The 57,671-nt window shown below is 37.5% G+C and carries 60 protein-coding genes (2 of these 60 cut by a window edge); 30 read left to right on the forward strand and 30 right to left on the reverse strand.

Annotated elements, in window-relative coordinates; genetic code table 11:
* Positions 1-452 carry the end of a 2OG-Fe(II) oxygenase gene (locus SAGCYANO_RS41335; protein ID WP_202225321.1) on the forward strand. It extends 460 nt beyond the left edge of the window, so the window shows 452 of its 912 coding nt (coding positions 461-912); its start codon lies beyond the left edge, outside the window; its stop codon occupies positions 450-452.
* A 942-nt stretch (positions 453-1,394) separates the two neighbouring features.
* Positions 1,395-1,595: a hypothetical protein gene (locus tag SAGCYANO_RS41340; RefSeq protein WP_202225322.1), complete on the forward strand. Its 201-nt coding sequence runs from the start codon at positions 1,395-1,397 to the stop codon at positions 1,593-1,595.
* 611 nt (positions 1,596-2,206) lie between these two features.
* Here SAGCYANO_RS41340 and SAGCYANO_RS41345 read toward each other — a convergent pair.
* A complete protein-coding gene (locus SAGCYANO_RS41345; RefSeq protein ID WP_202225323.1) occupies positions 2,207-3,382 on the reverse strand; it encodes a tetratricopeptide repeat protein in 1,176 nt (391 codons plus the stop codon).
* A 930-nt stretch (positions 3,383-4,312) separates the two neighbouring features.
* A complete protein-coding gene (hemL, locus tag SAGCYANO_RS41350) occupies positions 4,313-5,611 on the reverse strand; it encodes a glutamate-1-semialdehyde 2,1-aminomutase (RefSeq protein WP_202225446.1) in 1,299 nt (432 codons plus the stop codon).
* An 871-nt stretch (positions 5,612-6,482) separates the two neighbouring features.
* Between hemL and hisIE the strand changes: the two genes are divergently transcribed.
* From hisIE to SAGCYANO_RS41370, 4 genes are all read left to right on the forward strand, one after another.
* On the forward strand, positions 6,483-7,139 hold the full coding sequence (gene hisIE, locus SAGCYANO_RS41355) for a bifunctional phosphoribosyl-AMP cyclohydrolase/phosphoribosyl-ATP diphosphatase HisIE (protein WP_202225324.1): 657 nt from the start codon (positions 6,483-6,485) through the stop codon (positions 7,137-7,139).
* Positions 7,140-7,291: 152 nt separating this feature from the next.
* Positions 7,292-7,735, forward strand: coding sequence for a lipocalin-like domain-containing protein (locus SAGCYANO_RS41360; RefSeq protein WP_202225325.1), 444 nt, complete (start codon positions 7,292-7,294; stop codon positions 7,733-7,735).
* 415 nt (positions 7,736-8,150) lie between these two features.
* The gene (locus tag SAGCYANO_RS41365) at positions 8,151-9,620 is read left to right on the forward strand and encodes an alpha-amylase family glycosyl hydrolase (RefSeq protein WP_237397195.1); all 1,470 of its coding nucleotides are present in this window, start codon (positions 8,151-8,153) and stop codon (positions 9,618-9,620) included.
* 610 nt (positions 9,621-10,230) lie between these two features.
* A complete protein-coding gene (locus SAGCYANO_RS41370; protein WP_202225326.1) occupies positions 10,231-11,277 on the forward strand; it encodes a M23 family metallopeptidase in 1,047 nt (348 codons plus the stop codon).
* A gap of 202 nt (positions 11,278-11,479) precedes the next feature.
* Here SAGCYANO_RS41370 and SAGCYANO_RS41375 read toward each other — a convergent pair whose 3' ends face one another.
* On the reverse strand, positions 11,480-12,553 hold the full coding sequence (locus tag SAGCYANO_RS41375) for a dipeptide epimerase (RefSeq protein WP_202225327.1): 1,074 nt from the start codon (positions 12,551-12,553) through the stop codon (positions 11,480-11,482).
* Positions 12,554-12,774: 221 nt separating this feature from the next.
* On the opposite strand from SAGCYANO_RS41375, the gene SAGCYANO_RS41380 reads away from it, so the two are divergent.
* From SAGCYANO_RS41380 to SAGCYANO_RS41395, 4 genes are all read left to right on the forward strand, one after another.
* On the forward strand, positions 12,775-14,148 hold the full coding sequence (locus SAGCYANO_RS41380) for a serine/threonine-protein kinase (protein ID WP_202225328.1): 1,374 nt from the start codon (positions 12,775-12,777) through the stop codon (positions 14,146-14,148).
* A 76-nt stretch (positions 14,149-14,224) separates the two neighbouring features.
* Complete coding sequence (locus SAGCYANO_RS41385; RefSeq protein WP_202225329.1) at positions 14,225-15,604, forward strand: serine/threonine-protein kinase; 1,380 nt, start codon at positions 14,225-14,227, stop codon at positions 15,602-15,604.
* Positions 15,605-15,743: 139 nt separating this feature from the next.
* On the forward strand, positions 15,744-17,165 hold the full coding sequence (locus SAGCYANO_RS41390) for a serine/threonine-protein kinase (protein ID WP_202225330.1): 1,422 nt from the start codon (positions 15,744-15,746) through the stop codon (positions 17,163-17,165).
* Between the two features lie 293 nt (positions 17,166-17,458).
* The gene (locus tag SAGCYANO_RS41395) at positions 17,459-18,307 is read left to right on the forward strand and encodes an alpha/beta fold hydrolase (protein WP_202225331.1); all 849 of its coding nucleotides are present in this window, start codon (positions 17,459-17,461) and stop codon (positions 18,305-18,307) included.
* 406 nt (positions 18,308-18,713) lie between these two features.
* Here SAGCYANO_RS41395 and SAGCYANO_RS41400 read toward each other — a convergent pair whose 3' ends face one another.
* Positions 18,714-18,896, reverse strand: coding sequence for a patatin-like phospholipase family protein (locus SAGCYANO_RS41400; RefSeq protein WP_307786314.1), 183 nt, complete (start codon positions 18,894-18,896; stop codon positions 18,714-18,716).
* Positions 18,897-19,056: 160 nt separating this feature from the next.
* Here SAGCYANO_RS41400 and SAGCYANO_RS41405 point away from each other — a divergent pair, with 160 nt between their 5' ends.
* From SAGCYANO_RS41405 to SAGCYANO_RS41425, 5 genes are all read left to right on the forward strand, one after another.
* Positions 19,057-19,851 (forward strand): SDR family oxidoreductase, encoded by a 795-nt coding sequence (locus SAGCYANO_RS41405; protein WP_202225332.1) that lies wholly within the window; start codon positions 19,057-19,059, stop codon positions 19,849-19,851.
* A gap of 326 nt (positions 19,852-20,177) precedes the next feature.
* A complete protein-coding gene (gene psbQ / locus SAGCYANO_RS41410) occupies positions 20,178-20,624 on the forward strand; it encodes a photosystem II protein PsbQ (protein ID WP_202225333.1) in 447 nt (148 codons plus the stop codon).
* A gap of 676 nt (positions 20,625-21,300) precedes the next feature.
* Positions 21,301-22,467 carry an FAD-binding oxidoreductase gene (locus SAGCYANO_RS41415; RefSeq protein WP_202225334.1) on the forward strand — a complete coding sequence of 389 codons (1,167 nt, stop codon included), beginning with the start codon at positions 21,301-21,303 and terminating at the stop codon, positions 22,465-22,467.
* A gap of 271 nt (positions 22,468-22,738) precedes the next feature.
* Complete coding sequence (locus SAGCYANO_RS41420) at positions 22,739-25,051, forward strand: NACHT domain-containing NTPase (RefSeq protein WP_202225335.1); 2,313 nt, start codon at positions 22,739-22,741, stop codon at positions 25,049-25,051.
* 28 nt (positions 25,052-25,079) lie between these two features.
* Positions 25,080-28,694, forward strand: a complete 3,615-nt coding sequence (locus tag SAGCYANO_RS41425; RefSeq protein WP_202225336.1) for a HEAT repeat domain-containing protein — start codon at positions 25,080-25,082, stop codon at positions 28,692-28,694.
* 238 nt (positions 28,695-28,932) lie between these two features.
* Here SAGCYANO_RS41425 and SAGCYANO_RS41430 read toward each other — a convergent pair whose 3' ends face one another.
* Positions 28,933-29,520, reverse strand: coding sequence for a hypothetical protein (locus SAGCYANO_RS41430; protein ID WP_202225337.1), 588 nt, complete (start codon positions 29,518-29,520; stop codon positions 28,933-28,935).
* A 676-nt stretch (positions 29,521-30,196) separates the two neighbouring features.
* Positions 30,197-31,915 carry an ABC-F family ATP-binding cassette domain-containing protein gene (locus tag SAGCYANO_RS41435; protein ID WP_202225338.1) on the reverse strand — a complete coding sequence of 573 codons (1,719 nt, stop codon included), beginning with the start codon at positions 31,913-31,915 and terminating at the stop codon, positions 30,197-30,199.
* Between the two features lie 46 nt (positions 31,916-31,961).
* Between SAGCYANO_RS41435 and SAGCYANO_RS41440 the strand changes: the two genes are divergently transcribed.
* Positions 31,962-32,108: a hypothetical protein gene (locus SAGCYANO_RS41440; RefSeq protein WP_202225339.1), complete on the forward strand. Its 147-nt coding sequence runs from the start codon at positions 31,962-31,964 to the stop codon at positions 32,106-32,108.
* Between the two features lie 1,317 nt (positions 32,109-33,425).
* Here the strand turns inward: SAGCYANO_RS41440 and SAGCYANO_RS41445 are convergent.
* Together SAGCYANO_RS41445 and SAGCYANO_RS41450 are read right to left on the reverse strand one after the other, a co-directional pair.
* The gene (locus SAGCYANO_RS41445) at positions 33,426-33,824 is read right to left on the reverse strand and encodes a response regulator (protein WP_202225340.1); all 399 of its coding nucleotides are present in this window, start codon (positions 33,822-33,824) and stop codon (positions 33,426-33,428) included.
* A gap of 499 nt (positions 33,825-34,323) precedes the next feature.
* On the reverse strand, positions 34,324-34,962 hold the full coding sequence (locus SAGCYANO_RS41450; RefSeq protein ID WP_202225341.1) for a hypothetical protein: 639 nt from the start codon (positions 34,960-34,962) through the stop codon (positions 34,324-34,326).
* Between the two features lie 571 nt (positions 34,963-35,533).
* Here SAGCYANO_RS41450 and SAGCYANO_RS41455 point away from each other — a divergent pair.
* Positions 35,534-36,106, forward strand: a complete 573-nt coding sequence (locus tag SAGCYANO_RS41455; protein WP_202225342.1) for a VOC family protein — start codon at positions 35,534-35,536, stop codon at positions 36,104-36,106.
* Between the two features lie 391 nt (positions 36,107-36,497).
* Here the strand turns inward: SAGCYANO_RS41455 and SAGCYANO_RS41460 are convergent, their stop codons facing one another.
* Positions 36,498-37,472, reverse strand: coding sequence for a pentapeptide repeat-containing protein (locus SAGCYANO_RS41460; protein WP_202225343.1), 975 nt, complete (start codon positions 37,470-37,472; stop codon positions 36,498-36,500).
* 932 nt (positions 37,473-38,404) lie between these two features.
* On the opposite strand from SAGCYANO_RS41460, the gene SAGCYANO_RS41465 reads away from it, so the two are divergent.
* From SAGCYANO_RS41465 to SAGCYANO_RS41475, 4 genes are all read left to right on the forward strand, one after another.
* Complete coding sequence (locus SAGCYANO_RS41465) at positions 38,405-38,575, forward strand: hypothetical protein (RefSeq protein ID WP_237397196.1); 171 nt, start codon at positions 38,405-38,407, stop codon at positions 38,573-38,575.
* Positions 38,576-38,708: 133 nt separating this feature from the next.
* Positions 38,709-39,089, forward strand: coding sequence for a hypothetical protein (locus SAGCYANO_RS41470; protein WP_237397197.1), 381 nt, complete (start codon positions 38,709-38,711; stop codon positions 39,087-39,089).
* Positions 39,090-39,149: 60 nt separating this feature from the next.
* Positions 39,150-39,272 (forward strand): hypothetical protein, encoded by a 123-nt coding sequence (locus SAGCYANO_RS48685; protein ID WP_255502447.1) that lies wholly within the window; start codon positions 39,150-39,152, stop codon positions 39,270-39,272.
* A gap of 28 nt (positions 39,273-39,300) precedes the next feature.
* Positions 39,301-39,666 carry a hypothetical protein gene (locus SAGCYANO_RS41475; protein WP_237397198.1) on the forward strand — a complete coding sequence of 122 codons (366 nt, stop codon included), beginning with the start codon at positions 39,301-39,303 and terminating at the stop codon, positions 39,664-39,666.
* A 193-nt stretch (positions 39,667-39,859) separates the two neighbouring features.
* Here the strand turns inward: SAGCYANO_RS41475 and SAGCYANO_RS41480 are convergent, their stop codons facing one another.
* From SAGCYANO_RS41480 to SAGCYANO_RS41545, 17 genes are all read right to left on the reverse strand, one after another.
* Entirely contained in the window at positions 39,860-40,009 is a 150-nt protein-coding gene (locus SAGCYANO_RS41480) for a hypothetical protein (RefSeq protein WP_202225345.1), read from the reverse strand.
* 105 nt (positions 40,010-40,114) lie between these two features.
* A complete protein-coding gene (locus SAGCYANO_RS41485; RefSeq protein WP_202225346.1) occupies positions 40,115-40,459 on the reverse strand; it encodes a hypothetical protein in 345 nt (114 codons plus the stop codon).
* A gap of 28 nt (positions 40,460-40,487) precedes the next feature.
* The gene (locus SAGCYANO_RS41490) at positions 40,488-41,111 is read right to left on the reverse strand and encodes a hypothetical protein (RefSeq protein WP_202225347.1); all 624 of its coding nucleotides are present in this window, start codon (positions 41,109-41,111) and stop codon (positions 40,488-40,490) included.
* 15 nt (positions 41,112-41,126) lie between these two features.
* The gene (locus SAGCYANO_RS41495) at positions 41,127-41,711 is read right to left on the reverse strand and encodes a hypothetical protein (RefSeq protein ID WP_202225348.1); all 585 of its coding nucleotides are present in this window, start codon (positions 41,709-41,711) and stop codon (positions 41,127-41,129) included.
* Positions 41,712-41,798: 87 nt separating this feature from the next.
* Positions 41,799-41,948 (reverse strand): hypothetical protein, encoded by a 150-nt coding sequence (locus SAGCYANO_RS41500; RefSeq protein ID WP_202225349.1) that lies wholly within the window; start codon positions 41,946-41,948, stop codon positions 41,799-41,801.
* Between the two features lie 73 nt (positions 41,949-42,021).
* Positions 42,022-42,192, reverse strand: coding sequence for a zinc ribbon domain-containing protein (locus SAGCYANO_RS46900; protein WP_237397199.1), 171 nt, complete (start codon positions 42,190-42,192; stop codon positions 42,022-42,024).
* Positions 42,193-42,250: 58 nt separating this feature from the next.
* Positions 42,251-42,412 (reverse strand): hypothetical protein, encoded by a 162-nt coding sequence (locus SAGCYANO_RS46905; RefSeq protein ID WP_237397200.1) that lies wholly within the window; start codon positions 42,410-42,412, stop codon positions 42,251-42,253.
* 173 nt (positions 42,413-42,585) lie between these two features.
* Positions 42,586-42,906, reverse strand: a complete 321-nt coding sequence (locus SAGCYANO_RS49805; protein ID WP_307786317.1) for a transposase — start codon at positions 42,904-42,906, stop codon at positions 42,586-42,588.
* 1 nt (position 42,907) lies between these two features.
* Complete coding sequence (locus tag SAGCYANO_RS46915) at positions 42,908-43,225, reverse strand: hypothetical protein (protein ID WP_237397201.1); 318 nt, start codon at positions 43,223-43,225, stop codon at positions 42,908-42,910.
* Between the two features lie 154 nt (positions 43,226-43,379).
* Positions 43,380-43,598 (reverse strand): hypothetical protein, encoded by a 219-nt coding sequence (locus tag SAGCYANO_RS41510; protein ID WP_202225350.1) that lies wholly within the window; start codon positions 43,596-43,598, stop codon positions 43,380-43,382.
* Entirely contained in the window at positions 43,599-44,408 is an 810-nt protein-coding gene (locus tag SAGCYANO_RS41515) for a hypothetical protein (RefSeq protein ID WP_202225351.1), read from the reverse strand.
* Between the two features lie 5 nt (positions 44,409-44,413).
* Positions 44,414-45,373: a hypothetical protein gene (locus SAGCYANO_RS41520; protein ID WP_202225352.1), complete on the reverse strand. Its 960-nt coding sequence runs from the start codon at positions 45,371-45,373 to the stop codon at positions 44,414-44,416.
* Complete coding sequence (locus SAGCYANO_RS41525; protein WP_202225353.1) at positions 45,373-45,777, reverse strand: hypothetical protein; 405 nt, start codon at positions 45,775-45,777, stop codon at positions 45,373-45,375. Before SAGCYANO_RS41525 ends, SAGCYANO_RS41520 begins: the two co-directional genes overlap by 1 nt.
* Positions 45,778-45,780: 3 nt before the next feature.
* Entirely contained in the window at positions 45,781-46,353 is a 573-nt protein-coding gene (locus tag SAGCYANO_RS41530) for a hypothetical protein (RefSeq protein WP_237397202.1), read from the reverse strand.
* A 7-nt stretch (positions 46,354-46,360) separates the two neighbouring features.
* Positions 46,361-47,980, reverse strand: coding sequence for a hypothetical protein (locus tag SAGCYANO_RS41535; RefSeq protein WP_202225355.1), 1,620 nt, complete (start codon positions 47,978-47,980; stop codon positions 46,361-46,363).
* A 143-nt stretch (positions 47,981-48,123) separates the two neighbouring features.
* On the reverse strand, positions 48,124-49,029 hold the full coding sequence (locus tag SAGCYANO_RS41540) for a hypothetical protein (RefSeq protein ID WP_237397203.1): 906 nt from the start codon (positions 49,027-49,029) through the stop codon (positions 48,124-48,126).
* A 7-nt stretch (positions 49,030-49,036) separates the two neighbouring features.
* The gene (locus tag SAGCYANO_RS41545; protein WP_202225357.1) at positions 49,037-49,348 is read right to left on the reverse strand and encodes a hypothetical protein; all 312 of its coding nucleotides are present in this window, start codon (positions 49,346-49,348) and stop codon (positions 49,037-49,039) included.
* Between the two features lie 123 nt (positions 49,349-49,471).
* Here SAGCYANO_RS41545 and SAGCYANO_RS41550 point away from each other — a divergent pair, with 123 nt between their 5' ends.
* Together SAGCYANO_RS41550 and SAGCYANO_RS41555 are read left to right on the forward strand one after the other, a co-directional pair.
* Positions 49,472-49,969, forward strand: a complete 498-nt coding sequence (locus tag SAGCYANO_RS41550; RefSeq protein WP_237397204.1) for a hypothetical protein — start codon at positions 49,472-49,474, stop codon at positions 49,967-49,969.
* Positions 49,970-50,161: 192 nt separating this feature from the next.
* A complete protein-coding gene (locus SAGCYANO_RS41555; RefSeq protein ID WP_202225359.1) occupies positions 50,162-50,659 on the forward strand; it encodes a C39 family peptidase in 498 nt (165 codons plus the stop codon).
* Positions 50,660-50,725: 66 nt separating this feature from the next.
* Here the strand turns inward: SAGCYANO_RS41555 and SAGCYANO_RS41560 are convergent, their stop codons facing one another.
* From SAGCYANO_RS41560 to SAGCYANO_RS41575, 4 genes are all read right to left on the reverse strand, one after another.
* Positions 50,726-51,313, reverse strand: coding sequence for a tyrosine-type recombinase/integrase (locus tag SAGCYANO_RS41560; protein WP_202225360.1), 588 nt, complete (start codon positions 51,311-51,313; stop codon positions 50,726-50,728).
* Between the two features lie 64 nt (positions 51,314-51,377).
* Positions 51,378-51,752 (reverse strand): hypothetical protein, encoded by a 375-nt coding sequence (locus tag SAGCYANO_RS41565; RefSeq protein ID WP_237397205.1) that lies wholly within the window; start codon positions 51,750-51,752, stop codon positions 51,378-51,380.
* An 84-nt stretch (positions 51,753-51,836) separates the two neighbouring features.
* On the reverse strand, positions 51,837-52,514 hold the full coding sequence (locus SAGCYANO_RS41570; protein ID WP_202225362.1) for a hypothetical protein: 678 nt from the start codon (positions 52,512-52,514) through the stop codon (positions 51,837-51,839).
* Positions 52,501-53,352 (reverse strand): hypothetical protein, encoded by an 852-nt coding sequence (locus SAGCYANO_RS41575; protein ID WP_202225363.1) that lies wholly within the window; start codon positions 53,350-53,352, stop codon positions 52,501-52,503. Before SAGCYANO_RS41575 ends, SAGCYANO_RS41570 begins: the two co-directional genes overlap by 14 nt.
* Positions 53,353-54,207: 855 nt before the next feature.
* On the opposite strand from SAGCYANO_RS41575, the gene SAGCYANO_RS41585 reads away from it, so the two are divergent.
* The 7 genes from SAGCYANO_RS41585 to SAGCYANO_RS41615 form a co-directional block, all read left to right on the forward strand.
* Positions 54,208-55,005, forward strand: coding sequence for a hypothetical protein (locus SAGCYANO_RS41585; protein ID WP_237397206.1), 798 nt, complete (start codon positions 54,208-54,210; stop codon positions 55,003-55,005).
* A 43-nt stretch (positions 55,006-55,048) separates the two neighbouring features.
* The gene (locus tag SAGCYANO_RS41590) at positions 55,049-55,477 is read left to right on the forward strand and encodes a hypothetical protein (RefSeq protein ID WP_202225366.1); all 429 of its coding nucleotides are present in this window, start codon (positions 55,049-55,051) and stop codon (positions 55,475-55,477) included.
* 41 nt (positions 55,478-55,518) lie between these two features.
* Positions 55,519-55,794, forward strand: coding sequence for a hypothetical protein (locus SAGCYANO_RS41595; protein WP_202225367.1), 276 nt, complete (start codon positions 55,519-55,521; stop codon positions 55,792-55,794).
* Positions 55,769-56,302 (forward strand): hypothetical protein, encoded by a 534-nt coding sequence (locus SAGCYANO_RS41600; RefSeq protein WP_202225368.1) that lies wholly within the window; start codon positions 55,769-55,771, stop codon positions 56,300-56,302. Before SAGCYANO_RS41595 ends, SAGCYANO_RS41600 begins: the two co-directional genes overlap by 26 nt.
* A 120-nt stretch (positions 56,303-56,422) precedes the next feature.
* Positions 56,423-56,599, forward strand: a complete 177-nt coding sequence (locus tag SAGCYANO_RS41605) for a hypothetical protein (protein WP_202225369.1) — start codon at positions 56,423-56,425, stop codon at positions 56,597-56,599.
* A gap of 88 nt (positions 56,600-56,687) precedes the next feature.
* Positions 56,688-56,963 (forward strand): hypothetical protein, encoded by a 276-nt coding sequence (locus SAGCYANO_RS41610; protein ID WP_202225370.1) that lies wholly within the window; start codon positions 56,688-56,690, stop codon positions 56,961-56,963.
* A gap of 342 nt (positions 56,964-57,305) precedes the next feature.
* Positions 57,306-57,671, forward strand: partial view of a transposase gene (locus tag SAGCYANO_RS41615; RefSeq protein ID WP_202225371.1) — the beginning only. The gene runs 423 nt beyond the window's last position; only the first 366 of its 789 coding nucleotides appear in the window; the start codon lies at positions 57,306-57,308; its stop codon lies beyond the right edge, outside the window.

Raw genomic sequence — 57,671 nt, forward strand, 5'->3', positions numbered from 1 at the left:
TACTATTTTCACAATACTTTCCCGAATTAACAGCACTTATTCAGAGCAAAATTTTACAAACCTTGCCAGAAGTATTAGCTCAACTAAATTTTCGTCCTTTCGAGATATCAGAAATTGAAGCGCAACTAACAGCACATAATGATGGATGTTATTACAAAATTCATAATGATGCGGGTAGCGAAAAAACAGCAAGTAGAGAAATTACTTATGTGTATTATTTTTATCAAGAACCCAAAGCTTTTTCTGGAGGTGAGCTAAGAATTTATGATACTGAATTAAAAGCAGGTGAAGCAATAACTCATGAGAATTTTCAAACTATTACCCCTGCTAATAATTCCATTATCTTTTTTAACAGTCGTTGCAGACATGAGGTGATGCCTGTAGTTTGTCCATCAAAAGCGTTTGAACATAGTCGGTTTACAGTTAATGGTTGGATTAGAAGATTGGTATAGCGCTTTGCGCAGCTCATCTGGCAATAAGGGGAATAGAAAGCTAATAGTATCAGACTTTTAGCTATTGGGTAATTCCTGCAATTTGTAAATATACCAGCGCACACTGCTATAGCTTACAGCAGTTATCGAGTTGATGAGGTACAAAGTTTTATTGCTCTAGGCAACTGGCAATATAGGAAGAAATAGTCTTAGAACTGTACCTCATGCTTCCTCTTGACATTTATGTATTATATATGTAGTATAAAATATAGAAAGTAAAAAGAAACATATAACCCACATCTCTGAACCTAGAAAACCAAATATTCAATTGCTAGTTTTAGGTAAGCATTTCCTGTGGAATGCTGCGCAAACAGCCGTCAATTATTGCTTTTAGTTTTAGATAAAAGCTTTACTAATTGAGTCAAAATTAAATCTTACAGGACTTACGCAAAATGTGAAATTATACACCAATTGTAGTGGGCGTTAGCGGAGCTTTGCGTTAGCAAATGCCATTCGCCCCTACTAGATATGGTGGTTATGCGTAAGTCCTGTCTTACTAAAAAAGCTGGCTTTAAATTCTATTGTCATTTAAACCCCTCATGAGAGCTGAAAGCTGTTAACGCAGTTCCTCTGCAAAAGGCTAGCTGATAGCTGATAGCTAATAGCTGTTTGCTTATATATCATCAATTTGATAACTTAATATATAACTATTACATACAGCTTGAATATTTATCATTCCGTAAAGAAAAAAAAAATAATATTGCGTAAAATCATATATCTTCACTGAAGAATAATTTAGACAACAACATTCATAATTGAACGAAAAATTATTCTGATGATTTTTGTTATAGACATCATAGATATCTATTTGCAATGAATTATAAATTTACCTCTTGATAATTTTTTGCTTCTACCATACCTGAATTTAAAGTTTAATTTTTTTGTGATTGAGAGGTGATTATTATGTACAATAAAAATGATTTAATACTATATATTTGGACATTAATTGTAGTAGTAACAATGGGATTAACTACTACAGAAGTTAACAATAATCTACTAGAACAATATTCTGATGAATTAGGTGAAGAAGTTTTTCATCAGTTTGTGGGTTCTTCTAATGAAGACCCTCCTGTTCCCTATAAAGGAGGAACAAGTCGTGGCTAAATTTATGGCACTATGTCTTTTAGTATTTGAGATCATGTCCGGTAGCATCGGTATTGTAAGCGTGAAGGTAAGGAAGAAGGAAGAAGAAAGAGGGAAGAGAAAAGAAGGCTTACAGCGGTTTTCATTTGGGTAAACCACAGTAGGGGCGAATGGCATTCGCCCTCAATGGTATTTGCGTTCCGCAAAGCTGCGCTTTATATGTCGCGGAGCGTTAACGGAGTTATGCGGTAGCAAAACGCCCCTACACGATTTTTGCTTGTGAAGATGTGGTTCATCAATTTGAAAAGCGCTGTAAAAGCTTGAAAAAACCTAAATTTTCTGTAGATATTTACCCTTAGTTTTACACAAACGCGCCCCAGGGGACATAATCAGGACTTACGCAAATTATTGGATAATACGCTATCTGTAGGGGGCGTTTCGCTCCGCGACATGTAAAGCGGAGCTTTGCGTTAGCAAATGCCATTCGCCCCTACTATATATGGCGGTTCTGCGTAAGTTCTGATGATATAACTGATAACTGATAACTGATAACTGATAACTGAAATGACTCCATGGGGTGTCATAGCTTGAGCTACTCTGGAAGAGGCTAGATGTATATGGGAGCGCACTCTCTACTCCCTGCTCCTCCTAGCGCGCTCCCAACTTTTATTAGCTTCTTCCATTAAACCTAAATCTCTCAAAACATTCCCCCGCTTATACCAACCATCGTCAAAATTAGGTTTAATCTCTAAAGCATTGTCATAACAAGCAACTGCTTCTGTTAAACGTCCTAAATTAACTAGAAAACTAGCTTTATTATACCAAGCCAAATAATAACCAGACTTAATTTCTATCGCCCGCTCACAACTAGCGATCGCCTCTTGCCACCTTCCTAACTTTCCCAGTGCTTCAGCACGGTTATTCCAAGCCAAATAATCATCAGACTTAATTTCTATTGCTTTGTCATGGCTAGCGATCGCTTCTTCCCATCTTTCTAGTTGTACTAAAGCTTTCCCTCTGTTGTACCAAACTTGATGGTAATCTGACTTTAGAGCTAGAGCGCTTTCCCAACTATCAACTGCTCCAACTAAATCTCCCGCTTTTGCTTGCTCCAAACCTAACTTCGCCCATATTTCAGCATTACTTTCAGCAGACTGTGCTTGATTTTCCACTCCTACCCCAAGCTGACTAACCATTGCCTGAATAACTACTCTGGGGTCACTCGTTTGTACCCCTAACTGTTGGGCAACAGTTGCTAATAAATTAGGATTTTCCTGAAGTTTAAGTACTAATTCTGACATGGCATCATCATCTTTTTCTTCACTCACGAATGTTTGTGGAGGAGGAGAAACACCAACATCAGGTCCATCATATTCCCAGATAGCCCCACTATCATCCCTACTTAAAAGTTGAGTACCAATATTATTAGCCATTGCTCCCAAAGATTGTAGAGAGGGTAGCGATCGCGTCAATTCAGCAAACCCTACCATTCTCTGAGCTAACTCATCATTAGGTTTAGGGGAGACTAATAACCTTTCTCCAAACCGTTGCAACCATTCCTGCCAAAGTTCAGGTTTACCCCTTTCTCCTAATTCATCAAAAAATCTTTGCACGCGATCGGACTGCCAACCCTGGGCAACACCCTCCAATAGTTGACCAAACAAAAAATCATAATCTGTATCTGTCAGTGGGGGTAAAGACTCAGAAGTTGGTTGAGTGTTCTCAGATACATCTAGATGAGACTGAGAAAATAACCCCAAAAGTTTTGTCCATAAATTTTTGAGCCATTGCCAAATTCTACGAAGCATTTGTTTAATTAGGGTTTGTTGAAAAAGTCTTTTAGTAGAGATAGGAGACAGGAGACAGGAGACAGGAGACAGGAGTTAGGGGAATGAGCTAGGAGGTAGGATTCATTAATTGATAATTGATAATGGATAATTGATAATTACCTCGGGTTTTAACCGTTACGGAATTGAATATCAGGAAATAGTATTAATGGATAATGGATAATGAAACAATTCTCGCGCCTCTCTAACTCTTTAATTATCAATTATCAATTGTCAATTATCCATTAGTAAAGGGAGGCTTCAAGGCGCGAATTATTTAATTATTAATTATTAATTATTAATTATTCGGTAAGAATTGTCCCAAGAATGTTTTACCCAAGTCTTGACCAAAATCCGCTCCTAATTGAACCATTACCACTTAAAGCCTCGCACTTTTTGATACTTAAAAATGCTAAAACCTTTATCTATAAAGACTTTTAGATTTATTCAGCAAGCCCTAATTAGGAAGAAATTTAAAAGTCAGAATAAAAATTGTACATAACATATTCTCATAATGGAATCTGGATAATTAGTTGATGAAAAACTTTGTACCTTCTCACCTTATTCTTTCCCTTCTGCCTTCTGCCTTCTTCGAGTCCCCGTACCCAAAAAAATTATCTCTGAGTAGTGAAGTTATCTCCCGTTATAATCTGTGATTTAACGGGAGTCCCCAACAGCTATTTTGTCGATGGGTAATGACAAACTTAAAAATCATCAATTACCCATTTGAAAACTTTTACTTTCCTGGCGGGAAGTCCCGCGCTGTAATATTCGATTCAGCACCCTATGGGAGAGCCAGAACATGGTATACTGAGGGAGACAAGGGGAGGACATCACCTCTGTATAAACTGCAACTCCTTTGCGGGTTGAAGAATCCCGCCTTGTCGCTCAAGCGCAACGTCGGGAGTTATGTCAAAGACTAGACATAACTTCTTTTGCAGCAGCTAAAGTTTTGTCAATATCTTCCTCCGTGTGAGCTAAAGAAGTAAAACCTGCCTCAAATTGAGAAGGTGCTAGATAAATTCCTCGCTCCAACATTCCACGATGGAACTTGCTAAACTTACTCAAATCAGACTTTTTGGCATCTTCATAATCGTGAACTGGGCCTTTATTGAAAAAGATACCAAACATTGCACTAATATGCCCACCACAAATAGGATTACCAGTTTCTTTTCCAAGCTCTAACAAGCCATCAGCAAGTCTTTTAGTAATTTTATCCAACTGTTCATAAGTACCCGGTTCCTTTAGTAACTCCAGAGTCTTAATACCAGCAGTCATAGCTAGAGGATTACCAGACAGAGTACCCGCTTGATACATTGGGCCTGCTGGAGCTACCATTGACATAATATCCTCGCGACCACCATAAGCTCCTACAGGCAAACCACCACCAATAATTTTGCCTAAAGTTGTTAGGTCTGGAGTAACCTGAAATTTTTCCTGAGCGCCACCATAAGCAATACGGAACCCAGTCATCACTTCGTCAAAAACCAGTAAAGCGTCATTGTCTTGAGTAATCATCCGTAACCCTTCTAAGAAACCTGCATCTGGAGTAATAAATCCAGAGTTACCAACTACTGGCTCGAGAATAACACCAGAAATTTGGCCAGGGTTGTCGGCAAAAAGTTGCTTAACTGCTTCTAAGTCGTTGTAGGGAGCGGTTAGGGTATTGCTAGTCACAGACTTAGGGACTCCAGGAGAGTCAGGCAGACCCAGAGTTGCCACACCAGAGCCAGCTTTAACGAGGAACATATCAGCGTGGCCATGATAACATCCCTCAAATTTTATGACTTTGTCTCTACCTGTAAAAGCTCTCATTAAACGCAGTACGGCCATACAAGCTTCTGTCCCAGAATTGACAAAGCGGACCATTTCAATGCTAGGTACAGCATCAATAACCATTTCAGCCAAGATATTTTCTAAAGCACAGGGTGCGCCAAAGCTGGTGCCTTTTTCCAGAACTTCTTTGAGAGAATTTAATACATCTCGGTGAGCATGACCACAGATAGCTGGTCCCCAAGTACCAACATAGTCAATATATTGATTGCCATCAACATCCCAAATATATGCTCCCTTGACTCGATCGAATACAATTGGTTGGCCACCAACAGACTTAAATGCTCTGACCGGGGAACTTACTCCCCCAGGCATGAGTTTTTGGGCTGCTGCAAAAATTTCTTCAGATTTAGTTGTGTTGAGTTTAGTAACTACCAAGTTAATCTCCTTATTTTGTTTTTGTTTCAATCCCTACAGGGGATTTTATGTTATCACCAAATTCAAATAAACTTTATTAGGAAAGACAGAGGACAAGAGGCAGAAGGTAGAAGGAAATTCTGACTCCTGAGCTCTACCCGTGAGCAAACTCCGCCGTTCGTGTTGCCTACAATTGGAATTGGGTGGGAAAACCCCATCCATTTGTTCCTTATGCCCTCTGTCATCTGCTCTCAGCATAAGTGCCTTAGTTTATGTATCATAAACATTCAACACAAATATAGTCATATTATGTAGTCATATGGTCTCCATAAATTTGGGCAACTATTGACATAATCTAACAATTTCTGTGATAATAGAAGACTAAATAGCCTCAAGAGTCAACGATCTGAGTTCAATAGGGTGAAATTCCTGGACTGACACGCTACCTCTAGACACATCAGAACCTACGTCCAAGCCTCTGTATTATGACCAAGTAGAAATTGAATCAGGGAGATCATCATGCAAAGAGGAAAAGAAAAAGTAGTCCCAAATGCTTTTAGCTATGGGATAGAGAAGCCAGTGCGTTGGGCGGGTCCCCCGACAGTCACGCAACTGGCGTGGTGTTGTAGTTCACCCAGTCAGAATAACACCTGCAAAATAAGGATATATCATAATTTGACTATATTTTTATGAACTATATTTAGGTAATTGTATCATTGCCCTAGGGGCATATTTATAGTTAATCTTGGAGAATTATGAAGCTTTTTTGACAATTTATTCATTGTATGATATGGGCGATAAAAAATAAATTAAAACTTAAAATTAAACATTCAGAAAATACTCAGAAGATATCCTAGATTTCGAGTATACAAATAAATTTTTTTGGCAAATTATGTCTACCTCCGAACCAGTAGCTTTAAGTCAATCGATTCCAGTGGAGCAGGTTCGTTACAATGAACAAGGACTTGTGCCTGCTATTGTTCAAGATTATTTAGATGGTACAGTGTTAATGATGGCCTGGATGAATCAGGAATCATTACAAAAAACTCTAGAAACAGCACAAACTTGGTTTTGGAGTCGTTCTCGGCAGGAGTTTTGGCATAAAGGTGCAACTTCCGGTCACTTTCAGAATATTAAGTGGATACGCTACGACTGTGACAGCGATACTTTGTTAGTGGGAGTTGAACAGGTAGGAGATATTGCCTGCCATAAGGAAGAGAGGAGTTGTTTTCATCTGGTCGATGGGGAGGTGGTCAAGCCACCTGCGGATATGTTATCTCAGCTTTTTGATGTGATTTGCGATCGCCGCGACCATCCCCAGGAAGGTTCTTATACTTGTAAATTATTTGCCGGGGGAGATAATAAGATTCTGAAGAAAATTGGGGAAGAGTCAGCGGAGGTGGTAATGGCGTGTAAGGATGATGAGAAAGAGGCGATCGCTTCGGAAGTGGCAGATTTATTTTACCATACTTTGGTTGCTCTAGCACAGCATAATGTTGAATTGCGAGATGTATATCGGAAGTTGGATGAACGCAGACCAAAAAAATAAATATTATAAATAAGTGGTGCTGAATTAGACTATGATTTTCCAAGGCGAGACCTTATTCTTTTGTCAAAATTAGACAAGTTAGAAAGTTAAGCACTCAAGAATCTAATCCTCTACTATATATTAATTTCTGGAAAACAAAATCAGGAACTAAAGTGGTACAAAATCGATTTGTTGGAACTTGGCGACTGGTATCTTTTGAACTTAAAGATGTAAATGGTGAAGTAAGCTACCCATACGGTAAAGATACGATCGGATATCTAATGTATGCAGAAGATGGATATATGTCAGCGGTAATTATGGCGACAAGGCGTCCCAAGTTTTCCTCTGCAGATTTTTTGGGAGGAAGTACACAGGAGAAAGCTAACGCTATGGAAACATATATCTCCTATTGTGGTAGCTATGAAATTAAGGATAAAAAAGTAATTCACCATGTTAAAGCCTCTTTATTTCCTAATTGGGTTGGTACAAACCAAGAACGTTTCTTTGAATTTACAGAAAATTATTTATTATTAACTACACCTTCCTTTAAGGTGAGTGACAAACGGTTGACTGGACATCTGATGTGGGAGCCTTGTATTAAAACAATACTAACTTGATATAGCGTTTCTCAGTAAGCGTGAGGTAGACTCTTGTCTTTACTTCACTATTGCCTGTTGCCTGTTGCCTGTTGCCAAGAGTTTTGTACCTCACTGCTTATGGGAATTACTATCAGGACTTACGCAAATTTACCTTAAAAACACCATATGTAGGGGCGTTAACGATAGTTATGCGAAGCAAATGCCATTTGCGTTCCGCAAAGCTCCGCTTTATATGTCGCGGAGCGTTAACGGAGTTATGCGGTAGCAAAACGCCCTCACTGGATAAGCGTGTCCGTGCGTAAGTCCTGTTGATATTAGATACAGCATCAATAACCTTCTGGACAAAGATGATGAAAAACAAACGATCGCTTTGCCAGTAAGGGATTTGTTCTATGATGTTATTGATAGTTTGAAACTCTCAAATATGAAATATATGATTAATCCTTCCCTATATCAAATAAACACCCGTGTTTGGCTCAATAGACTGTCCCAAAAGTTCGGTCGTCGCCTCACCTTAGATGATATTCCCGATGCAGAATTGGACCAAATAGTAAATTCGGGATTTGACTGGGTATACTTTTTAGGAGTTTGGCAGACAGGAATAATGGCGCGAGATATCTCTCGTGCAAATCCTGATGTGCGAAAAGAAGCTACAGAACTTTTTGGCGATGAGTTCCAAGAAGATTATATTTGTGGGTCTTGTTTTGCGGTAACTGGTTATCATGTCCATGAAAATCTAGGTGACAATGCAGCTATGTTACGACTGCGCGATCGCCTCCATAAAAAGGGACTAAAACTCATGCTTGATTTTGTCCCCAACCATACCGCCCCCGACCATCCTTGGGTACAAACAAATCCTGACTTTTATGTTCAGGGAACCCAGGCCGATCTTGAACGAGAACCCCAAAACTATATACAAATAGAATTGCCAACAGGTAGCCAAATATTTGCTCATGGAAGAGACCCCTATTTTCCAGGTTGGTCTGATACTTTGCAACTGAACTACGGCAACCCCAAATTACAGGAGGGGATGTTAGCAGAATTATTCAATATTGCTCATTTGTGCGATGGTGTTCGCTGCGATATGGCAATGCTAATATTGCCAGATATTTTTGAGCAGACTTGGGGTATTCCAGTGCAACCGTTTTGGCCTAATGCAATTTCCCAAATTAAACAGCAATATCCAGATTTTATCTTTATGGCAGAAGTATATTGGGATTTGGAGTGGGAATTGCAACAGTTAGGATTTAATTTCACTTATGACAAACGCTTATACGATCGCCTCCATCAACAACAGGCAGTTTCAGTTAGACTGCATCTTTATGCTGGTCTTGATTTTCAAAATAAATTAGCACGGTTTATGGAAAATCACGATGAACCCAGGGCGAATGCAGATTTTCCACCAAGAGTTCATGAAGCTGCTGCCATTTTGACTTATTTTACCCCTGGTTTACGTTTTTTCCATCAAGGTCAGTTACAAGGTTGGTCTAATAAAATTTCGATGCACTTATGTTATGCTCCTGAAGAAGCTACTGTTCCACACATAGAGAAATTTTACCATCAATTATTAGATTCTTTAGCTCTGGATATTTTCCATGAGGGAAATTGGCAATTACTTGAATGTGTTGCTGCATGGGAAGGAAATTTCACATGGAATAATTTTATTGCTTTCAGTTGGCAAGGAAAAGATGAGCGACTGTTGTTGATAACTGTTAACTATGCTTCTTATCAAGGACAATGTTATGTTCGGTTGCCATTTGAGAGTCTCAGGGGTGAAACGTATCGACTGCAAGATTTAATGAATGAGGTGAGTTACGACCGTTTGGGAGATAATTTGGTTTCACGAGGTTTATATTTGGATTTACCTGCATGGGGTTATCATGTTTTTGATGTTATTAGTTAGGAGAGCAGAATAAAGAAGCAAAAAGTATCATTTATAGTTTTGTTTTCTCACAACGGCAAAACTATATTTGAAAACTCTAACGGCAAATTTATGCCGGAAAATTTTGACAACTGGATTTGGTATTATTTTAAATCTCGATAATTAATTATGTAAGCATTCAGCTATATCTAGTAGGGGCGAACAGCCGTTCGCCCCTACAGATGGTGTATAATTTGATATTTTGCGTAAGTCCTGATCATGTTCGGTTGAATACTTATAAATAACTTTTGTGAGGAGTCAGGAGTCAGGAGGGAAGAAAAGAGGAATAGTATTGATAATTTTAGTATTTATTTGGTACTGTCGGCACTGTCAGTCCTTCAATTTTATTTATAACTGATTATCCGTTAGCGTAGCTCCCCCGGAGGGGGAACATGATATAACAAATATTTTGGAATTAATAGTTTAACCAGTATGTCAATCTTTGACTATTATTTCAGCGAATAATTAAGATTTAAAGTCTCTAGACATCAAGGAAAAATAAAGAAAAAAATTATTTTAGCCAATCTTATCTGTTTTAAGGAGAAGTAATTGTTAATTATTCAACTGATGAATTTTAGAGGATCAAAAACTTATGAAAATGAAAAAATATTTTTACACCTTCCTCACAATATTAGTCATAATATTAGCCAGCTATAATGCTAACGCCAACACTGTAATATTTGAAAATTATGTTATTGACAACTCTATTGCTCAAGTAGCAAACTCCAAATTTGACCTACCTGTAAAATGTAACTTAGACAAAGACTGTTTTATTTTATTGTACAGCGATCGCGACCCCAGTCCAAAAGCAGTAGATTTTGGCTGCGGTCGGCAAACTTACGACGGTCACAAAGGAACAGATTTTGCTATACCTGATGAAGAAACAATGGCCAGAGGTGTACCTGTAGAAGCAGTAGCTCCAGGTAAAGTATTAAGAGTGCGAGATGGAATACCTGACAAACGGGTAAAAAATCAGGCAGATAAAGATGCAGTTGATGGTATTGAATGCGGTAACGGAGTCGTAATAGATCATGGTAATGGTTGGGAAACTCAGTCTTGCCATCTCCGCAATAGTAGCGTTGTTGTTAAACCAGGAACAGTTGTGGAAGCAGGTACTCAATTAGGAATGGTAGGAGAGTCTGGTTTAGCTTCTTTCCCTCATGTACATTTGAGTTTTAGATATCAGGGAGAAATAGTAGACCCATTTGTGGGAGTTAATGCTGAGAGTGGTTGTAATACTTCTCGTAACCCAATTTGGCAACAACCGTTGAGTTATAAACCAACTGGTATTATTCGGACTGGGTTTGCTGGGGAGGCGCCTACTATGGATGATTTATGGAAAGGCAAATTTTACGACACAGTTTTACCTGGAGATATTGCAGCATTAATATTTTGGGTACAAATATACGGTGTTTTGCCTGGAGATATAGAGCATTATCAATTATTTGCTCCTAACGGAGAGCAGGTTATAGACAATAAAACAGAAATTAAATCTGCCAATAAAACATGGGTAGGATATGCAGGAAAACGTAATAATTCTCAGCGTCCGCTTGCTCTGGGTAAATGGAAGAGTCAGTATAGTTTGATGCGAGGTGATAAAGTATTGGTAAATGTGAGCAAAGAGGTTCAATTAAATTGATTCAAGAAGGAAGAAGGAAGAAGGAAGAAGGAAAAAGCGAATAATGGAGCTATGTTGGTAACAAAGCACGAGAGCAAGATGCTCCCACTGCCGTCCCTGTTAACGAAGTCAGAAGTCAGAAGTCAGAAGTCAGAAGTTGTAGGTTGGGTTAAGCGACAGCGCAACCCAACAAAAATACTGAATAATACCGATGCTACCAGATTTAGTATAACTTCTCAACTTCTGACTTCATAACTTCACTAACTCCCAACCCAGGTAAATCATTCGGTAACAGCCGCCCTTTTTCCATGACTGCACCAATAAATGGATCGTCAATCAAATTGAGATGACTATCCAAGTCCAAATAATCAGCGAGTGGAGCAAGTTGTGCTGCTGCTGTATTTGCCAAACAACTGTTAGAATAGCAACCAAACATTACTTTCAACCCACAAGCTTTAGCTACATAAACCATCCGCATTGCTTCAGTTAACCCCCCAGACTTCATCAACTTAATATTAATGCCATGCACCATTTCTGCCAAAACGGGAATATCCTTAGCAGTAAAACAACTTTCATCCACAAAAATAGGTAAGGGCGATCGACTGTAAAGATGAGGTAGAGTGGCGATCGCTGAAACAGCAGCTAATGGTTGTTCCACATAAATAACCCCAACCCCTGCCAACCAGTCACACATTTTGACTGCATCCTCCAGACTCCAACCCCCATTAGCATCTACATATAACAAAGCATCTGCGGGTGCTTCTTCTTTGACTGCCATCAACATTGCTTGGTCTGCTTCAATACCTTCCGGACTACCTAATTTTACTTTCAACACCCGCGCATCAATAAATTCTAGCCAGTTTCGCACTCTCTGTTTGGCAGCTTCAGGGGTGCTGATACCAATAGTAACTGAGATGGGAACAATGCGATCGCGTTCTAACCCCCAAAGTCGCCATAAAGGCAACCCAACTTTTTTACCCACCCAGTCATGCAAGGCAATATCAATAGCTGCTCTAGCGGCGGATGGTATTTCCAACTCTATCAATACTTTTTCTATTTGTTGTCGGTCAAGTGGAGTAAACTTTTTTAGAGCAGGGGTAAGTTGCTCTAAAGCTTGCTGTAAAATTTTTGTAGTTTGTGGTTTTTCCCCTAAAGAAAAAGGTGAAGCTTCTCCCCAACCTTCGATACCTTCTTGTTGTATTTTTACCAAAATGTTGTTACTTTCGGCAGTAGTTCCTCGACTAATAGTTAAAGGAAATCTTTTATGGACAGTAAATGTTTGAATCTGAATTTGCATGATTAATAAATTTAATAATTCTCTGCCAGCTTACATCAAATTGGATTGATGTGAATTAGTCTGAGGTAAAATAGAATAAATACTTTTCTATATAATAGTGAATATGACCGAAAAATTTTGGTCTTAACCCTCCCCTTTTAAGGGGATAAAAAAAGAGAATATTCCATATTTCAAGCCTCCCTATTCCAGGAGGTACTGATAACTGATAATTGATAACTGAAATGACCTTACATCAACCTAATGATATTATTGCTCAACGATATCGTATTGTCACTGCTTTAGGACAGGGAGGAATGGGAATTACTTATGAAGCAGAAGACCTGACAAATTATCAGCGAGTAGCAATTAAAGCGGTTTCTTTACAACAAACAAAAGACTGGAAAATATTAGAACTTTTTGAGAGGGAAGCTAAAGTTATTGCTAATTTACATCATCCTCAAATTCCCAAATATCTGGATTATTTTTATATTGATACAGATACAGATAGACGGTTTTATTTAATGCGTGAGTTGGTGTGGGGAAATTCCTTAGCAAATTGGGTGAAAAAAGGTTGGCATCCGACAGAAATACAAGTTAAAAATATTGCGATTCAAATTTTGAACATTCTCAGTTATTTACATCAACTAAATCCGCCAATAATTCACCGGGATATTAAACCAGAAAATATTATTTTACAACCTGATGGTCAAGTATTTTTAGTAGATTTTGGGGCAGTTAAAGATATTTATCGTCAGACAATGTCTTTCAGTGGAACCTTTGTCGGAACTATTGGATATATGCCACCAGAACAATTACGAGGACAAGCTTATTATGCCTCAGATTTATATAGTTTAGGTGCAACTTTATTGTATTTATTAACCCATCGTTCCCCAGATGAATTGCCTCAAAAAAGAATGAAAATAGATATTCGTTCTTGTGTGGAAATTTCACCAGAATTTATGAATTGGTTAGAATTAATATTAGAACCGATGTGGGAAGATAGATTTCAGTCGGCAACAGCAGCTTTGAATGTACTTAATAATAAGTCAGAAATGATTTATTCTGCTTCCTCTTCAGTTAAATACTCTCATCAAAAACCTGAAGGCAGTGAAGTAACTCTGAAAAAAACATCTACAAGTTTAATTATAGATATTCCATCTCCGGAAGGACAAAAACCAGAGATATATTTCTTTGTAACTGTGCCTTTTATATTATTTTTTAGCTACCTTATGACATTACAAATGGGTCATATAATTTGGTGGGTACTTAGTTCATTATTAATGACTATTTTTGTATTCTATCTATCATTTGATTTCTACCATAAAACTCATATCCAAATACATCAAAATAAGTTTTTGATTAACTGGAGTTATTGGGTATTTAGTCGTACAATCACAGCTAAAACAGAAGATATAATGCGAGTTTATATTGAACAAGATTTTTACAATAGCGCAAGAGAAGTTATCACGTTTTTATTGAAAGGTGGAAAAAAAACATCTACATTGTTGGATAATAAACATATGTTTGGCCATTCTATAAATAGAATAGAAAAAGAGTGGGTAATTGCTGAAATTCGAGATTTTATCAAACAATTAAAACCCCATAAAAATGTCTAAAAATCAGGAAAATATTGGATAAACCTGAGTTAGTCAGGAGTGAAATAGAATAAATATTTTTTACAGGATAGTGAACATGACCCTACACCAACCTAATGATATTATTGCTCAAAGATATCGTATTGTCACTGCTTTAGGACAGGGAGGAATGGGAATTACTTATGAAGCAGAAGACCTGACAAATTATCAGCGAATAGCACTTAAAGTCGTTTCTTTACAACAAGCAAAAGACTGGAAAATATTAGAACTTTTTGAGAGGGAAGCTAAAGTTATTGCTAATTTATATCATCCTCAAATTCCCAAATATCTGGATTATTTTTATATTGATACAGATACAGATAGACGGTTTTATTTAATGCGTGAGTTGGTGTCGGGAGATTCTTTAGCAACTAAGATAGAAAAAGGTTGGCATCCTACAGAAGCACAAGTTCAACAAATTGCCATACAAATATTAGATATTCTCAGTTATTTACATCAACTCAAACCAGCAATAATTCACCGGGATATTAAACCAGAAAATATTATCTTACAACCTGATGGAAAAGTATTTTTAGTAGATTTTGGGGCAGTCCAAGATATTTATCGTCAGACAATTTCCCTCAGCGAAACCTTTGTAGGAACTATTGGATATATGCCACCAGAACAGTTAAGAGGAAAAGCTTATTGTGCTTCAGATTTGTATAGTTTAGGTGCAACTTTATTGTATTTATTAACCCATCGTTCCCCAGATGAATTACCTCAAAAAAGAATGAAAATAGATTTTCGTTCTTGTGTGGAAATTTCACCAGAATTTGCCAATTGGTTAGAAGTAATATTAGAACCGATATGGGAAGATAGATTTCAGTCGGCAACAGCAGCTTTGAATGTACTTACTAATAAATCAGAAATTATTTATACTGCTTCGTCTGGTGTTAAATCTATTCATCAAAAACCTCCAGAAAGTCTAGTTACTATGGAAAAAACATCCCAAAGCTTAATTATTAATATTCCACCTAATCCACGAGATATTTTAGGTTGCGGTTGTTTATTGCCTTTTTTATTTCTTTGGTGGGAATTTTTATTTAAAGAGCTTGCTATTATTTTTCTGAGAAATATTGGTATAGGAACACATTCATTATATTTAATCCCTTTCACCTTTTGGATTTTAGTCAGTTTATTGCATTTAGTCAGTACTCAGATTAAAATCTCTCACAATGAATTTTTGATTCACTGGAAAATTTTGTTATTTAGTCGTAAAGTCAGAGGTAAAACAGTAGATTTATGCAAAATTGCTATTAATAAAATTAACAGGAAATCTCGTAAATCAAAACAATGGGAAGAATGCGTTTTGTTTGAAGGTGTAAAAAAGCATAAATTTGGTTTTTCATTGACAAAAGAAGAAAAAGAATGGATAGTTGCTGAAATTTCCGATTTTTTGCAAGAATTAAAATCCCAAAAAAGCCGAAAAATCTATTAAATTAATGTGCGTTTGACAGAAGTAAAATATTTTTTCTTAATTGAAATCCGATGATGTTTGAGTGACGGTGATTTATTGTTGTCAAAATAGCTATCAGCTTATAATAGAAAAATCATGGTTAAACTGGATAATATTCAACATGACTCTACACCAACCTAACGATATTATTACTCAAAGATACCGAATTGTTACTCCTTTGGGACAGGGAGGAATGGGAATTACTTATGAAGCAGAAGACCTGACAAATTATCAGCGAGTAGCACTTAAAGTCGTTTCTTTACAACAAGCAAAAGACTGGAAAATATTAGAATTATTTGAGAGGGAAGCTAAAGTTATTGCTAATTTGCATCACCCTCAAATTCCCAAATATTTGAATTATTTTTATATTGATACAAATACAGATAGACGGTTTTATTTAATGCGTGAGTTGGTGTCGGGAGATTCTTTAGCAACTAAGGTAGAAAAAGGTTGGCATCCTACAGAAGCACAAGTTCAACAAATTGCCATACAAATATTAGATATTCTCAGTTATTTACATCAACTCAAACCAGCAATAATTCACCGGGATATTAAACCAGAAAATATTATCTTACAACCTGATGGAAAAGTATTTTTAGTAGATTTCGGGGCAGTCCAAGATATTTATCGTCAGACAATTTCCCTCAGCGAAACCTTTGTGGGAACTATTGGATATATGCCTCCGGAACAGTTAAGAGGAAAAGCTTATTGTGCTTCAGATTTGTATAGTTTAGGTGCAACTTTATTGTATTTATTAACCCATCGTTCCCCAGATGAATTACCTCAAAAAAGAATGAAAATAGATTTTAGTTCTTGTGTAGAAATTTCACAGGAATTTATGAATTGGTTAGAGATAATATTAGAACCAATGTGGGAAGATAGATTTCAGTCGGCAACAGCAGCTTTGAATGTACTTACTAATAAATCAGAAATGATTTATGATGTTGATTTTAGGGTGAAAGGAAGTCGAGTGACTTTGAAAAAAACACCTAGCAGCTTAATTGTTAATATTCCACCTAGAGGTTTTCGAGTACAGGATTTTTTTTCATGTCTTTTTAACTTATTTCATCTAGGATGGTCTGGAAGTTATATATTATCTATTATGTTCTATAGTCCTACTATAGAAAGAATGTTGGATTTCTTACCTATGGTTTCTATTTCCTTTTCCTTAGTTGTTAGTATTGTCGTTTTCGGCTTTTTCTTCAGTAAGATGGCTTATTTATTATGGTGTTCAGCCAGCAAAAGTCAGATTAAAATCTCTCACAATGAATTTTTGATTCACTGGAAATTTTTGATATTTAGCAAGGAAGTCAGAGGTAAAACAGTAGATATAAACAAGATTGCTATTAATAATATGGAGATAGAAATCCAAGGAGCATCTATGATAAATTGCGGTTTGTTTGAGGTCAGAAAAGCATATCAGTTTGGTTTTTTACTAGAAGAAGTAGAACAAGAATACTTAGTTGCTGAAATTCAAGATTTTCTGGAACAATTAAAAATTCAAGAAAGTCTGAAAAAACCAGATAAAAAATTATTAGATTAAAGTAAGCTTGATCAAACTAAAAGACAATAATATTATGTCCGGTTGAACAGTTATAAATAAACGACAGAGGAGTCAGGAGTCAGGAGTCAGGAGTCAACCCACCCCTCGCCCCTCCCAGGAGGGGAAGAAAGAATGAAGAAAGAGGAGGAGAAGGAGAAAGTTTTTTTATCACTAATTATCCTGACATGATATAAATACTTTTCTCTTAGTTGAAACGTTACATAAATAACTACTAATTACCACATAATGATATAATCTCCAAGTTAATCTAGTCAAAAAATCGATCTAAACAAGTGTCAATTGAGAAAAAAAATATAACAGTCGGTTCTCTAGAATGGTTTTATCGGGAAGCTAAACCTAATGACGAAACAGATAAACTGCCAATTTTACTATTACATGGATTTCCTGCTCAAAGTCATAGTTGGACTGCTATGATGCCCGAATTAGCTGAAGCAGGTTATCAAGCGATCGCTCCAGACTGGATAGGTTGTGGTTTATCCCCTAAATTAGATAAACGAGATTTTTCCTACAAACCAGAAGCTTTTATTCAGGCTTTAGCAGAATTGATTGACGCTCTAGAAATTGAACGATTTTATCTAGTTATTCAAGGATTTTTAGGTTCTATTGGCTTACAATATGCTTTGCGAAATCGAGGAAAAATTGAGCGTTTAACTATTTTAAATACACCACTTTCTCCTACAGCAAAATTACCTTGGCAAATGAAACAATTAGGCATACCTTTTGTTGGTGATATGCTCGTTCAAGACCCTCTATTTGTCGATCGAACTTTAGAAAAAGGCAGTTGTTTAACAGTTGCTGATGAAGATTTAGACGTCTATCGTAGTCCTTATCTAAAAAGTTCTGCTGCTGGTAGATCCGTATCAGCAATTGTGCAAAATTTAGACTTAAAAAACTCAATGACAGAAATTGAATCTGGCTTTAAAGGGTGGCAACAACCTACATTAATTGTTTGGGGAACAAAAGACCCTTGGTTAGATGTTAGTCAAGCTGAAAATTTAGTTAATATTTGTGAAAATGGAAAGTTAGTTAAATTAGCAGAAGCTGCACATTATCCTCAAGAACATTGGTCTGGAGATATTACAGATGAACTACTGTTATTTTTGAGGAGGCAAGAAGTTTAGCTTCCTGGCGTCAAATTATTCATCGCGTAGGGGTCGGTTATATCAAATCCGCTGGCTCCGGAGTAATATACAGCATATTTTGGGCAAATGATTATAGGATAAATGGTGAAAATCATGTAGTGCGGGCATCTTGCCCGCGTGGGTGTACCTCATAAAAACGGGAAGCGCTGTAATTCTGTTGATCGTTATATAATCGGTAAGGGCGAATGCCATTTGCGTTCCGCAAAGCTCCGCTTTATATGTCGCGGAGCGTTAACGGAGTTATGCGGTAGCAAAACGCCCCTACATATGGCGTTTTCAAGGTGAATTTGCGTAAGTCCTGATTCTTATGTTTACTTCTCCCCCACTCCCCCACTCCCCCACTCCCCTACTCCCCTACTCCCCCACTCCCCTACTCCCCTACTAATTATTTGGGGCTTTTCCCTAATGCAATTCCTACAGCCAATATAGACCCTGTTGAAGTACCAGCTATTAGATCGAAGTGGTCTTTTAAACGGCCACCTAATTGTTCCTCAATTTTCTCAAGAATACGGGCTGGCATGACACCCCTAATACCGCCACCATCCAAGCATAGAATACGAAAAGTCATAATATTATCTCCGGCATTTCTTTTTATTAATCTACCAAAACTCCTTGAAATTTCAATATTTAGTATATATTTAATAAAATTTATATTTTTTATACTATGATTAATTATGTAATGTAATTTTATAACTTTACTTTACATCACTAATCTCAGAGCGAATAAAATGAAAACTGCATTAATTACAGGTGCTTCTTCTGGAATAGGTGAAATTTTTGCCAAAGAATTAGCAACTAGAAAAACTAACTTAGTATTGGTAGCTCGTTCAGAGGATAAACTACAACAATTAGCAAATCAATTACAAAGTCAATATCAAATTCAGGCTGATGTAATAGTCCAAGATTTAACAGCACCAGCAGCAACAAAATCTGTATTTGAGACAGTTTTTCAGAAAGGATTAAGTATAGATTTATTAGTAAATAATGCTGGTTTTGGTGACTATGGAAATTTTACCGAGAGACCTCTAGAAAAGCAAGTTAATATGATTCAATTAAATATTACTGCTTTAGTAGAATTAACACATTTATTTTTACCTGGAATGCAACAAAATAAGTCCGGGGCAATTATTAATGTTTCCTCAATAGGTGGTTTTCAACCTTTACCTTATATGTCAGTTTATGGTGCAACAAAAGCATTTGTTTTGAGTTTTAGTGAGGCATTATGGGCAGAAAATCAAGATTCAGGGGTGAAGATATTAGCACTTTGCCCTGGGCCGACAGAATCAGAATTTTTCCAAACAGCGGAATTTCCTAAATCTGTAGGCGGTTCTTCAATGTCAAAATTGACCCCGGCAGAAGAAGTAGTAAAAGATGCTCTTCAAGCCTTAGAAAAAAATCAGTCTAATGTTGTGACAGGAGGCTTTTTAAATCAGGTAATTGTTAATATGTCCCGTCTTTTCCCACGAGAGACTTTAATCAGTGCAGTAGAAAAACAGTTTAGAAGTATTCAGCAAAATAAATAAGTATATATACTCCCCTTGCCAAAATGGTCGTTTCCATTTTAACTTCCCTGGCGGGAAGTCCCGCGCTCTCCGGTCAGGGGAGCGTCCTATGGGAAAGCCAGGGCCTTGAGTCGGATATCTCCACAAATAAAACCTTCCTATACCTTTGACAAGCTAGGAGGTATGCATGTTATTATCAAGGTCAATACAGGGGGAGGACATCACCTCTGTCAAAACAGCGGTCATTTTTTTCATGACTGAAGAATCCCGCGTTGTCGCGCCATGCGCAACGTCGGGAGTATGTCAAATCTAATATGGAATATTCAATTTAGTCGATTACGAAAGAGATGATGTTAAATAAACGCTCAATAGTAGCATGGATGATGGCGCTGTTAGTAGCGTTTTTGGCAAGCTGTGGTTCCCCTGCTCCACCGCCAACCTACTCAGATGCTCAATTACAAAAAATTGAACAGTACACAACCGGAATTGTCGCTTTGCGCGATCGCATGGATGAACTGAAAACCCTAATTCAAAAGGAAGATTGGGTAAATGTAGATACATTTATTCATGGGCCTTTAGGAGACTTGCGGAGCAAGACTAACTATTTGACCCAAAGTTTGTTATTGCCAAAGGATAAGGGACCTGTGTCGGATGCAGCAAAGGAAGTATTTCAGGATTTAGAGGAAATTGATGTTGCAGCAGCAGCAAATGACAAACGGCAAGCGACTAATGAGTACAAAGAAGCAATAGCAGATTTTGTCACTTTCTTAAATTTGATACCGAAAAGTAATTAAATAAGCAATCAGCAATCAGCAGTCAGTTATTGGTAGTAGCCTGACACACCTAAAATGTGGCAATAGTAGGGGCGGGTTCCGCGTTAAGTTAATGGTGTGACAAACTATTCAGATAAACCCGCCCCCTCCCCAATAATCTAATGCACCATTTTAGCTGTATCGGTCCAGTAGTGGATTGTTTCATCTTAAATGTTGCATTAGAAAATGGGGTGATGGGAACCCACCCCTAACCCCGACCGTGGAGGGGAATTTGGTGGTGATGGGGGGATGGGGTGACAAAAAAAGCTAATGCACTATTTTAGGTGAAACAGTCCAGTAGTGGATTGTTTCATCTAAAAATGTGCATTAGAAAATGGGGGGGGTGGGAACCCACCCTAACCCCGACCGTGGAGGGAATTTGGGGGTGATGGGGGATGGGGTGATTATCAAAAAGGCTAATGCACTATTTTAGGTGAAACAGTCCAGTAGCGTAACGCACAAAAAGCCTAGTAGGTGGCTGTCAGGTTTTCAATAAGAGTTGTTCTGCAATAGTGCTGTTGAACATTCTGTTTTCTCAAACTTAAAATCGTACACTCAACCAGAAGTGTAGCGACGATAAATTTCAATATTGCTTGATGGGGTGCGCACTGCGTACCCTATCTTAATTTTTACTTTAAACTGATAACTGATAACTGAAATGACTCATATAGTAATTATTGGATGTGGAATTATTGGGGCATCGATCGCCTATCAACTAAGTAAAATTGAAGGGTTAAAAATTACGGTATTGGACAAACAAGCACCTGCTCAAGCTTCTACTGGCGCTGCTTTGGGCGTATTGATGGGGGTAATTAGCCAAAAAGTTAAAGGCAGACCTTGGAAAATGAGGCGCATGAGTGTCCAGAGCTATCATAATTTAATTCCTGAGTTGGAAGCAAAAATAAATCGCCCTATTTCTCATAACCGTGATGGTATTTTGTTGTTGTGTTTGCCTGGGGATGACTTAGATAGATGGAAAAGATTGATAGATATTCGGCAAGCAGACGGTTTACCATTAGAAATGTGGGATATTGCTCAACTGCGCGATCGCTCTCCTCAGATCGAGACATCTGAAGTTACAGCGGCTATTTATTCTCCTCAAGATTGGCAAATTAACCCGGTGGAGCTTACTTTAGCTTTGGTGGAAGCGGCTCAACAAAATGGGGTAAATTTTCATTTTGGAGTAACCGTTGCGGAATATAATACTATAGCGCTACCAAAGAATGAATATCGTTGTCAGCAAATACGGACAAAAAGTCTAGACTCAACTAAAAAAGCTCCTGTTTTGGCGGATATAGACTGGTTAGTTGTGGCAGCGGGGTTGGGGTCGTTGCCATGTTTGGAAGGAATAAAAGATGGTAAGTTGAGGTCTCTACAACTGAAGCGTAAATCAAATTTTGAACATAGATTTACTATTGTTCCCGTGTTGGGTCAAGCTCTACATTTGCAAGGACGATCGCCTCTGGGAAATCTAGATTTTCAGCCAGTGATAACTGGGGATGATGTGCATATTGTACCAGTGGGGGAAAATGAGTATTGGGTGGGAGCAACAGTAGAATTTCCTGATGATGTGGGTGAGGTGGTAGCGGACTCTAGTAGATTGGATACGGTGATGGAGAGAGCTATTAGTTTTTGCCCGAGTTTAGCAGATGCAACGGTGTTAAGAAAATGGTCTGGTTTGCGGCCGCGTCCAGAAGGTCAAGCAGCTCCTGCAGTGGGTTATTTGGAGGGGTTTAAAAATGTGTTGTTGGCAACAGGTCACTATCGGAATGGGGTGTTATTAGCTCCTGCAACTGCGGAAGCAGTAGAGAAAATGATTATGTAGGGGCGAATGGCATTCGCCCTCCCTACCTATATAATAGATAGACTGCGTAAGTCCTGATTATGTTAGGTAGAAAAGTTATAATTAGGCTCGTAGTTGGGCTTTAGCCCTCATTATACTGCTATAAATTCTTCCTAATTTTTTTATAATGAAATAGGACTTACGCAGGGACTCTAAATATAGCAAGGGCGAATGCCATTCGCCCCTAAATCTTGATCAATTTCCGTAAGTCCTAATAATGAAAAATAACTAAAATATAAGATATTAAATAATTATGATTGAATGGTTAATGGCTTGGGGAGCTACTCAAGCAGTTGGGTTTATTGCTAAGGAAGTTATTGGAGAATTAGCAAAAGGTGCTGCTGAAGATTACGTTAAAGATTTTTTTAAGCAATGTCTTTCTGATAGTATTGGTCGCATAACAAAGAAAGAACCTTTACAAAAAGCTACAGCAGAAGCAATTAAAAAATTTTTAGAATTACTAGAGGAAGAATTAAAAGATGTTGGACTGGATGAAAGTCAATTAGAGCAGTATATTAAACCCTTAGAAAAGTTTCTTAAAAATAAGTCAGTTTTAGAAATTCTGGGCAGTGCTTTTGATAATAATGTAAAAATTATAAATACTAATAAATTAGCTACTATTGGGAATCAAATTAACCCATCTTTACCAGATGATTTTGACTGGGAAGTAGTTGCTAAGAAATATAAAAGAAAGGTGAAAAAGATTATCGGAGAGTCGGATGAATTACGGAAAATATTAGATTCAGAAAATCTAGATAAACTGACAAGTCAAATTGAAATCAAACCAGAATTTGACTTAAAAAAACATCAAGAGGGAATTCGAGAAAGATATGGCAATCTCAGACTAGACAGTTTAGATACTAAAGGTTATGCCTATAATGTCAAATTATGGCGAATGTTTATTCCTCAAAAAGTACGGGAGACTCAAGAATTTCTGCCTCAAGTTCATGAAATTCCGAAAGAGTATCAGCAGCGATTAAAAGAGACTGGACAATTAGAAACAGAACTTTCTCAAGAACAGTTGGAGAGTCTCCGGCGCAAATATTTTGAGCAGCAGACTCGCTCGGTTTTAGAATTAGTAGAAGACAACAACTATAAGTATTTAGTAATTTTGGGCGACCCTGGTTCTGGTAAGTCTACTTTATTACAATATATAGCTCTTCAGTGGACAAAATTATTACCGAAGGATTTGTCTTCTCATCCAATTCCTATATTAATTGAACTGCGAATTTATATTAGTAACTATAATGATAATAAGTGTAAAAATTTTCTAGATTTTCTAGAACAAGGTAATGGAGTTATTTGTCGCCTTCCTCAACAGGAACTTCATGCAAAATTACAAAATGGTGATGCATTTGTGATGTTTGATGGGTTAGATGAAGTTTTCGATCCTGGTAAACGAGAAGATGTAATTACTGATATTCATCGATTTACTAATGACTATAAAGATGTGCGAGTTATTGTTACTTCGCGAGTGATTGGTTATAAACCACAAAGACTCCGAGATGCTGAATTTTATCATTTTATGTTGCAAGATTTGGATGAAAAGCAAATTGAGGATTTTATTGAGCGTTGGCATGAACTTACTTATAACAATGATGAAGAAAAGGAGTGGAGAAAAGAGCGCTTAGTACAAGCAATTAAGGGTTCTTCAGCTATTAAAGAAATAGCTGGAAATCCTCTATTACTAACTATGATGGCTATTATGAATCGTAATCAAGAACTGCCAAAAGATAAAGCCAACCTATATACTAATTCTTCAGAACTTTTGTTAAAGTGGGATGTGGAAAGGGCACTTCGTAGAGCAAATATTGAATTAATCGATCTTGACTATATACAAGTTAAAGATAAGCAGGAAATATTGCGCCGGATGGCTGATTTTATGCAGAGAAATAAAGAAGGTTTTGCTGGTAATTTAATCAATGAGGATGATGTAGAAAGAATTATCAAGGAATATCTAGAAAGTATAGATATTAAGAATGCAAGAATTATAGCTAGAGCGCTGGTCAAAGAATTACGGAATCGGAATTTTATTTTGTGTTTTGTCGGTGCAAAATATTATGCTTTTGTGCATCGGACTTTTTTGGAATTTTTCTGTGCTTGGAGTTTTGTTTGGCAGTTTAAGGAAACACGGGAGACTTCAATAGATGAATTGAAAGATGATGTTTTTGGGAATCATTGGCGGGATGAAAAATGGCATGAGATTTTGCGATTAATTGCAGGAATGATTGATGCTAAGTTTGTGGGAGAAATTATTAATTATTTGATGGAACAAGATGGAAAAGAGGAAAGATTTATGAATTTATTTTTGGCGGGTAATTGTTTGTTTGAAGTAACGCACCCTCAGCCTATTTCTAAGATAGCTTCCGAGCTATTGAATAAGTTAAAAGATTTGACAAGTTATAATATTGATTATGATAGTGAAATTCGTACTCAAGCTGTAGCAATTGTAGCAGCAACTTGGAGGGATAACCCTTCAACTAAGACATGGCTTGAGGAGCTTGCAACATCTCACAATGATTTGAATGTGCAAGAGAAAGCAAAGGAAGAATTAGCTAATTTTTAGTGCATGAAATGTCAAGAGCTTAAATAATATGATGAAATGGCTAATCACCTGGGGAGCTACTCAAGGGGTGGGATTTTTTCTTAGCGAAGTTATCAGAGAAGTAGCTAAACGTGCGGCTGAAGACTACGTCAAATATTTTTTTAAGCTACTTATTTCTGACCTTAATGGTAGCCTGATAAATACAAAACTTTTAGAAAAAGCAACTATAGAAGCAATCAAAGAATTTTTGCAATTGGTCAAGCAAGAATTAGAAGATGTTGGATTAGATGAAAATCAATTAGAACAGTATATTGAACCCTTAGAAAAGTTCATTAAAAATCAATCAGTTTTAGCAATTTTAGGTAGTGCATTTGATAATAATGTCAAAATTTTAGATACTAATAAACTAGCTACTACCTGGGATAAAATTAATCGACCTTTACCAGATGATTTTGACTGGGAATTAGTTGCCAAGCAATATCAGAGAAGGGTGAAAAAGATTATTCGAGAGTCGGATGAATTACGGGAAATATTAGACTCAAAAAATCTGGATAAATTGGCAAATCAAAACACTGAAATTAGACCAGAATTTGACCTCGAAAAATATCAGGAGGGAATCCGAGAACAATATGGCAATCTGAAATTAGAAAGTTTAGATACCAGTGGTTATGCCTATAATCAATTGAAATTATGGCGAATGTTTATTCCTCAAAATGTCCGGGAATCTCAGGAGTTTCTGCCTCAAGTACATGAAATTCCTAAAGAATATCGGCAGCGATTAAAGGAGACTGGACAGTTTGGGGAGGATTTTTCTCAAGAACAATTGGAAGGTCTCCGTCGGAGATATTTAGACCGACCTATTCGTTCGGTTTTAGAGTTAGTTGAAGATAGAAATTATCAATATTTAGTGATTTTGGGAGACCCTGGTTCTGGTAAGTCTACTCTATTACAATATATTGCTCTACAATGGGCAGAATTACCTCGGAAAGATTTGCCTTTACAGCCAATTCCTATATTAATTGAACTACGGACTTATGCTAGGAACCATGATGCTAATAAATGCCAAAATTTTCTGGATTTTCTGGAAAAAGGTAGCGGCATAACTTGTCAATTACCTCAACAGGAACTCCATACAAAGTTACAAAATGGCGATGCTATTGTGATGTTTGATGGATTAGATGAAGTTTTTAATCCTGCTAAACGAGAGGAGGTAATAACTGATATTAATCGATTTACTAATGACTATAAAAATGTCCAAATTATTGTCACTTCGCGGGTCATTGGTTATAAACCACAAAAACTCCGGGATGCTGAATTTAGTCATTTTATTTTGCAAGATTTGGAAGCCGAACAAATTGAGGATTTTATTCAACGTTGGCATAATTGGACTTATCTGGATGAGGCGGAAAAAGATAGAAAAAGGGAAAGGTTAAAACGAGCAATTCAGGATTATCCAGCTATCAAGGAATTGGCAGGAAATCCCCTTTTATTAACTATGATGGCTATTCTGAATCGAAATCAAGAATTGCCGAGAGATAGAGCCGAACTTTATAATCAAGCTTCGCGGGTTTTATTACATCAATGGGATATAGAAAGAGCATTAGTTGATGCAAAGATTGACCCGATAACTATTGACTATAAAGATAAACAGGCAATTTTGCGTCGAGTTGCTCATTTTATGCAGGGAAATATTGCAGGTTTAGCTGGTAATTTGATTTCTGAAAATGATTTAGAAAGGATTATTAAAGATTATCTCAAAAGTGTAGATATTAATAATGCAAAAATTTGGGCTAAGGTGTTGATGGAACAGTTGCGGAGTCGGAATTTTATTTTATGTTTTGTTGGCGCTGAATATTATGCTTTTGTGCATCGAACTTTTTTGGAATATTTCTGTGCTTGGAGTTTTGTTTGGCAGTTTAAGGAAACACAAACTATTTCAATGGATAGGTTGATCAATGATGTTTTTGATAAGCATTGGCAGGATGAAAAATGGCATGAGGTTTTGCGGTTAGTTGCGGGGATGATTGATGCTAAGTTTGTGGGAGAAATTATTAGTTATTTGATGGAGCAAGACGGGGAAGAGGAAAAGTTTCTGAATTTATTTTTAGCTGGCAAGTGTTTGTTTGAAGTTAGGAGTCGTCAGAGTATTGGTGATGTGGGAAATCGGTTATTAAATGAGTTAAAAAATTTGACTGGGTATGATCTTGATTATTCTTACGAACCTTATGACAGTTACTCTCAAGAAATTTATCAGAAAAATGCAGCCTTAGTTCGTGAAATTCGTACTCAAGCTGTGGAAGTGGTAGCTGCAACCTGGAGGGATGACTCTTTAACCTATACTTGCCTTAAACAATGGTTAATGTCTGATGAAAATTGGGATGTGCGACTTGAAGCACTGCGACAAATTGCTAGTGGTTGGAAACATGAACTGGGAATTTTAGAATTACTTAAACAAAGGGTAGTGTCTGATGAAAATTGGGATGTGCGACGTGAAGCACTGCGACAAATTACTAGTGGTTGGAAACATGAACCAGGGATTTTAGAATTACTCAAACAATGGTTAGTGTCTGATGAAAATTGGGATGTGCGACTTGAAGCACTGCGACAAATTGCTAGTGGTTGGAAAGATGAACCGGGAATTTTAGAATTACTCAAACAAAGGGTAGTGTCTGATGAAAATTGGAATGTACGACGTGAAGCAGTGCAACAAATAGCTAGTGGTTGGAAAGATGAACCGGGAATTTTAGAATTACTCAAACAAAGGGTAGTGTCTGATGAAAATTGGGATGTGCGACTTGAAGCACTGCGACAAATTGCTACTGTTTGGAAAGATGAACCGAGAATTTTAGAATTACTCAAACAATGGGTAGTGTCTGATGAAAATTGGGATGTGCGACGTGAAGTAGTGCGACAAATTGCTACTGTTTGGAAAGATGAACCGGGAATTTTAGAATTACTCAAACAATGGGTAGAGTTTGATGATAATTCGGATGTGCGACTTGAAGTAGTGCGACAAATTGCTACTGTTTGGAAAGATAAACCGGGAATTTTAGAATTACTCAAACAAAGGGTAGTGTCCGATGAAAATTGGTATGTGCGACTTGAAGCACTAAGACAAATAGCTACTAAACATGAACCGGGAATTTTAGAATTACTCAAACAAAGGGTAGAGTCTGATGATGATTTGGATGTGCGAGTTGAAGCACTGCGACAAATTGCTAGTGGTTGGAAAGATGAACCGGGAACTTTAGAATTACTCAAGCAGTGGGTAGAGTTTGATGATAATTCGGATGTGCGACGTGAAGCACTGCGACAAATTGCTAGTGGTTGGAAAGATGAACCGGGAATTTTAGAATTACTCAAGCAGTGGGTAGAGTTTGATGATAATTCGGATGTGCGACGTGAAGCACTGCAACAAATTGCTAGTGGTTGGAAAAATGAGTCGGGAATTTTTGAGTTGTTTTATCACACCGCCCTCAATGACTCCTTTCAACGTGAAAATGACTTTCAAGACAACCCTCGACAAACAGCACTAGAAGCAATAGTCAAACATTACCCAGACAATCCGCAAACCCTCCCGCTATTACAAGACAGAGCAGAAAATGACCCAGACGAACAACTGCGGGAGTGGGCAAAAAAGAAATTACAGCAATTAGAGAATTAGTCCAGGTCAGATTTTTCGCTTTTGTTGGGTTGCGCTGCCGCTTAACCCAACCTACTGGACTGACACAGCTAATTTTATGGATTAGATTATTGGGGTGGGGGCGGGTTTACTCAGTCGTGGGTGACACCATTAACTTGACGCGGAACCCGCAGATTATTGGGGTGGGGGCGGGTTTACCCAGTCGTGGGTGACACCATTAACTTGACGCGGAACCCGCCCCTACTACTGATAACTGAAATTACCTCGCTCCTGCTTCAATGGCAGAATTAGCCATTTTTTTCAAAGTCTCCCCCTCAATTTCTGGACTTTGACCAACTCCTTTTAAAGATATACGATAGAATACTCCTTGATATTCCCACCCAATAATTGGAGGCGCACAAGATGCTCCACAAGTTAAAGGTCTAAAATATCCTTTAATGTCTTGTACTAAACTCAATTCTCGACTAAATTCATCATCTAAAGGTTTGCCTCCTTTTTCTCCACTCATATAACCAATGGAGCAAGCATTAGCACTACAATCTTTTTCAAAAGCCAAAGTTATTTCATAACCATTATTTGTGCCTTTCCCATCAACATAAATTTGATTATCTGTGCCTGTAATTAATAATTCACTCGGAAGTAAAATTGGCACCTTAGTTTCTTGTTTAATTTTCGGTAAAATCTCCGTTAATTCTGCCGCGACTGGTTGAGAATTTTGTGTCAATAACTGACTTGTTACTGGATTAATTTGATAATTTGATAGTCTCACAATAGGTTGTTTCCAACCCATAGATATTGTGAGGTAGGTCAACAAAATTATATTTTCAAAGGGAATAATAATAGACATAGTTAAATAAAGAAGGAAGAAGAAAGAAGGAAGAAGGAAGAAGGAAAAAGAGAGAGGGAAGAAGACTTTAGTTTTCTAGTCTAGTGCTACATCACTCGCCCCCTAAATCCCCCAAAATTGGGGGACTAGAGCAAGCAAATTGACTCTTGTTCCCCCCAAACTTGGCTTGCTCGGGGGGCAAATTTCAGGGTTAAAAAAGAAGGAAAAAGAGAGAAGTAAGAAGTAAGAAGGAAGAAGAAAGAGGGAAGAAGACTTTAGTTTTCTAGTGCTATATCACTCGCCCCCTAAATCCCCCAATTTTGGGGGACTAGAGCAAGCAAATTGGCTTTTGTTCCCCCCAAACTTGGGGGGCTAGGGGGGCAAATTTCAGTGTTAAAAAAGAAGGAAAAAGGGATAGGGAAGAAGTAAGAAGGAAGAAATAAAAAGATAGGTGGAAGAAGACTTTAGTTTTGAAGCAAATTGACTCTTGTTCCCCCCAAACTTGGCTTGCTCGGGGGGCAAATTTCAGTACCCAACAATAGTAAGGTTGTGTTGGGTTTCCCTCCGGGAAGCTCCGCTAACACTGCCGTTTAACCCAACCTACTGGACTCCTTTTACTTACGTTTAGGAGCGGGGGCGGGTTTACTCAGCCATGGGTGACACCGTTAACTTGACGTGGAACCCGCCCCTACTTCTGTTACTTACGTTTAGCCGCCGCTTTCTCCTGATCTTTCTGTTTCTTCTTAGCAGCTTTCTCAGCTTTCTTAGCAGCTTTTTCAGCCATAATCTTTGCCACTCTTTCTGCCTCTTTTTCCTCCTCAATCTTATCTAAATAATAATGATAATCTCCTAAATAAACTTGAAAATCACCATCACGAATTTCCACAATTTTATTTGCTACCTGAGAAATAAAATAACGGTCGTGAGAAACAATAACTACAGTTCCATCATAATTTTTCAAAGCTTCTTCCAACATTTCCTTTGCTGGAATATCCAAATGATTTGTTGGCTCATCAAGTAACATAAAATTACCTGGTTTAAGTAACATTTTTGCTAAAGCTAAACGTGCCTTTTCACCACCACTTAAAGCAGCTACTTTTTTAAATACCGTCTCACCACTAAATAAGAAATTACCAAGTAAAGTTCTTACCTCTTCATTTTTCCATTCCGGCACTTCATCATGGATAGTTTCCATCACATTTTTTTTCAGGTCTAAAGCTTCTGCTTGATTTTGCTCAAAATAACTAGGAATAACATTATGATTACCTAATTTCACAGTTCCTTCTGTGGGTTCTTCCATTCCCATAATCATCCGTAAAATAGTAGATTTTCCACAACCATTCGGCCCCAAAAAAGCAATCCGGTCGCCTCTTTCTATCTCTAAATTTGCTCCTAAAAATAAAATTTTATCCCCATAAGTATGAACTAAGTCTTTAATTGTTACTACCTCTCTACCACTACGGGGTGCTGGAGGAAAACGGAAACTTAAACTTCTTAATCCTGCTACGGGCGCTTCTACAAGTTCTACTTTTTCTAATTGTTTTTCTCTACTTTTTGCCTGGGTACTCCGAGTAGCACTAGCGCGAAAACGTTCCACAAAAGCTTGTTGTTTTTCTATTTCTTTTTGTTGTCGTTCATAAGTACTCAGTTGTGCCGCTTGATTTTCTAACTTTTGTTGTAAATAAGCCGAATAATTACCCAAATAAGTATTAGAAACACCTCGTTCTGTCTCCACAATTTGAGTCGAAAGACGGTCAAGAAATTCCCGGTCATGGGAAACTATCACCATGGGAGTAGTTAATTTTTTCAAATAATCCTCCAACCATTCAATTGTTTCTAAATCTAAGTGGTTCGTAGGTTCGTCCAATAATAATATATCTGGATTTTGTAAGAGAATTTTACCCAAACTCATACGCATTTGCCAACCACCACTAAAAGCACTAACCAAGCGATCGCCATCTTCCGGTTCAAATCCCATTTCGGGCAATATTTTCTCAATTTCTGCATCTAGTCCATAACCATTTAAACCTTCAAATTGTCGTTGTAAACGGTCTAATTTATGTATCAATTCATCCAACTCTTCTGGAGTAGCAGTTTCCATTTCTTGCTGTACTTTTTGTATAGATTCATGGATTTCATTTACCTCTTTAAATACCCTCCAAAATTCTTCTCTCACAGTACGGTTAGGGTCTACTTCAAACTCTTGATTTAAGTAAGCAATTTCTAAACTAGCAGGACGAATAATTTCTCCAGAAGAAGGTTCTATTTCCCCAGTAATAATTTTTAATTGAGTAGATTTTCCTGCCCCATTTACACCCACTAACCCAATGCGATCGCCTGGTTTAACCTCCCAGTTAACATCTTTAAGAACAACACCTGTAGGATAAATTTTACTTATATGTTCTAATCTCAGCATTTATAATTAGTCTCCAAGTTTAGGTTAAGAGCAAGTTATGTTTTTCATGGCCAAATCATTAATATTGGCTCTTATAGCAGAAGGAAGAAGGAAGAAGGAAGAAGGAAGAAGGAAGAGGGAAGAAGGAAAAATCTTCCGTTGTCTGAGTTTTAAGCTTTTGATATGTCCGCGCCCTTTCCTTCGACTGCTATAGATAATGTTTAAGCTTAACAATTTTTAATTATATTTTATACATCAATTCAGTTATTGCAATTCCCAAAAAGCGTGAGATACAAAATTCCTTTGTTTTAGGGAGTAGGTCATTTCAGTTATCAGTTATCAGTCATCAGTGATCCAGAGTCATTTCATTCTAGATTTTGGCAATAAATTTATTTATTTTTAGACAGCAAAAGATAAATTTCCTAAAGCTTGAAATAAGGTGGCTTCCTCAATACATAAAATGGCACAGTTTTAGATTGAAATAGCCCTATCAGTTATCAGTATTTTGAGAATATTTTAATTACCTATTTTTCCGTTTATTGTTCCTCTCTTAAAATCGGTATTCACTGACAAAAAATATTAGATTTATTGAGGACTTCAGTTATTAAGTAATAGGTCATGGTTATTCATTAATTGATAACTGATAATGGATAATTGATAATTACCTCTGGTTAAAACCGCTACGGAATTGAATATAAGGAAATATTATTTCTTCTCTTGGTCGATTGGATATGGCGAGGAGACCCTTCCCTCCGGGACGCTACGCGTTAACGTAGTGGACCGACACAGCTAAAATGGTGCAATAGATTTTTGTTTCTAGTGGACCGACACAGCTAAAATGGTGCAATAGATTTTTGTTTCTAGGTGTCTTTATCTCCCAATCTCCCCATCCCCCATCCCCCATCTCCCCATCTCCCCATCTAATGCACCATTTAAGGTGTGTCAGTCTAGTAGTGGACCGACACAGCTAAAACTGTGCAATAGATTTTGTTTCTAGGTGTCTTTATCTCCCAATCTCCCCATCCCCCCATCCCCCATCTCCCCATCTAATGCACTATTTAAGTTGTGTCAGTCTAGTAGTTGTGCGTTAGCAAACGCCATCCCACCCTACGGGAAGCTGCGCTAACGACCGCTGTCTTGGTCGATTGGATATGGCGAGGGGACCTCGCCATCCCTCGACCGCTTTTTTCCCTTAAAAGGGAAGGCTTCAAGGCGCGAATTATTTAATTATTAATTATTAATTATTAATTATTAATTATTCGGTAATGTTTTTAGTAATTATTTGGTAAGCATTTCCTCCGGAATGCTGCGCAAAAAGCCGTCAGCGCTTCCCTGCGGGATGCTACGCAAACAGCGTTCAGCTATTGCTTTTAGTTTTAGATAAAAGCTTTAGTAATTGAGGCAGAATTTATACTTACTACCAAAGTCGGCTGAAACAGTCTATCCATAAAATTAAAAACTATCATAAGTTCTAGACATTCATAATATAATTGCTATATTTTTTGATACACTTCAGATATTTTATTCTTTCTTATAAACCTTTATTCGTGTTATATAATTCCACAGATTCTTGAATAACACTTTTAAGTTCTGGAAGAGAACAAGGTTTAGTTACACATTTAAAAATATCAGCCTCTTTTACCTCATCAACACCACAATTTATTTGTTCTTCAGCATAACCACTTAACAAAATACGAACAGTATCAGGAAAACTCTCTCTTGTTTTTCTCAGAAATTGAATACCAGTCATATCTGGCATACTTTGGTCAGAAATAATAATAGCCATTTCCCCTTCAGTGTCGAGAATTTCCATAGCTAAAGTAGCACTTTCTGCCTTAATAACTTTAAATTCACGTCTAAAAGTCCGATAAAGTAAATCCAAATTATTAGGTTCATCATCAACAACCATTAATTTAAGTTTTTCTGACATTGTTAAATTTATAGCAATTTCTTTCTAAGGAACAAGTTTTAACAAAATTGGTTATGTACAAATTTCTAAGTACCCATGCATAATTATCATATAGCAATTCTCAATATTTGTAGGGAACAGAAAATGAAGAACAACAAGTTTACCTTATGACTCCGAGAAACACTTGACTAGACAGATTCAAGAATTTAGAATTAAGAATTAAGAATTTATAATTACCTCTTCTGATCAATAAGAGGATTGGATCAAAAGATTTTTTTTCTTCTCTTGGTCGATTGGATATGGTTAGGAAACCCATCCATCCCACCCTACGGGAAGCTCCGAAGATCGACCACTTTTTTTCTCCATGAATGGAGAGGCTTTATACCTGAATTTTTCGGTAACTAAATGTTTCATTATGTACATAAAACTAGATTTTATAGGGGTCAGATAACGTCAGATTTTTCCTTCTCTCTAGATAACTAAACGCCTTCTTCCTCTTCCTTCTTCCTTCTTCCTTCTTTTATTCTTGAGCTTGCTGAGAATGTTCCCGACCAGAAACATTTTGCATGGCCTCCAAAGCTGCTCGAGAACCTGCCAAAATATCTCGTTCTTCCCCTCCCAAATAAAGCCGACCAAAACTACCCACAGCTTGAATTTGCAAAATATTAATTAAAGCAGCTTTCTCCGCTTCATTAGCAGCTAAAGCAGCATAAGCAGCAGGTTGTACTTCCAATACATAGAGAGTTTGTCCACCCAAAAGCATTTGGCCTCGACGATTACGATTAATCAATTGTGCTTGGTGAGAATCAATATTCCGGATCACCTGACTAGAGACAATGCGAGGTTTGAGGCGATCGCGTTCCGCCACCCCCAAAGCTTGTAAAATAGCCTTTCCAGCAGCTTTCGTATCTCCCTGACGACTGGAATGAATTTCTAGCAAACCATAAAGTCGTTCCACAAACTGTACCCCAGGCCGAACAGAATTAGACTTGAGGGCCACATCAGTAATCCGGTTAATTTCAATACCTGGCGAAATCTCCACCCACAGAGAGGTATCCCCAGGTAGGGGCAAGAAGCCAAGGGCCACTGTACCGATATAAGCGGCGTGTTGAGGTTGCAAATTATCTATGTATACATAGCTGCGCAGTTCTATACCCAAGACTTAAGTCTCCCTGTAATATGGAAAAATTTTAATCGTAAGTCATTATATGACAACAAATACACTGAGTTAGCGAAGTCAGAAGTCAGAAGTCAAAAGTCAAAAATAAGAAGTCAGAAGCAAGTGAATCACACAGTAGTAGCGTGACACACCTAAAATGTGGCAATAGTAGGGGCGGGTTCGGCGTTAAGTTAATGGTGTTACAAATTATTCATGAACCCGTCCCCCTGCTCGCGTAAGTCAAAAAAATTTTTTGTCATAAAGTCATAAAATATAATCTTGAAACGTCCTATATATTAGGAAGTGATTTTTGCTTAACTTCCGATGATGACACAGACCCGCCCCTCTGGGCCAAAAGTTGGATTCGTGAAGCATAGTCCCTGTCAGTTCTGAGTCTCGCAATGCTCAATACCTGATATGGCCTCGGGTCACGTTCCTCAAGCCACAGCTTCGACCGTGGGTTGCAGGTTAACAGTTCGTTACCCGTTCCTGCCTTCGAGCCGATGGGAATCCGACTATTGTCCATGAGGTGTTAGTGGGATTATCAACCCTTGTATATACAGGAAATTCAATGAAAACCGCAATTAAGTTCTTTCAAACTCTGGCGATCGCTTTAGCGATATCAGTTGCTTTCTTAAGCATTCCCGGGACAACCTCCCCAGCTGCAGCCTATGATTGTCAATACCTGCCCTATGGACCTCGCATCTCTGGGGTAGTGACCAGGGTCAACGTAGCAGATTTTGAGGCGAGCAAGGAATTTTATGGGGACGTTCTGGGGATGACATGCATTTTAAATTTTGACGATCCCCCCTATTGGGCCGAGTTCTACAATTCTGTGGACCCTAAAGCACAAGCAAGCATAGGTCTCAATAACAAGTTCGGAGAAACTAAAAAGAAGGTCGTTCCAACAGTGATTGTGCCTGATATCGCTTCTGCTTGTGAAAACCTTAATGCCTTTGGTGTCCCTATCAAGTCAAGCGAATACGCTGGCAAGGGCGTATGTCTAGCTTTCTTCGATGACCCAAATGGAAATGAGGTGGCTTATCGTCAAGAGAACTGGGGTATCTTGAATGCACAGAATCCGGATGAAGAACCCGATATCAAAGCTGAATGTCTTGAGATAATCGAAGAGTTCTGCCAGTAAATGGTTGCCAAGAATAGCTGTAACCGTTTGCTTGTCTACAGTTAGCTGTATCTCATCTATCTGAAAAACGCTATAAACAACCTCCTTCTTAGGTATGGACTGGTGGCGGGATGAACTCCTGACTGACCAACATTGGGAGGTTGCTTAAGTGTAGAGTTACTAAAAATCCCGCCCTAGCTTTGGGTGGGATTCTGCTTTCTGGAGGTTAAGAAAATTGTAGGGTGCTTTAGACAGCTTAAATTCAGACTATGAAAGAGATTTAACAATCCGTTGTAACGCACCGTTTTAGTTGTGTCGATCTACTACTTTTTTGAGACTAACAATCAGCAGATAATAAACGGTGCCTTAGCAAAGCGTAATGCACCCATCTCCCCATCTCCCCATCTCCCATCTAAGGTAATTTACAACCCTCTAAATTAGCATTTTCCAGATTAGTATTCTCAAGATTAGTATTTTCTAAATTAGCATCCTGAAGATTTGCAGATTCTAAATTAGCATTACTCAAGTCAGCACCAAAAAAATTAGCTCTACTCAAATTAGCATCCCATAATTCTGCATATTTCAAATTAGCGTTTTTCAGGTCAGCTTCTTGAAGATTAGCTCCGCTTAAATTAGTATCTCTCAGGTCAGCTTCCTCTAAATTTACCCTGTTCAAATTAATGTTACTTAGATTAGCATTTTTGAGAATAATATTCCTCAAATTTGCATGATAACAATTAGCACCTTTCAGGTTGGCATAACTTAAATTAGCCTGACTTAAGTTGACATTTTGTAAATTAACATGACTGAAGTTTATATTTACTAAATACATTCCATTTAAGTCAACATTACTGAGATTAGCTCCCCACATAAAAGCATGAGTAAAATCAACCCCTTTCAAACAAGCATGACTGAAATTACAACAACTCAAATAAGCATCTGTTAGATTAGCATTTTGCAAATTAGCATGACTGAAATTTGTATTTCTCAAGTTAGAATTTTTGAGGTTAGCTGAACTTAAATTAATCCGACTCAAATCAACATCTGTTAATTCAGCATTACAGAGATTAGCCCTAATAAATTTTCTATTACCATTTATATATAATTCTAAAAGTCTAGCTACTTCCCATTGATATTCTGATAATGCCTGTATAACTTGAGGTTCTTCTATTTCCTGCAAAATAGCATAAGCTCTCCATTGTATTTCTTGTGAATTATCTTGTAATGCCTTAATTATTAAATCTAGGCTAATTTTTTGCCCTTTTATTGCTGCAGATAATGTCGCGATGTTATTTGCTAACAGCAATTGTTTAACGTCTTCAGTTTCTAATATTAATTTATTAGCTAAATCAGTATCGAAATAAATTTGATTAGGATTATTGCTCATGATTGAGAAGAAAGAAGGAAGAGGGAAGAGGGAAGAAGTTCATTAATTGATAATTGATAATGGATAATTGATAATTACCTCTGGTTAAAACCGCTACGGAATTGAATATAAGGAAATATTATTTCTTCTCTTGGTTGATTGGATATGGCGAGGGGACCTCGCCATCCCTCAACCGCTTTTTCCCCTTAAAAGGGAGGCTTTAAACCAGAATTATTTAATTATTAGTAATTAATAATTAATAATTCGGTAAGAGGAAAAGGTAGAAGGGAAAAGGAAAAAGAAAAAGTATTAGAGTGGAAGAGGAAAAAATCTAGTATTTTCCAAGTTTTAAGCTTTATTTTTCTATGTCAAATATAGTCATGGCAAATGCTTTTTTAATATCAGTTTGTAATATCAAGTCTCATTAATTAGCCCGTGGTAAAAATGTTTTATCTGATAAAATTTTCCCTGTTCCCTATTTCCTGTTCCCTATTCCCTATTCCCTATTCCCTATTCCCTATTCCCTGTTACCGAATAATTAAGATTTAAAGCCTCTTCTTTCAAGGAGAAACAAGAAAAAATTTTCCTTTGAGTCAATCCTCTTCTTTTAAAGGAGAGGTAATTAATAATAATTAATTATTAATAATTAATAATTAATTGTTTAACTTACCTACTTTTAGAGAATGAAAACCAATAAAAATTAGCAGTTGTTGTCAAACTTAAAAAAAGTAAATTTATTTTATGATTATTAGCGATTTCAGCCACTTTGCCGATTTTAAATTAGATAAAGTTATCTTCTTTTCTGCTTTTTATTTAAACGATAGTCATCTGATTTTTTGACTACAGAAATATTCATCTTAGAAGCTTTTTTGCAGTTTTTTTCAAAGTTTTCAATAAATCTTTTTCTTTAATAGGTCTTAAATACTGCTTGAATAAATCTTTTTCTAAACTCATTGCTTGACTTGAACTCTACAAAATCTATTTTAGCTCATAGAAGAAGGAAGAAGGAAGAAGGAAGAGGGAAGAAGGAAGAAGGAAGAAGGAAGAGGGAAGAAAGGAAAGGAAGTAGGAAAAGAGAAAAGGGAAAAATCTGGTGTTGTCTGAGTTTTATAGAACCCATTTGAGATTTATTGAAAAAGAGATGGGGAGATGGGGACTATTTTTCAACCTTTTTCTCTTATACCAATATGGGAATTGCTATAGACAGTTGTCATAAATTACAATATAATACAAGTAATACAAAATATAAGGACTCAGATGGCACGACTAAATCAAATTATTGCGATTGAAAAAGGAATCAAAAGTCGGTCAGTGCAGGAACTAGCAGAAGCTCAAAAAGCTTTGCAGAAACCTGCTTTACTTTCCGGCATTTCTCGAACCTATCGCCCCAAGGATGAGGAGGGAGAACAACTCCCACCAGAGTCGAAAAGGGTGGAAGTTAAAGCAGAAGAGATTATCCGTAAAACCTCCGAGGTATTAACTAAGTTGTTTGATGTGACGGCAACAAAAGATTGGACAAACTGTACCGCCCGAGCTGATGTGGTGGTGGATGGTCAAACATTGTTGACTCAAGCTCCGGTTAGTTATCTACTTTTCCTAGAAAAGCAGTTTGCAGACTTACCGAAAAATTGGGTTTAAAGCCTCGCCCTTGTAGGGCGACTTTTTATTTTATGTTAAGTGAATTGAATATATGCTATAGTGTTATTAGTTGCCGGGGGGCACTCGGAAACTCTAAACGGACGTGGAGGCAAGCGTCAGACTACTGCCAAAGTAGCAGCAGCCTGTGAGACGTCAACCCACCGAGGAGCTAAGGCTCGGTAGGAATCCCCGTGCCTTTAGGCCGGGGAGGATGTCAAGGTCTTTTATTAAGAAATTGCCTGTTCTGGATGCGACAGATACTTGGACATTTGACGAATCTTCAGACTGTTGGGCAACGGAACCAGTCCAAACTTTGCGAACTTTCAAAACTCCCCGTAACCACGTTAAGGCTGAAGCAACGGAACATCATCCCGCACAAGTGGAGGTATATTATGAAGATGTGACTATTGGATATTGGCGGACGGTAAAATTTTCAGGTGCTTTGCCTGCACGTCGGGTTAATGAAATGTTGGAAAGGTTAGAAAAACTTTCTCAAGCTGTTAAGTTTGCTCGTGAAGAATCCCCACGTTGCTTGTCCGAGGCCAAATGTGCTTGCAATCCAAGCAGTAATAGTTAATCCAACCTTCCTGGATATTATTGCTGCCACATTTTGGACAAAGTAAATTACGGTAAAAATCAAAAATCGTCATCCTCCATCTCAATTGAAGGTCGAATTTGGAATTCAAGTGTTTTTGACAAAAAATTTTCAATATCTTTAACACAAAGACGATGACGCTTCATTTCTCTCAATAACCTTTTATCCCTTTCTTTTAATAAACTCTCTGTATTTTTAAATTACTCTCATTTTCCTTAATTTGATACTCTATTTTTCCTATGTACCTAAAAACTCCCCAACTGCCAACAATTACAACTGCAAAAGTAGATATCATGCCAATAGTGACAACTGTTTCTGGTGGCATTTTTTGAATTTTATTGATAACTTTATATAACGCTAATTCTTTGGAAAAATACAATTCAAATATTTTTCCTTAAATTCTATTCGTTAAAAAAATAATTCTATTTCACTATGGCTCTATATATTCCCAGATAGACAAAGTTATTTCGCTCATTCTTGTAGGAACAATAAACTTTAAAGAATAACTAACTTTAGTAGGTAATTGAATTAAAGTTTTATTATTAATTTTGAGATTTTGGTTGTAGGCAATAACATTAGTGTCAATATTAGGAATGTTAATTAATACTTCCAAATACGCACCCAACCACCAATAACTAGGAACAGTGGGGTTAAAAGGTTGCACTACAATATCAGAATTTTGAAAGGTAATAGGAATTATAATTGGGTCAATAGGATAATATTGATTTGGTGTTTTATAAACAGCTTCATATTTTTGATAAAACTTAAAGCCCAATTTTCACTATTAACTATTGTTTGGTCAATCATTGACTTCGTTTAATTGAAGCCATAACACTATTTTTTCCTAAAATAAGACTAGCTGTGCCATTAGTTCCCATAACTGAAGCTAAAGGCCCAATGGGCGCGGTTTGGCTGAATTGCGCAATAAACCAATCGTAAACATCGTCAAAGCTCGGAGTTCCTGTTAAAGATGGATTAAACCCAAAAGGGATTAATCTGTGGGATTGCCCGTCACTTTCTTCGCTGTAATCTCTTATCCAACTGGTACCCCATTCTGTTTTTTGTCTAGTTGGAGTGCCTACACCATGAACAATTAGCACTCTGGCATATTTGGTTGTGGCGTATTTATTTGAAACTTTTGCAGCATTTTTAATATCGGCGTTATAAGGCAAACAGCCAATTTTTGCCAATCCTGCTGCATCAATAGTTTTGCAAACTTTTTCAATAGATGCTACTGTGTCTCGGACTATGTAATATAGTTCTGTTGGATCTTTAAAAGACGGCACCAAAACATCTATAGTTTCGCCTTGAGGAGTATAAGTAGTTTGTTTATTGGGGTCTGCTCGTCTAGCAACTAAAGCTTTTAATTTTCTTTCTTCTTGAGCGATTTTTTCGGATAAATATATTGAGTCTTTGATTTGTCCCATTTTTTTAATTAAATTTCATGCTTCTAAATTTTTACTATCAATAACAGAGTTATCTACGCCCAAAAGGTAAACAGCACATGGTTTAGCGGTGGAAACAATTTCGCTATCTATTGTTCTCCAAATCAAATTTATGTCTTTCATATTAGCGCCACCTATAGGAAGCTGACGGCTCTTTTGACCAGCTATTTCATTGTTGTAATCAACTACTCTAGTTCCCCAAGGCGTAAGCCTTGCTACTGCAGTAGCTCGTTTGTGTTCGACTTTAATGCTGCAATAATGGTTAGAAAAACCACGTTGAGGAGCAGAAGCTTTATTTGCTGGTAAATTTAACGTTCCGCCAATGCTTGTTAAGTTAATTTCTTCTGCTCCGCCTAAAATTTGTATAAGACTCGTTTCAGGTACAGATACTTTTATATAAAGTTCTTCTGGATCGGTGAGGGAAGGTACATAATATGTAACCATATCGCCTTTACCTTGATAAGCTGTGGTAGCTCCTTGCTCAATTTGTTGTTTTAAAGCATTGTCTTTGTACTCTTCTCTTTTTTTAGCTATAGCTGTTTGTCGCTTTAGTCTTACAAGCTTTGTTGATAATCTAGCCATATATTTTTGTTGGTTAGTTATCTTTTATTTTTAGCTTAAAAACTACTGGGTTTTACGCTAGATAGGTATACCTATCTGAGCATTTTTTTACAAATTTACAAGGTTAGGTAAAATTTCCCCTTTATCACTGATTAAAGTTATTAATTGTGGCCATTTATGCAGGAAAATTGTGGCGTATTGAAATTTTACATCTGCTATAGGTCTGTGACGTGGTTCTGTAATTTGTTTTCCTAACACATTGACATCCTCTCCGGCGGTCAGGCGCGGAGATTCCTACTGAACCGTAGCTCTTCGGTGGGTTGACGTTTTGCTAGCGCAAAGCTCCGCTAACACAGGCTGCTGCTACCTTGACGCTAGTCTTATGCTTGCCTCCACGTCCGTTTAATGTCTCGGACTGCCCGCCCGCGACTAATATATTGATTGCTGCATTCTCGTCTCTGTCGTGTTTGCTGCTACAGTTGAGACACTCCCATTCTCGCACCTTCAGGTCTAGCTTCCCACCTTTAAAGCCACAATTTGAGCAAACTTGAGAGGTAGGTTCAAGGGCGACTAATTACTCTAAAATCGCGACCATATTTTTCTGCTTTTCCTTCTAAAAAAGTCCTGAATGTTCTCCAGCCTAAATCAGAAATTGCTCTGGATAATTTACGGTCTCTTGGTGCGCGTTCCGCAAGCGAGCTGGCGTCGTCGCGGGGTCGCACCGCTTTTTCACCATACCAGAAACGTTGTTATACTTCTAAAACAACTGTTTGGTTTTCACGAATTATTTCAGTAGATAATTTATGTAGAAAATCTGTCAAGCGTATCTTTCAGCGTGGCATAGAATTTAGCTACTCTAATCCTGGCTTTTTCATACCTTTTAGAGCCTTTAGTTTTATGAGATAATGACAAACTTTACCTTTCTTAACTTCTTAATTCGTTTCTTTAGTGGTTTTGGTGCATCAATCTTTGTACCGTCACTGAATGTAGCAAAGGTTTTAATACCTAAATCTATACCTACTGAATTATCAGTTTTAGGTAAGATTTCTGGTTGTATTTCTACTACAAAACTTAAGAAGTATCTATGTAGGGGCGAACGGCCGTTCGCCCCTACGTCTTTGATTACTGTTACTGATGATGGAGCAGCAGGTAACTCTCTTGACCATACTATTTTCAGCTTTCCTATCTTTGCTAAATAGACTTTATGTTGACCAATTTTAAATCCTCACGAGTGTAAACCTAGCAGTTTGTTTTGATTTCCTGGTTTTGAATTTAGGAGGTTTAATAGGTCTACCTTTTCTCTCACCTTTTGTCGATTTAAAAAAGTTTGTAGGGGCAAACGGCCGTTTGCCCCTACGGTTTAAATCATTCAAAGATTGCTGTAATGGTATAGCAGAAACTTCTGATAACCATTCTCTGTCTTCAGTATTTTTCGATTGAGTGATAAACTGTTTTTGTAGCTGAGAATTATTGGGTTTCTTTTCTCCCGATCTATACTTTTCTTGACAACAAGCTAGGCTATCATTCCAAACCACACGGACACAACCAAATAGCTTTGCGCTCTCGGTATTTTTGTCCCAGTGTGGGATAGATACGATACTTAAATCTAGCTTTCATAATTTGACTCTTAAACTAACAATATGATAACATATTTCTTGAAATAAAATCAACTACTAAAAAGTCGCCCGCTTATGGGCGAGGCTTTAAACCCAATTTTCTGGTAATTTGCTTGGGTATAGTAGGGTAATTTATTTCTGGCTCTTCTGGTATATTATTTTTAAAAAATTTTGATTTATATGTGTGGCCTTGAATTGAAATAATTTTACTTACAATTTCTTTTGCTACAGGTTTATTTCGACACAATAATTGAAGTTGATAACCGTTTGACCAATCATGGTAAGAGTACATTTATTTGCCTTTTTTCCAAATATAACCACCATTATTCCAAAACAAAGATTTAATTTTAGTAGCTAAATTGTTCAAATCAGCTTTAGTAATTTTTGGCAAAGACGATTCTGGATCATCTGTTTTATCCATTAATCTAAAGCTTATTTCTCCAGCAACAGGAGAATAACCAGGCTCTACATCTGCCATATCTTCCAAGAAATGCAAAAATACTCTTGGCTGAGTCCGTCGCGCAATGCGGTCTGGTGGAATGTAAGGCATAGTATTATTAATAGCTTCAACTGCCCGCATTCTGTCTAGCAACTGTTGCCTTAGTTCTATATAAGTACCCGCTAAAATCTCTGAATCAGATTCAACAGTCCGGTCTTTCCAGAACCGAATCACCATATATCCCCTTTCCCTAGCTTGCTCTTTAGTAAGCAAGTTTAACTTTTTAGGTCTGTTAGCTACTTCTTTCCCCCAAGGTTTTAATTTACTCGCTGCTGGTTTTTTAGCAGAAGGCAGATTTTTTTGGAATTCATATTCAAAGTCTTCAAACCATTTCTCAAAATCTATTGTGAATCCCAGGCGATCGCCTAACATATCATGGCCAGCTTTTAAAAGGCTTGACTGCTGAATAATGGATGATTCCGGGCCAATCAGATAATACCTTTGTATTTGGTCCAAATCCTTGTTTGGTGTAAATTGATACGCATCAATATTGGCCTGCTCAAATATTTCTCCACTACCAACACTCCCACTAATTACTGTTGCTTTGTGAATATTGGAAATTTCCTCTAATATCTGCTTTTCCCAGTTATTTTGTGCTGCCATATTTTTTATGAAGTGACAATTTGAATTGAGTCACCGAAACCTTGCCACAGGCCAGAGCGAACACCTTTACTAAAGTTGAGGATTCTTTCGTCCTTAATAATAGTTTTTTCCAGCTTATTTACCCCATCTTCCAAACTCCACGGTTCATTGTCCTCATCTCCCCATTTAGCGATCGCCTTATCAAGACCAGGTATTAACTTCTTAACTCCGTCGGGAAAACGTTTCCACAGCTTTTTTATTGCCCTTCTACCATGCAAAAATGCGTATTTTATCGCGATTTGCAAACCCGTTTGAATACCTTGATAGGCAAAGTTTGAAACGTTTTGAAGCAGCTCTTGTCTTAACTCTGGTTTAAGCTGCCAAACCAAAGCCATTGTTCTTAAATTTATTTGAACTTTAGGCGGTGAGTTTAATCCACCTACTGCTATAGTTGCAATTTGTCGTCCTATAAATTCTCCTGCGGGACCGTAAAGATTATTAACAGCGGTTTTAATATCTTCTAGTATCCGTTTGTCTGAGATTTGAATATCAAATTCATACAAATTTTCAGCAGTAGTTAAAATTCCAGTAGCTAATCCTCCCAGACCACCTCCCACTACTAATGAACCGCCAACACCAAGGGAACTTACCGCTGCACCTACACCACCTGTCACCCATCCTACAGTTGCACCACCAACAAGCAGAAGTGTCCCAGCAGCTAAACCAGTCGCCACGGTTCCTGCTGCTGCTGCTAAAGGATCGTCTTTTGCCCATTGGCTGAAAATTTTACCAAACGTACCTTTTTGAATACTTTCTACTAAAGCTTTACCACCTTCTACAACTTTATTCAAAAAGTTCCCTGCCGACACTACAGGTTTTTTTGCTAATTCAGCCAGCGGACTACCAATTTGTTTAAGCCAAGTCAGGTCTACAGGTTCTTCACTTGTAATAGCTGAGGATAAAGTTGCTGCTGCTATAAATACCATTATTTCTTGCTTTTACTATTTTTTTGACCACCTCCAAATCCTTTAGAGCCAGGAGTAGCAATGTCTACTTTTTTCTTTGTACTAACTTTTTTCAACTCTGGCTGTTGGTCTTTATCCGTTTTGGTTTGCTGTTTCACATTTGTCATGCCAGAAAAATCATTCTCTAATTGTTGTCTATAGGTTTTTAAATCCTTACTTCCGTCTGTTCCTCCAGCATATTGCATATCTCTAATCATTAATGCTCGCTCTCCATATTGCATGGCAATTAATCCTTGTAATCTTACTTCCAATAAGTCAGATATTGCCTGGACTTTTTCCTCTGGAGTTCTGGGATTGGATGTTTGAGAAGCGTTATTAAAATTTGGATTACCGTAAGGTCTAGTTTTATATTGTTTGATTACCATACTTTAATTTTCCAACCATTTTAAAATATTATCTTTGATAAGATTAAAACCCTGCTTTGACAAATTACCAAATTTATCAATATAGTTTCTTTTGTTGTAATTATTTAATGGCGATAAATCTACTATTCTGTCAAATTCAGTCAACATTTGTATTGCTTTATTCGGCAAATTTAATTGTTTATCGTAATAATGCGCTCTTACTGGAAGTAATACTATCTTAGGGTTTTGTTGATAATAATAGTCAATCATTTGCATCCAGTTTTCAAAAAGAAAATCTATATCGCTTACTGACAAATTCTTCCACCATTCATCATTGTAAAACCCTTTGCTATCAGGTTTATGACGATAAGAGGTTGTGCGTAAATCAATATCTTTTCTTTGTAAATTTTTGATAAATTCAATTTCTTTACAACCAGCTAAGGGATAGGTGCAATGAAAAAATATTACATCAAAAGTTTCGTATCTACGAAACGCCTGCTTGATAGAACTGTCATTAATGGGCAATCCATCAACTTTATGTTTAATACTGTCATTTAAGTAAATCGAATTTTGAGCAGAACTATCTCCGAAAAACATAAAAGTTTTATTTTTCAATGATTTGCTCAATGTTACTAATGTCATTTTGATTTAGAGCCTCAATTAAAGTAGGTTCATCATCATTATACCCCTCATAACGAAAGGTTTGAGTTGAGGATTGAACAAACTTAGGTAAAAGAGTTTCCAGTTTTTCTTCAGTATTTAAAACTTTCTCTGTGACTTTTTCAACTTTTTTACCTTTTCTCTTTTTAGTAACTTTATTTTTATATAATGCTTGAATATTAAAAGGCATTGTTATTTTGAATGACTTGTCCTTCAATGGCATTCCTAAAAATACCATAATATCTCGGATACTTTTGGTAGCTTCTGTTGTTATCCTGGTAATCTGAGACAAGGCTATACCAAATGCTCCTAATATTCTCAGGATAGCTTCGTTATTAGTATCGTTTTTATAGCTATTTTCCAATATTTGTTTAATGGCTGCATGAGCATTTACAGTTTTTGTGTTCAAAGCTTGTTTTCCGGCTTTAAGTAAATTAGCATCGCTAATTTCGGCTTTGACTGGATGTATACCTAAGTGATCGCCCATTCTTACTAAAAATTCGAAGATTTTTAAGTAATTTGTAGCTAAATAATAGCCCTTTCCTTCCATAGAAATTAATCTATTAGGAGCTGAAAAACCTTCATCAATCAACTCGTCAGGTGCCAATACATCATAAATTTCCTCAATCATTTTACAGCATCTTTTATCCATATCTTCATCCTCTGGATCATCTTTTTTCTCCCCACCATTATAGTTAATTCCTTTTCTCGTGGGAAAGCCTTTTTCAGTTATGCGATAATCTTGCAAATCCATCTTAGGATAAGTATATTTGTAATTATAAGCATCAGGTCTGCCTTCTACTGGATAAGTGAAATAGAAATCCTCTAGCTCTTCTTGTACTTTATTGCTTCTTCTCATCCACCTTTGTATTTGCCATTTTTCGCCTTTCAAGAATATGTCATTAATACGGAGTGCAGAATCAACAAAATTGAATCTATAACGCCAACGTAGAACGTCATTAATATTAAGAACTGGAATAGTGCGAGTATCAGATGATGTCCTTATTCGTGGATATCCTGGTCTTACCAACATCCTTGGGTAGCCAGAAACTGGCTGATAATACCTTTCTTCCAAGTTATACAAGTTGAAACTTACTGTAGCAGATTCTTTATAACGTTCAACGCTTGTTATTTGACCTGAATAACTAGAATACTGATCGATCATGCTTCCGGTAAACAGTCCTTGAAAATTACAAGTTCCGCTTCTTCTGTTAACATCCATAGTCAGCAACCAATATCCGTAATCCCATAGCTCACCTGGTAAGTTAGCTTCTACTTCTCCTTTTCTTTCCGACGGTCTTTCTCCTTCCGGTGGTAATTTCTTCTGCTCTTTCTCCTGTTCCTTTTCCTCGTCACAATCAGGAATTTTTCTAACTTCCGTGTGAGTTACTTGTCCAGCAATCTTGTAAGTCAATACTACGGTACACTCATCGCGCGCGCTTTCAATCTCATACAAACCAAAAGCATAACTAACTTTGGAGTTGTTTAATTCCCCTAAATCTAACTCTACTGCAGCAATCCCAATTCCTAGAGAAATTTTTATGCCATCAGCACCGAAAATCACAGACGCTCCAATCCCCGCCTTTTCCCACCCAAGAGTAACCTCCCCTCCTTGGGCATCAACTTCAAAATTTTCAGACAGCCCTTTTCCTTGTCGCTTTTTCCCTTTTCTCCCCGCCCTACCTTTTGCCATACTATCAATTCAAATCAATAAAATTCTTGAAAAGTGACTCGACCAGCACTTTTATCTCTAATGCAATATAACCTTTGAGGTAAGTAATATTTAGTCGCAGTTTTAATCCAATGATGATTGCCTCCACCACTCCAAAACGCTTTTTCAAAATCTACACTCAAACTTTCCCTGGGTTCAAGGAACGGCGCATTGACCGAGGCTGCACTTCCGGTGTTTGAAAACCTAAAGTATACCCTGCTGTTTGCTTCATTGCACAAATACAACATTTTTCGTGTTGGGCGACTTCCTAGTACAAGAGTGGGAGTGTTTTCAACTATTATGCTTCCTGCGTTTTCTGACAAACTTTCTGTCGGCTCAGTTTCAAAGTAGGTGATAGTTCCTGAATAGCCGCCATTAATTTCGGCGATATCAAAATCTCCCAAAACTCCATCTATACTTACTCCTACCTGATATCGAATATCGCTATACAATATTTCTGCATTTCTGAGTAAGTAGGGGTCAAAAAGATTGAGATACCCATATTGACCCAAGTTATAAAGAAATTCTCCCGCTTTTGGCATTCCCCAATCTTCACTTCCCCACTTGGTATGAATCATCAGTTCAACGGCGTGCTTTGATTTAACGTTGAATTTTCGCTTGAAATCGAAATACTTGGTTTGCTTCTGTAAATTTGTTTCGCGTAACTCGTTTACTTTGGGTAAATTTTCTGAATTAATCTTACTAAGGCTTGTAATATAATAGTCGCATTGTAAATATTCTAGTTGACCTTTGAATACATAGTCAATACTGTTCTGTGGTTGGTGAAATTGAGCGATTGCTGCCCAATTTATCAATGTCATGATTTCACCAGGCACAGTATCTTTATTCAATCTCAGTGGTCGAATATGACCACAGATTTCCCGTTTAACTCCTTCTCTCATCTTGCAATCAAAAACCCCCAAGCGTAAAAGTGCCACCTTGCTCGGGTGTCTCAGTGTTAGGTTGATAATCGGTGATAATACAGGTATCGCCAAAACCACTAAAAGTGTTAGTCGCAGTAAATCGACCGACTAAAAGATTGTAGTAAGGTTTTACCTCCAGAGTGCCTCCAGATACGCTGTCAGTCTTTCCACCATAGGTGAAACACTCCCCTAAATCACCTTTTCCGCTCAATAAAGTAGGAACATCTATGTTCAAAAAATTATGAATTCCCACATGAAATAGCATCCTTAACAATTCATCAAACTTGATAAACTGCATTTCTATCTTGTTACCAATAAAGCTAGTACTGCTAGTGCTGACGTTAAAAGAAATTTTTTTTCCTGGGGTGAACCCATTGATTACAAATATTTTATATCCAGGTATAAAATCGTCATGCGGTATGTGTTCGCAGACAAGACCGGAGCAGTTTACCCTGATGAATTGCAGCCTCAACTAAACCCAACAGTTAATACCTTTTACTATCGGCAGCTTTCAAGGTTAGACAACTTGTTCCAAATCACAGGTAGTTATGTGGCAAGGAACATTCAGCAAATTCCTGTCGCGACATTGAATGACTATAATACTGCCAACGGCACAACTTTCACCCAAGAAACAATGGAAAAGCTGATTTTACCAATCACCAATGGAAACAGTACGGATGTTCCACTAACTTTAGCAGCAGAACATGAGTGGAGGAACCTTGACAATGGGAGTGTAATTGAATGGCTGGAGCCATTTGCTGCAGCATGGAGAGCGACTTCAAAATATATTGACTTTAAATATCAAAAAGGTCAATACGCAACACTTTTTGGAAATACTTTGGAGTGGGATATTAAAGTAAGTTTCCAAGGTCTAGTACATCTAACAAATGAGGAAGTTGCTGCCCTCGCTGGCGGTTAAACAGTTTAAAAGGGTGTCTAGTGACTTGTCTAGTAGTGACTAGACACCAAGTTAACAAGTACTTATAATCCAATAATAATCAGTGTTTGACTTTTAGAAAAAGGAAAAGTCAAGCTTCACAAACTGCCAAGGTTAATAGCCAAGACTGCTTGGTGTCTTGGTAGTTCTTAGTTGAAACAGGAAATATTAATCATGAAACTTTCAGTTCCTTACTATTCCCAGATAGATAACAGAGTTGATTGGTGGAGGACTTGCAATGCTTCTTCAATAGCTATGTGCTTGAAGTTCCTCAAACCTGAAGCCATCTCCGGTGATGATGATTATATCGATCGCCTGGCTGGTTATGGAGACACCACAGACCATTTTGCTCACACTCGCTTGCTTGCAGATTTAGGAGTAAACAGCGAATGGAAAACCGACTTAAGTTATGCAGATTTGGACGCTCAACTAGATAGAGGTAAGCCTGTTCCCATAGGTGTGTTACACAAGGGGACTTTGAATTATCCTACTGGAGGCCATATTTGCGTAGTAGTAGGCAAAGAAGCTGGTGGTTATATTTGTCATGACCCTTGGGGGCATGGTTTTAGCTACAACGACCACAATGGTAAGGATTGCTATTATCCTTATCAGAGTCTTGACGCTAGGTGGTTGGTTGAGGGAGCAAATACAGGATGGGGAAGGATGTTTTAGTAGGAATATTTAAGAGTAGCTTTTAATTAGTAAAAAGTAGCCTTGTTCTTGAGGCACTTGTGCTAATTATAAAGTTTCCAGCACTTTAACTACTTCTGCCGGGGAGACATCTATATATTCCTGCAATGTTTGAATTGATTTGTGTCCGGTTATTTGTTGGATGGTTGCTAGGGGATGACCTTCCCTAGACAATCTGGTAATCAATGTCCGTCGCGGACTGTGTAATGAAAAGCCACGACGGCTCAACCCAGCAACTACCAAAGCTGACCTAAATGCCTCATCGTAACTTTGCCTTTTTAAGTGGTGTACGCCATTCGCTTTATTAGGGAATAGCCAACCTGATAATGGTGGATAATAATTGTGCAGCTCGGCAGCCAGTGCCCTACTTATTGGTATTTGTCTAGTTGCTCGTGTACCATCTGGAGTGGCTTTCCTGGTTGATGCTCGGTAAGTTATTTCACGATGGGGAAATGATTGGATGGCATCTAGATAAACATCACTGACTTTTAACTGCAATACTGCACCGATTCTTTCTCCGGTATATCTAAGTATTTGCCAGATTAATTTGTGATGTTTGGATTTGAAAGCTGAGTAGATTTTTTCAAATTCTTGATTGGTTAAAATTTCAGCTTTTCCGTGTCCTTTATTTTTCACCTGCTCGTCCTGCTGATTTTGTTAATTATAACTTTTTTAGCAGGTATGGGTGCAGCAGGTCTCACTAGCAAAATTTATAAGGAAGCCTAATGGCGCTAGTTCTAGCAGTTTGGAAGTACCTTGCTGTTTTATGTAAAACAGCAGGATAAAGATATTTGACAGTAGAAAAGTCCTCGGCTTCGAGGACTAAAAATTCCTTAAGATGTTTGTAAGTACCTGTTTTTATATTAACAGATATTTGTAGAATTTGATTCCTAGTTGATTTTTTTAGTTCATCTATCCAGGGGATAAACCAAAATATTAAAGCAAGGTTAATAGTGAATTCGTAGAGGATATTTTTCAGATCGGATTTGAATGTGTAGACAACACAAAAGTCTAAGTCCTTTTCAGCTCTTTCCCTGACTTTTACCATACCTTGGTATTTATCCTCAACCCACAATTGCTGAAAGTCTGATTGCTCCTTCCCTTCTAGTAAATTATTGGTTAAGCTGGATAATATAAAAGCAGCTATCTGCAGTTGACTTCACATGACTGCCTCATTAATTCCCAAGTAAATTAATAGTCTGCGGTCTTTACCATCAAAATTAGCTAAAGCATATTCGAGCATCTCACCTGCTATTTTTGAACCATAGAATAAGTGGTTGTGGGTGGTGAAGTTGCCAATATTTTCCTTAGATATCCAGTGACTTTTATCTGCTAATGCTGCCTTGATGCAGTTGCCATAAAGACTTTGGCATTCCATCCTAGCTGTATCCTGGAACATTCCATCAAAGGTAAAGTGTTCCAGCCTGTCAACAAACCACTTTATTAAACTATCGTTCAAGGTATCGCCCAAGCCTTCTAGGGTTGCTGGCTTTTCAAATATTGCAGAAGATTTGATTAGTTTTACGAGGTTAGGTTTTAATAGGTTAATTCGTTGAAGTCTGGCTACATCGTCAAGTATATATCTTTGAGATTTATAATATTGATTCTTTTCAAAACATTTACTTGCTTCAGGGATGGAAATTTTCTCAGAATGATCCCAAACAAAAATCTTTGACTCTTCATCTCCTTCAAATCGGGGTAAACCAGGGTAGCTGACCAGTTTAACTTCCTTCCTAGAGTGTGGACATACACAAATTAATTCTTGATAACTATTGGGGTCTACTTCCTCAGCATCTATTAATTGACCACATAATAATAATGATTCAGCGTATTTCATTGACCCTACTCCCTAATAAATATTCTTTGATTTGACTAATTGGATAATTCTCTTTAATGAGATGTTTAATTTCTGGTAATGTTCTTGCTGAAACTTCTGTTTTATCCACCATCCATTTGCAGATATGATGGCAATAATAGTAAGTTATTGTTCCGTCCTTGTGGGGGCGATTGTCTATCCACCCACTGGCAGGAATTGTGTTTTTTGCACCTCTAGGTCTACCAGGCTTTTTCTTTAGTTTAGCCGTGGGAGGAAATATTAGTTTTTCATGGGGTTGCGTTGTTTGCAATATTTCCTCCCGTGGTGGTGCAATATTTCCTCCCGCGATTTCAGGGCGGTTTTTAGTAATAAATTCTTGCTCTAATTTTAGGAGGGTGTTTCTATCAGGTTTAGTGATGGGGATAATGTTTTGTAGGAGGTCTCTTAGCTTATGCTCCATGATTCTTTCTCTTTCTAAAAAGCGGTATAGTTGGTCGTCTGGTTCTTCTACTGTACCGATTTTTCTGCAAGATTTTTTGAGTTTTTCTTTGTGCAGTTTTAGGTGAGTTTTTACTTTTAATACCCTACTTGCTGATAGAGATATTTGCTCCGGGATGAGTAAAGTATCACATCTTTTACTGTTAGGTTGGTCTACCCATACCATCATTCCTTCCCCCTTGGTTCTCCAGTAGGGGAAGGGTGGGGGAACTAACTCTAGCTCATTGATGCTGATAAGTTGTTCGGGGGGGCCGGGAAAGTAGGCAACCTGTAGGTGTTGGTGGTAGTGGTTGAGTTGGAATATTTTCCCACTAAATTCCCCGGTGGTTATTTTGGCAAATTGTTGATGCAGGATTTTCATTGCATAAAAATTACCGACCGCATTGCTGCGATCGGCACCCTGGTTTTACTCTTCTTCTTCGTTGGAGGTTTCAACAAGGTCGTTTTTCATAAGCCTTAAAAGCTCAATTTCATCGTCGCACTTATCTAAGCTTGCTGGCTTGTTCCAAGAAGTCAGCCTTAGTCTTTAGCCTTCTGTTTACCGCGTCTTCCCAAGACGCTCGCTGTGAGCGTCCATATAGTTTAAACCTCCGCATAACTGTTCCACGGACGACAGGCCTAAGGATTCCCCCAAGCCAATCTATAGATTCCAGCTCGTCCCATGCTCGCGTCCACTTCTCTACTAGCTCGCTGCGACTGATGTCGAGGGCAGGCCGCTATTTCGTCCATCCTTTGCAAAGTTTCTGGCGTTAGCGATACCTGTAGCTCGCTTCTTGTTGCTGTTGTAAATTGGTTTCCTGGCCATTCGTTTTTTCCATGTGTACTTCTTACATAAGATAGCTCAATATTGTGTAATAAATATTGTACCATATACTTGCTTGTTTCATTAATCTTATATACAGATAGTCTCATAAGTAAAAGACATAGCTTATACAGCACAGATATATCAAGGAGGTGGTGCCCAACCGGAACGTAAAAATGGTTATTTCCTGCTTATAAACTGACATAGCCGTCTATTTCTCAATAATTAATTAATGGTTATTTGACGGGGTGGGGCTTCTATCTCCTAGCCTCCCCCTTACTCCCCCACCTGACTTTTTCTTACTTTTTTAAAATGTCTAGACTTTTTGACCAATTTGGATTTGCCAATTGTTTCAGCCCAAAGGATCTACCTGCTTGGGGAGAATTCATTTGGTACTCTTACGAGGATCTATATTTGTGTAACAATTCTGTAGACCTGGAAGACCGCATAGACCGTATAGAAGAAATATGGACAAAAGCTAGCTATTCTTATGTAGAAGAAGGCATGGCTTACAACATCATTAAAGTTTATAAACTATACGAAAAACTAGGCTTTAAAGATTTCAAAGAATATTGCCTGAAACGAGTCAAGAAAACAGTTTGGCGAGTTGAACACATCATCAAAGCAGCTCAGACGACTTGGAACTTGTTGTTGAATGGGTTTGAAGAACTCCCCAGCAACGTATCTCAAGCCTACGCTTTATACGAGCCTACAAAGAAGAAAGACAATGACTATGACATTGAAACTGCTTGGCAAGACATACTTCACCGCTGCGAAGAAGAGAACACTGCCATTACTGCGGGATTAATAGAAAAAACTGTTAGCCCTGAGAAAAAGAAAAGAGGTTCAAGGGTCAAATTACCTGAAGATGTGATGGCCAAATTAAGAGAAGAGGCCGAAGCAAAAGGCCAAGACCCTGATGATTTGGCAGCAGACATCATCAAAGAATATTTTGCCGTAGAACATGACTCTGGCCCGGATACCGAAACAGCAGCCGAGCCAGAGCCAATAAACAATTTAAAAGTTCCTGTGTCAAAAACACCAGAGACCAAAACTTGGGAAGAAGACCTCGAAGCTTTAGTCCAGGAAAGATATGCTAATGAAAACAATTATGGCACAACCACAGACAGTTCCGCAGTACCGGAAGTTTTTCATCCAGAAGGGGATATCTCCCCTGGAGATAAAGGCCAAGTACGGAGACCTCCGACTTAAGGCCACTTGGGAACAGGCTCACCTTGAATATACCTATGAGAGATTGCCCATAATTCAGGCGATCGCACAAGTGGAAAGGCCACAACCACAACCAATACCACAGCCACAACCACAACCAATACCACGAGCGACGGTCAATGTTGCTTCAGTCTTGGCCAAACTAGAAGAAAGTTCCAGCACTTTAGACTTATTTAGTGATGGAAACATTCCTCCAGTGGAGCAAAATGCGGGAAAAGTACTGCATGAAGAATTGGTGATTGACTGGGGAGTAGGGATTGGAAGGTATTGCAAATTTAAACCTATCTACTGCCAAGTATATAAACTGCCAGCCACTCCTAGTACTCCAGAACGAAAGGTGTTGGTAGTTAGTCCTGTACCAATAGTGAGCAATGTAGCTTTTGGGGAATATTGCGATCGCAAAAAATCTGTGGGCATTACTCAAAAGCGTCGCCTCTTGGGTAATTCTTGCTAAGTTACCGAAAGTTATCAATCAATTATTATCAAAGGTTTATCATGCAAAATCCAATAATTTTGCCTCAGTTTGTGTTGAGTAAATTAGCCAAAGCGCCAATTATTACTGTGCAAATTTCTGCTTTAGACCTGTTTGTTATTTGCCAAGCTTTGTTAGTTTGGTCAAATATTTATCCAGGTAAAAAAATGGCTGAGAAGTTAGTAGGAAAGTTCAAAAGCCTCCTTTTTTTTCTACTGCCAAATTGTCGAAATGAAATTACGTTGTTGTTAACTTACGGAGCATCTAAAGCTTATGACAATATTAAAACAAACTCTTAGACTTGAACATAAATTAGACGATGGGGATGTTCTTTCTTCAGAAATTGAATTTGATTTTGACGGTTACGATAATTACGATGAAACATTAAATGAAGCTCGGCAATTCTTGGTAGATATTATCTCTAACGGACGACCTGGTATTATTGATAAGTGCCGACATGCAATGGGAATGAGATATTCTCAAGCAGAGTTTAATAAGGACTGGCTGCATTATCAACAACTGTGTTTAAATATAGACAAAAACAAGCTTAAGATAGCTACTAAAAGAAAAAATTTAAAGTTTTTACTTGACGCAGACAATAGACTAACAGCTTTAGAACAAATGATGAAAACTGCTGGTTTTTATCAAGAGTTTTGCGACTTGTTAGAAGCTTCTACCAAGGTCCAAGGGGGTGAAGATTTAAAAGAGGAAAAAGAACAGTTATCTCATTTAAAATTGCCAATGGTTTGTCCCTCAGAAGGGGAAGCGGAAGATGAAAGCGACCAAAGAAAAGCAGATACTGATTAGTTATTTCTGATTTATTAATTGGTCTATTTACTTAATTTATTTGTCTAGTACTATATCTACTAGATACTAGACAGCTTACTAGACATCTTTAACTGACGCAAGAATTTAAAAGGATAACTGATGGATGAATTAGACATTCATAATCGTTATGTCTTAAGAATTAACGATTATAGACTTTCTATTGAACTTAACTTTTGGCTGCCAGAAGTAAATGATTTTGTTGAAGGTAGAATTTGGGAGCTTGAAGATATTTTGAATTTTTCAATTAGGCTTGATAAGAGTATTAAGGTTGAATGATAAAAAACAATTGTTAAACTAGAAAAAAAATTATGGCGATGGTTAAATTTTTAGGGCTTGCAATTGAAAAAATAGGTGATATTTCTTTTTGAAAGTATCTTTTGAAGTGTATCAAGAAATAAAATTTGCTTATATAAATTTTAGGAACGTGGTCAGTATTAATAATTCAGCGTTGGCTTATGACAATAGTATTCGTGTGCAATTTGATAGAAGGATAGAAAGTTTAAGAATTCACGCAATTGACGCAAACAAACGTGATTTTTCATATGTAGGAAATAAAACTTTTAAGTTTACCAGTAGTGAAAAATTAATAGATAAATCTGTATTGATTTACTTAACTAAAGAATCAGACAAAACCGCCTGATGACTAACTAATTGTTAGGGCACTTTACCAGGACCGGGTAAAGATGTCGTGGCGCAATTCCACAGAAATTTCCACGCCTGGAAGTTGCGGTGAGGGGTAGCTCCCTAATCCGTCGGCTGTGGGTTAAACCGCAGTTGATTAAGTCATTGGCAAGGCACAAACTTTAAGGGAGAAGTGAACTTTAAAAGTTTTTTTATCTTCATGGGTTTACCTTGCTTTTGACTTAAACTGGTAGAGGCTTTAAGAGTGAATTGAATTAATCATTTTCGGGTGATTCCTGAGCTATTGATGCCAGTTTGAAACAGCTATTGAAACCCAAAAGATGAACCTTGAAAATTTAATATGAGAATAATTGGTGGGGATGTTTGTAAAAGTTCTCTGGTTTGTTGGGAGTTGGTAAAACAACCAGGAAAACTTAAGCAGATATTTAGCAATGAAAAGCGTAAATTTTCAAAATCTAAACCAGACCCCTTGACTTTTCATGCCAATAAATCAAGTTTAGCAGATTTTGAAGCTTATTTACTTGGCGATCGCAAATTGGCTAAGGCAAAAGTTAAAGCTGATTGCTTAGTATTGGAACCAACTGGAATTCACTATGCCAAAGTTTGGGCAATTGTTGCTGAATATATTGGTGTTGAGGTTAGGTGGGTTGGTCATCAAGAGTCGGTTTTTACCCGGCGGTCTGAACGTTTACCCAATAAAAACGAC

It is taken from the genome of Okeania sp. KiyG1 (assembly GCF_014132355.1).
Lineage (GTDB): Bacteria > Cyanobacteriota > Cyanobacteriia > Cyanobacteriales > Microcoleaceae > Okeania.

What these genes read in the sequence shown, in the direction of transcription:
- SAGCYANO_RS41340 (WP_202225322.1), top strand. Translation starts at nt 1,395, where the DNA reads ATGTACAATAAAAATGATTTAATACTATATATTTGGACATTAATTGTA.
- SAGCYANO_RS41345 (WP_202225323.1), bottom strand. Translation starts at nt 3,382, where the DNA reads ATGCTTCGTAGAATTTGGCAATGGCTCAAAAATTTATGGACAAAACTT.
- hisIE (WP_202225324.1), top strand. Translation starts at nt 6,483, where the DNA reads ATGTCTACCTCCGAACCAGTAGCTTTAAGTCAATCGATTCCAGTGGAG.
- SAGCYANO_RS41365 (WP_237397195.1), top strand. Translation starts at nt 8,151, where the DNA reads ATGATTAATCCTTCCCTATATCAAATAAACACCCGTGTTTGGCTCAAT.
- SAGCYANO_RS41370 (WP_202225326.1), top strand. Translation starts at nt 10,231, where the DNA reads ATGAAAATGAAAAAATATTTTTACACCTTCCTCACAATATTAGTCATA.
- SAGCYANO_RS41375 (WP_202225327.1), bottom strand. Translation starts at nt 12,553, where the DNA reads ATGCAAATTCAGATTCAAACATTTACTGTCCATAAAAGATTTCCTTTA.
- SAGCYANO_RS41380 (WP_202225328.1), top strand. Translation starts at nt 12,775, where the DNA reads ATGACCTTACATCAACCTAATGATATTATTGCTCAACGATATCGTATT.
- SAGCYANO_RS41385 (WP_202225329.1), top strand. Translation starts at nt 14,225, where the DNA reads ATGACCCTACACCAACCTAATGATATTATTGCTCAAAGATATCGTATT.
- SAGCYANO_RS41390 (WP_202225330.1), top strand. Translation starts at nt 15,744, where the DNA reads ATGACTCTACACCAACCTAACGATATTATTACTCAAAGATACCGAATT.
- SAGCYANO_RS41400 (WP_307786314.1), bottom strand. Translation starts at nt 18,896, where the DNA reads ATGACTTTTCGTATTCTATGCTTGGATGGTGGCGGTATTAGGGGTGTC.
- SAGCYANO_RS41405 (WP_202225332.1), top strand. Translation starts at nt 19,057, where the DNA reads ATGAAAACTGCATTAATTACAGGTGCTTCTTCTGGAATAGGTGAAATT.
- psbQ (WP_202225333.1), top strand. Translation starts at nt 20,178, where the DNA reads ATGATGTTAAATAAACGCTCAATAGTAGCATGGATGATGGCGCTGTTA.
- SAGCYANO_RS41415 (WP_202225334.1), top strand. Translation starts at nt 21,301, where the DNA reads ATGACTCATATAGTAATTATTGGATGTGGAATTATTGGGGCATCGATC.
- SAGCYANO_RS41420 (WP_202225335.1), top strand. Translation starts at nt 22,739, where the DNA reads ATGATTGAATGGTTAATGGCTTGGGGAGCTACTCAAGCAGTTGGGTTT.
- SAGCYANO_RS41425 (WP_202225336.1), top strand. Translation starts at nt 25,080, where the DNA reads ATGATGAAATGGCTAATCACCTGGGGAGCTACTCAAGGGGTGGGATTT.
- SAGCYANO_RS41430 (WP_202225337.1), bottom strand. Translation starts at nt 29,520, where the DNA reads ATGTCTATTATTATTCCCTTTGAAAATATAATTTTGTTGACCTACCTC.
- SAGCYANO_RS41435 (WP_202225338.1), bottom strand. Translation starts at nt 31,915, where the DNA reads ATGCTGAGATTAGAACATATAAGTAAAATTTATCCTACAGGTGTTGTT.
- SAGCYANO_RS41440 (WP_202225339.1), top strand. Translation starts at nt 31,962, where the DNA reads ATGGCCAAATCATTAATATTGGCTCTTATAGCAGAAGGAAGAAGGAAG.
- SAGCYANO_RS41445 (WP_202225340.1), bottom strand. Translation starts at nt 33,824, where the DNA reads ATGTCAGAAAAACTTAAATTAATGGTTGTTGATGATGAACCTAATAAT.
- SAGCYANO_RS41455 (WP_202225342.1), top strand. Translation starts at nt 35,534, where the DNA reads ATGAAAACCGCAATTAAGTTCTTTCAAACTCTGGCGATCGCTTTAGCG.
- SAGCYANO_RS41460 (WP_202225343.1), bottom strand. Translation starts at nt 37,472, where the DNA reads ATGAGCAATAATCCTAATCAAATTTATTTCGATACTGATTTAGCTAAT.
- SAGCYANO_RS41470 (WP_237397197.1), top strand. Translation starts at nt 38,709, where the DNA reads ATGGCACGACTAAATCAAATTATTGCGATTGAAAAAGGAATCAAAAGT.
- SAGCYANO_RS41475 (WP_237397198.1), top strand. Translation starts at nt 39,301, where the DNA reads ATGTCAAGGTCTTTTATTAAGAAATTGCCTGTTCTGGATGCGACAGAT.
- SAGCYANO_RS41480 (WP_202225345.1), bottom strand. Translation starts at nt 40,009, where the DNA reads ATGCCACCAGAAACAGTTGTCACTATTGGCATGATATCTACTTTTGCA.
- SAGCYANO_RS41490 (WP_202225347.1), bottom strand. Translation starts at nt 41,111, where the DNA reads ATGGGACAAATCAAAGACTCAATATATTTATCCGAAAAAATCGCTCAA.
- SAGCYANO_RS41495 (WP_202225348.1), bottom strand. Translation starts at nt 41,711, where the DNA reads ATGGCTAGATTATCAACAAAGCTTGTAAGACTAAAGCGACAAACAGCT.
- SAGCYANO_RS41510 (WP_202225350.1), bottom strand. Translation starts at nt 43,598, where the DNA reads ATGTACTCTTACCATGATTGGTCAAACGGTTATCAACTTCAATTATTG.
- SAGCYANO_RS41515 (WP_202225351.1), bottom strand. Translation starts at nt 44,408, where the DNA reads ATGGCAGCACAAAATAACTGGGAAAAGCAGATATTAGAGGAAATTTCC.
- SAGCYANO_RS41520 (WP_202225352.1), bottom strand. Translation starts at nt 45,373, where the DNA reads ATGGTATTTATAGCAGCAGCAACTTTATCCTCAGCTATTACAAGTGAA.
- SAGCYANO_RS41525 (WP_202225353.1), bottom strand. Translation starts at nt 45,777, where the DNA reads ATGGTAATCAAACAATATAAAACTAGACCTTACGGTAATCCAAATTTT.
- SAGCYANO_RS41530 (WP_237397202.1), bottom strand. Translation starts at nt 46,353, where the DNA reads ATGTTTTTCGGAGATAGTTCTGCTCAAAATTCGATTTACTTAAATGAC.
- SAGCYANO_RS41540 (WP_237397203.1), bottom strand. Translation starts at nt 49,029, where the DNA reads ATGAGAGAAGGAGTTAAACGGGAAATCTGTGGTCATATTCGACCACTG.
- SAGCYANO_RS41545 (WP_202225357.1), bottom strand. Translation starts at nt 49,348, where the DNA reads ATGCAGTTTATCAAGTTTGATGAATTGTTAAGGATGCTATTTCATGTG.
- SAGCYANO_RS41555 (WP_202225359.1), top strand. Translation starts at nt 50,162, where the DNA reads ATGAAACTTTCAGTTCCTTACTATTCCCAGATAGATAACAGAGTTGAT.
- SAGCYANO_RS41570 (WP_202225362.1), bottom strand. Translation starts at nt 52,514, where the DNA reads ATGAAATACGCTGAATCATTATTATTATGTGGTCAATTAATAGATGCT.
- SAGCYANO_RS41575 (WP_202225363.1), bottom strand. Translation starts at nt 53,352, where the DNA reads ATGAAAATCCTGCATCAACAATTTGCCAAAATAACCACCGGGGAATTT.
- SAGCYANO_RS41595 (WP_202225367.1), top strand. Translation starts at nt 55,519, where the DNA reads ATGCAAAATCCAATAATTTTGCCTCAGTTTGTGTTGAGTAAATTAGCC.
- SAGCYANO_RS41600 (WP_202225368.1), top strand. Translation starts at nt 55,769, where the DNA reads ATGACAATATTAAAACAAACTCTTAGACTTGAACATAAATTAGACGAT.
- SAGCYANO_RS41605 (WP_202225369.1), top strand. Translation starts at nt 56,423, where the DNA reads ATGGATGAATTAGACATTCATAATCGTTATGTCTTAAGAATTAACGAT.